49 protein-coding genes (1 of these 49 only partly in view) are annotated in these 57,671 nt (G+C 35.1%); 28 read left to right on the top strand and 21 right to left on the bottom strand.

Features of this window, described 5'->3' with window-relative positions; all coding sequences use genetic code 11:
* The 4 genes from V5290_RS02845 to V5290_RS02830 form a co-directional block, all read right to left on the bottom strand.
* Positions 1-1,550 carry the 5' portion of a bifunctional UDP-sugar hydrolase/5'-nucleotidase gene (locus V5290_RS02845; RefSeq protein WP_333381656.1) on the bottom strand. It extends 166 nt beyond the left edge of the window, so the window shows 1,550 of its 1,716 coding nt (coding positions 1-1,550); its start codon is at positions 1,548-1,550; its stop codon lies off the left edge, out of view.
* A 156-nt stretch (positions 1,551-1,706) separates the two neighbouring features.
* Positions 1,707-2,255, bottom strand: coding sequence for a carboxymuconolactone decarboxylase family protein (locus tag V5290_RS02840; protein ID WP_333381653.1), 549 nt, complete (start codon positions 2,253-2,255; stop codon positions 1,707-1,709).
* A gap of 315 nt (positions 2,256-2,570) precedes the next feature.
* On the bottom strand, positions 2,571-3,161 hold the full coding sequence (locus tag V5290_RS02835) for a TetR/AcrR family transcriptional regulator (RefSeq protein ID WP_333381651.1): 591 nt from the start codon (positions 3,159-3,161) through the stop codon (positions 2,571-2,573).
* A 110-nt stretch (positions 3,162-3,271) separates the two neighbouring features.
* On the bottom strand, positions 3,272-3,628 hold the full coding sequence (locus tag V5290_RS02830; protein WP_333381648.1) for a hypothetical protein: 357 nt from the start codon (positions 3,626-3,628) through the stop codon (positions 3,272-3,274).
* Between the two features lie 314 nt (positions 3,629-3,942).
* Between V5290_RS02830 and V5290_RS02825 the strand changes: the two genes are divergently transcribed.
* The 3 genes from V5290_RS02825 to V5290_RS02815 are packed head-to-tail and all read left to right on the top strand — an operon-like array spanning position 3,943 to position 6,307.
* Positions 3,943-4,737: a metalloregulator ArsR/SmtB family transcription factor gene (locus V5290_RS02825; protein WP_333381645.1), complete on the top strand. Its 795-nt coding sequence runs from the start codon at positions 3,943-3,945 to the stop codon at positions 4,735-4,737.
* Between the two features lie 17 nt (positions 4,738-4,754).
* Positions 4,755-5,768: an ACR3 family arsenite efflux transporter gene (gene arsB / locus V5290_RS02820; protein ID WP_333381643.1), complete on the top strand. Its 1,014-nt coding sequence runs from the start codon at positions 4,755-4,757 to the stop codon at positions 5,766-5,768.
* A gap of 44 nt (positions 5,769-5,812) precedes the next feature.
* On the top strand, positions 5,813-6,307 hold the full coding sequence (locus V5290_RS02815) for a tyrosine-protein phosphatase (protein WP_333381640.1): 495 nt from the start codon (positions 5,813-5,815) through the stop codon (positions 6,305-6,307).
* 172 nt (positions 6,308-6,479) lie between these two features.
* On the opposite strand, the gene V5290_RS02810 is transcribed toward V5290_RS02815, so the two are convergent.
* Complete coding sequence (locus tag V5290_RS02810; RefSeq protein ID WP_333381637.1) at positions 6,480-7,313, bottom strand: AraC family transcriptional regulator; 834 nt, start codon at positions 7,311-7,313, stop codon at positions 6,480-6,482.
* 226 nt (positions 7,314-7,539) lie between these two features.
* Here V5290_RS02810 and V5290_RS02805 point away from each other — a divergent pair, with 226 nt between their 5' ends.
* The 9 genes from V5290_RS02805 (at position 7,540) to V5290_RS17515 (ending at position 16,985) form a co-directional block, all read left to right on the top strand.
* Positions 7,540-8,679 (top strand): tyramine oxidase subunit B, encoded by a 1,140-nt coding sequence (locus tag V5290_RS02805; protein ID WP_333381634.1) that lies wholly within the window; start codon positions 7,540-7,542, stop codon positions 8,677-8,679.
* A 113-nt stretch (positions 8,680-8,792) separates the two neighbouring features.
* Positions 8,793-9,209: a Rid family hydrolase gene (locus V5290_RS02800; RefSeq protein ID WP_333381631.1), complete on the top strand. Its 417-nt coding sequence runs from the start codon at positions 8,793-8,795 to the stop codon at positions 9,207-9,209.
* Between the two features lie 40 nt (positions 9,210-9,249).
* Positions 9,250-10,545, top strand: coding sequence for an FAD-binding oxidoreductase (locus tag V5290_RS02795; protein WP_333381628.1), 1,296 nt, complete (start codon positions 9,250-9,252; stop codon positions 10,543-10,545).
* A gap of 37 nt (positions 10,546-10,582) precedes the next feature.
* Positions 10,583-11,977 carry an APC family permease gene (locus V5290_RS02790; protein WP_333381625.1) on the top strand — a complete coding sequence of 465 codons (1,395 nt, stop codon included), beginning with the start codon at positions 10,583-10,585 and terminating at the stop codon, positions 11,975-11,977.
* Between the two features lie 227 nt (positions 11,978-12,204).
* Positions 12,205-13,074: an AraC family transcriptional regulator gene (locus tag V5290_RS02785; protein ID WP_333381623.1), complete on the top strand. Its 870-nt coding sequence runs from the start codon at positions 12,205-12,207 to the stop codon at positions 13,072-13,074.
* Positions 13,075-13,203: 129 nt separating this feature from the next.
* On the top strand, positions 13,204-15,357 hold the full coding sequence (locus tag V5290_RS02780; RefSeq protein ID WP_333381621.1) for a TonB-dependent siderophore receptor: 2,154 nt from the start codon (positions 13,204-13,206) through the stop codon (positions 15,355-15,357).
* Between the two features lie 211 nt (positions 15,358-15,568).
* Positions 15,569-16,147 carry a HupE/UreJ family protein gene (locus V5290_RS02775; protein ID WP_333381618.1) on the top strand — a complete coding sequence of 193 codons (579 nt, stop codon included), beginning with the start codon at positions 15,569-15,571 and terminating at the stop codon, positions 16,145-16,147.
* A 143-nt stretch (positions 16,148-16,290) separates the two neighbouring features.
* Positions 16,291-16,659 (top strand): YidH family protein, encoded by a 369-nt coding sequence (locus tag V5290_RS02770; protein ID WP_333381616.1) that lies wholly within the window; start codon positions 16,291-16,293, stop codon positions 16,657-16,659.
* Positions 16,656-16,985, top strand: a complete 330-nt coding sequence (locus V5290_RS17515; RefSeq protein WP_416351594.1) for a DUF202 domain-containing protein — start codon at positions 16,656-16,658, stop codon at positions 16,983-16,985. Before V5290_RS02770 ends, V5290_RS17515 begins: the two co-directional genes overlap by 4 nt.
* A 103-nt stretch (positions 16,986-17,088) precedes the next feature.
* Here V5290_RS17515 and V5290_RS02765 read toward each other — a convergent pair whose 3' ends face one another.
* Together V5290_RS02765 and V5290_RS02760 are read right to left on the bottom strand one after the other, a co-directional pair.
* Complete coding sequence (locus V5290_RS02765; protein WP_333381613.1) at positions 17,089-17,394, bottom strand: hypothetical protein; 306 nt, start codon at positions 17,392-17,394, stop codon at positions 17,089-17,091.
* Between the two features lie 580 nt (positions 17,395-17,974).
* Complete coding sequence (locus tag V5290_RS02760; protein ID WP_333381611.1) at positions 17,975-18,304, bottom strand: hypothetical protein; 330 nt, start codon at positions 18,302-18,304, stop codon at positions 17,975-17,977.
* Positions 18,305-18,742: 438 nt separating this feature from the next.
* Here V5290_RS02760 and V5290_RS02755 point away from each other — a divergent pair, with 438 nt between their 5' ends.
* From V5290_RS02755 to V5290_RS02735, 5 genes are all read left to right on the top strand, one after another.
* Complete coding sequence (locus V5290_RS02755) at positions 18,743-20,761, top strand: TonB-dependent receptor plug domain-containing protein (protein ID WP_333381609.1); 2,019 nt, start codon at positions 18,743-18,745, stop codon at positions 20,759-20,761.
* Between the two features lie 64 nt (positions 20,762-20,825).
* Positions 20,826-21,326 carry a YfiR family protein gene (locus V5290_RS02750; RefSeq protein WP_333381606.1) on the top strand — a complete coding sequence of 167 codons (501 nt, stop codon included), beginning with the start codon at positions 20,826-20,828 and terminating at the stop codon, positions 21,324-21,326.
* A gap of 10 nt (positions 21,327-21,336) precedes the next feature.
* Entirely contained in the window at positions 21,337-24,135 is a 2,799-nt protein-coding gene (locus V5290_RS02745; RefSeq protein ID WP_333381604.1) for a response regulator, read from the top strand.
* Positions 24,136-24,149: 14 nt separating this feature from the next.
* Positions 24,150-26,231, top strand: a complete 2,082-nt coding sequence (locus tag V5290_RS02740; RefSeq protein WP_333381602.1) for an EAL domain-containing protein — start codon at positions 24,150-24,152, stop codon at positions 26,229-26,231.
* Positions 26,232-27,464: 1,233 nt separating this feature from the next.
* Complete coding sequence (locus tag V5290_RS02735) at positions 27,465-27,872, top strand: nitrous oxide-stimulated promoter family protein (RefSeq protein WP_333381600.1); 408 nt, start codon at positions 27,465-27,467, stop codon at positions 27,870-27,872.
* 460 nt (positions 27,873-28,332) lie between these two features.
* Here the strand turns inward: V5290_RS02735 and V5290_RS02730 are convergent, their stop codons facing one another.
* From V5290_RS02730 to htpX, 7 genes are all read right to left on the bottom strand, one after another.
* Positions 28,333-29,592 carry a Y-family DNA polymerase gene (locus V5290_RS02730; RefSeq protein ID WP_333381597.1) on the bottom strand — a complete coding sequence of 420 codons (1,260 nt, stop codon included), beginning with the start codon at positions 29,590-29,592 and terminating at the stop codon, positions 28,333-28,335.
* The gene (locus V5290_RS02725) at positions 29,592-30,002 is read right to left on the bottom strand and encodes a translesion error-prone DNA polymerase V autoproteolytic subunit (protein WP_333381594.1); all 411 of its coding nucleotides are present in this window, start codon (positions 30,000-30,002) and stop codon (positions 29,592-29,594) included. Before V5290_RS02725 ends, V5290_RS02730 begins: the two co-directional genes overlap by 1 nt.
* Before the next feature lie 382 nt (positions 30,003-30,384).
* Positions 30,385-34,314 (bottom strand): translocation/assembly module TamB domain-containing protein, encoded by a 3,930-nt coding sequence (locus tag V5290_RS02720; protein ID WP_333381591.1) that lies wholly within the window; start codon positions 34,312-34,314, stop codon positions 30,385-30,387.
* Positions 34,311-36,029, bottom strand: coding sequence for an autotransporter assembly complex family protein (locus tag V5290_RS02715; RefSeq protein WP_333381588.1), 1,719 nt, complete (start codon positions 36,027-36,029; stop codon positions 34,311-34,313). Before V5290_RS02715 ends, V5290_RS02720 begins: the two co-directional genes overlap by 4 nt.
* A gap of 297 nt (positions 36,030-36,326) precedes the next feature.
* Positions 36,327-38,033: a PAS domain-containing protein gene (locus V5290_RS02710; RefSeq protein WP_333381586.1), complete on the bottom strand. Its 1,707-nt coding sequence runs from the start codon at positions 38,031-38,033 to the stop codon at positions 36,327-36,329.
* A complete protein-coding gene (locus tag V5290_RS02705) occupies positions 38,026-38,994 on the bottom strand; it encodes an ABC transporter substrate-binding protein (RefSeq protein WP_333381585.1) in 969 nt (322 codons plus the stop codon). The genes V5290_RS02710 and V5290_RS02705 overlap by 8 nt, the downstream gene beginning before the upstream one ends.
* Before the next feature lie 135 nt (positions 38,995-39,129).
* Positions 39,130-40,005 (bottom strand): protease HtpX, encoded by an 876-nt coding sequence (htpX, locus tag V5290_RS02700; RefSeq protein ID WP_333381582.1) that lies wholly within the window; start codon positions 40,003-40,005, stop codon positions 39,130-39,132.
* Positions 40,006-40,170: 165 nt separating this feature from the next.
* Between htpX and V5290_RS02695 the strand changes: the two genes are divergently transcribed.
* Positions 40,171-40,452, top strand: coding sequence for a peptidylprolyl isomerase (locus tag V5290_RS02695; protein ID WP_333381579.1), 282 nt, complete (start codon positions 40,171-40,173; stop codon positions 40,450-40,452).
* 74 nt (positions 40,453-40,526) lie between these two features.
* Here the strand turns inward: V5290_RS02695 and V5290_RS02690 are convergent, their stop codons facing one another.
* The 7 genes from V5290_RS02690 to V5290_RS02660 form a co-directional block, all read right to left on the bottom strand.
* A complete protein-coding gene (locus tag V5290_RS02690; RefSeq protein WP_333381576.1) occupies positions 40,527-41,912 on the bottom strand; it encodes a sodium-dependent transporter in 1,386 nt (461 codons plus the stop codon).
* Positions 41,913-42,199: 287 nt separating this feature from the next.
* Positions 42,200-42,754, bottom strand: a complete 555-nt coding sequence (locus tag V5290_RS02685; RefSeq protein ID WP_333381573.1) for a cell division protein ZapC domain-containing protein — start codon at positions 42,752-42,754, stop codon at positions 42,200-42,202.
* Positions 42,755-42,782: 28 nt separating this feature from the next.
* The gene (pyrD, locus tag V5290_RS02680) at positions 42,783-43,793 is read right to left on the bottom strand and encodes a quinone-dependent dihydroorotate dehydrogenase (protein ID WP_333381570.1); all 1,011 of its coding nucleotides are present in this window, start codon (positions 43,791-43,793) and stop codon (positions 42,783-42,785) included.
* A 417-nt stretch (positions 43,794-44,210) separates the two neighbouring features.
* Positions 44,211-45,098, bottom strand: coding sequence for a hypothetical protein (locus tag V5290_RS02675; protein ID WP_333381567.1), 888 nt, complete (start codon positions 45,096-45,098; stop codon positions 44,211-44,213).
* Between the two features lie 42 nt (positions 45,099-45,140).
* Positions 45,141-45,452, bottom strand: a complete 312-nt coding sequence (locus V5290_RS02670) for a hypothetical protein (protein WP_333381565.1) — start codon at positions 45,450-45,452, stop codon at positions 45,141-45,143.
* Positions 45,453-45,504: 52 nt separating this feature from the next.
* Positions 45,505-46,221 (bottom strand): tRNA (adenosine(37)-N6)-threonylcarbamoyltransferase complex dimerization subunit type 1 TsaB, encoded by a 717-nt coding sequence (gene tsaB / locus V5290_RS02665; RefSeq protein WP_333381562.1) that lies wholly within the window; start codon positions 46,219-46,221, stop codon positions 45,505-45,507.
* 117 nt (positions 46,222-46,338) lie between these two features.
* Positions 46,339-48,261, bottom strand: a complete 1,923-nt coding sequence (locus V5290_RS02660) for an ATP-dependent DNA helicase (RefSeq protein ID WP_333381560.1) — start codon at positions 48,259-48,261, stop codon at positions 46,339-46,341.
* Positions 48,262-48,436: 175 nt separating this feature from the next.
* On the opposite strand from V5290_RS02660, the gene V5290_RS02655 reads away from it, so the two are divergent.
* From V5290_RS02655 to hisA, 10 genes are all read left to right on the top strand, one after another.
* Complete coding sequence (locus V5290_RS02655; protein ID WP_333381558.1) at positions 48,437-48,607, top strand: DUF2986 domain-containing protein; 171 nt, start codon at positions 48,437-48,439, stop codon at positions 48,605-48,607.
* A gap of 424 nt (positions 48,608-49,031) precedes the next feature.
* Positions 49,032-49,799: a flagellar basal body L-ring protein FlgH gene (locus tag V5290_RS02650; RefSeq protein ID WP_333381555.1), complete on the top strand. Its 768-nt coding sequence runs from the start codon at positions 49,032-49,034 to the stop codon at positions 49,797-49,799.
* A gap of 10 nt (positions 49,800-49,809) precedes the next feature.
* Complete coding sequence (locus tag V5290_RS02645; RefSeq protein WP_333381553.1) at positions 49,810-51,042, top strand: flagellar assembly protein T N-terminal domain-containing protein; 1,233 nt, start codon at positions 49,810-49,812, stop codon at positions 51,040-51,042.
* A complete protein-coding gene (locus tag V5290_RS02640; protein ID WP_333381552.1) occupies positions 51,042-51,575 on the top strand; it encodes a hypothetical protein in 534 nt (177 codons plus the stop codon). The genes V5290_RS02645 and V5290_RS02640 overlap by 1 nt, the downstream gene beginning before the upstream one ends.
* Before the next feature lie 303 nt (positions 51,576-51,878).
* Positions 51,879-52,775, top strand: coding sequence for an ATP phosphoribosyltransferase (gene hisG, locus V5290_RS02635; protein ID WP_333381549.1), 897 nt, complete (start codon positions 51,879-51,881; stop codon positions 52,773-52,775).
* 14 nt (positions 52,776-52,789) lie between these two features.
* Positions 52,790-54,079 carry a histidinol dehydrogenase gene (gene hisD, locus V5290_RS02630; RefSeq protein ID WP_333382147.1) on the top strand — a complete coding sequence of 430 codons (1,290 nt, stop codon included), beginning with the start codon at positions 52,790-52,792 and terminating at the stop codon, positions 54,077-54,079.
* 55 nt (positions 54,080-54,134) lie between these two features.
* Positions 54,135-55,205, top strand: a complete 1,071-nt coding sequence (gene hisC, locus V5290_RS02625) for a histidinol-phosphate transaminase (protein WP_333381548.1) — start codon at positions 54,135-54,137, stop codon at positions 55,203-55,205.
* A gap of 10 nt (positions 55,206-55,215) precedes the next feature.
* Entirely contained in the window at positions 55,216-56,286 is a 1,071-nt protein-coding gene (gene hisB, locus V5290_RS02620; protein ID WP_333381546.1) for a bifunctional histidinol-phosphatase/imidazoleglycerol-phosphate dehydratase HisB, read from the top strand.
* Positions 56,283-56,882 (top strand): imidazole glycerol phosphate synthase subunit HisH, encoded by a 600-nt coding sequence (hisH, locus tag V5290_RS02615; protein WP_333381543.1) that lies wholly within the window; start codon positions 56,283-56,285, stop codon positions 56,880-56,882. The genes hisB and hisH overlap by 4 nt, the downstream gene beginning before the upstream one ends.
* A 2-nt stretch (positions 56,883-56,884) precedes the next feature.
* Complete coding sequence (hisA, locus tag V5290_RS02610) at positions 56,885-57,622, top strand: 1-(5-phosphoribosyl)-5-[(5-phosphoribosylamino)methylideneamino]imidazole-4-carboxamide isomerase (RefSeq protein WP_333381541.1); 738 nt, start codon at positions 56,885-56,887, stop codon at positions 57,620-57,622.
* Positions 57,623-57,671: the final 49 nt, after the last annotated feature.

The following is a 57,671-nucleotide window of genomic DNA, read 5'->3' as shown; positions in this document are numbered from 1 at the left end:
GTTTCTGCTTGTACTTTGATCCACCCCTTATCTGGGTTAAAAATTGTTAATTCTGTAATACGCTCGCCAATAGGACGTTCTGAACAATAAGTAAATGCAAGATTATGCGTGTATGGGTAGCTTCCACTGCCGCTACCGACTACGCCATTATTAGTTGCATTATTGATTGCACCCTCAAGTGCAAGTGATATAAATTTACCTTGAATTCGATATACACCAATTGGTACCATAAAAGGAAGTAACTTACCGGCAATGTCAGCAATTGATATCTGTCCCTGATTTAATGATGAACGAATACCACCCGCATTATGAATGGCAAAATCGACTTGATGTCCAAGTTTATTCATCATGTATGAAAACGATTCAGCAACTAGAGGTACCAGTTCGCTACCTCCTTTTTCATCTGGGATACGAATATGTCGCATATCCTGAGGCAAAGTAGCAATAATAGTATTCTGCAATTTTCTTACTTTAGGGACATATTTGTCTAATAAAAGACTTTGTAACAAAGGATCTTTTTTACAGATGACAATATTGTCATGATCAGCAAGGTATGCACTGGCTTGTATTGCAAGTTCTCCATCCAGTGTATTTAGTAAACTTTTTTCATTGCATAGTCGACGACCAAATAGTAATTCATTTTTACCAGTAAAAGTTATGACAGTTCCATCTTTTGCAAAGTCAATGTGACAATGACCTATCGCTTGAGCATGACAGCCTGCTTGAACAATATAAGTGTTGTTAATGTATTCGCCATATTCTGGTTCATGCTTAAGTCCAATATCACTGAAATCACCTTGCAGCACATGCGTATGACCGCCAACAATTAAACTAATACCAGTTACCAATTTTGCTAACTCTTTATCTCCTTCATAACCAAGGTGGCTTAATAAGATGATTTTATTTATGCCTAATGATTGAATTGCCTTTACAGTATTAATTGCTGTTTCAATGGCATTAACAAACGGAGTATCAGGATCTACATTAGCGATATCCATCATTTTATCAATAGACAGACCAAACAAAGCAATTGGTTCACCATTGACTTCTCGGGTTATCCACTTAGCCGTTTTTTGTGCTACTTGATAGGAAAGTAGATTATCGCGATTACTTAATTGATGTGACTTTGTGGTTAATTCATTTGAAAGGTTCCAATTACCAGCCAATAAAGGGAACTTTATACGGTCAAGAAAATCTGCAATTGGTTGATTACCCATATCTAACTCATGATTACCTATGGTCATCATATCAATACCTAATGCATTGAGCATTTCAGCATTTGCTTTACCTTTGAACAATGAAAAATATAAGGTACCTTGAAAACAATCTCCTGCGTGTAAAAACAAAAAACCTCTTTGTTGTTCTTCAGCAGCACTTTTTAATTGTTTTACTCTGGTGGCAATGCGAGAAAAACCGCCATTACTGACATACGGCGAAAGACTTTTACCTGCTATGTTTAATTGTAGTTGCAACGCATGAGGTTCAAAGTAGGAGTGTGTATCGTTAATATGAGCAAGTGTTAACTGCACTGCTTTATTGTTTTTAATCATAAGCCTTCTTGATGAGTATTCATATCAATAGTAATGCGAATTAGATAGGCTAACACTATGGTTAAAAGTTATAAATGATTATCAACAAAATCGTCAATAAAAAAGGGGACTTGTCATTACAACAAATCCCCTTAACGGTTTTAACCTAACAATTACTTACTTTTCCCAAGCAAATGATTCAAACATTGGATCAACCGGTGTTTTAGCTACGTGGTTAACGTAGTTACTAATTGTTTTTTGTGATAACCCAAGAATAACTTCTAATACTTGTTGCTGGCCATAACCTGCTGCAAAGAAAGCATCCATATCAGCGGCTGGCACATTACCACGGTTTCGTACCATGCTTAGGGTAAAGTCATGTAGAGCTTGTAACTTAGCTGTAGGCATTTTATCGCTATTACGTAAAGCTTCAGTTAATGCAGCATCTACATTCATAGAATGTGCAATACCTGTGTGTGCTGGTACACAGTAATGACATTCGTGTTCAACATTAATTGTTTGCCATACAACTGTTAGTTCTTCAGCATCAAAAGAAGTATTAGTGAACTGTTCATGTAGTTGTGTGTAAGCTTTAAGAATAGTTGGTGCTTCAGCCATTGTACCGAATAGGTTTGGTACAACACCCATTTGTTTAACGGCACCTTCAAGAATAGGCTTACTTTGTTCAGGAGCTGTGTCTACTGTATGAATTTGAAATTTGCTCATTACTTTACTCTCTCTAGTGAAAAATGAATTTTAAAGATTGTGTTCAATCAGTGAGTTCATCATAGCTCATTGTGAACGAGTGTTCAAGTTATTTATAACGATCGTTCAAATTAGGTTTGAGTTTAATTGAATGAATAAAATACGAGCGAGAAATTAGTAAAGTAGAAAGTATTAAACTTTATTTAAATAAACATTAAGTATAATGATTAGCAGCAGAGGGAATGTGTAGAGGTTTAGCTATTATATCGGTTGCTCTAAGGATATGGATATACTAATTAAATATAATAGCTGTTGGTCGTTTTACGAATGTAGTAATTAGTGAAAGGGAGAACCGATGAAAATCTCATTTACAAACTTATTAATGGTCTCAATATTACTATTAACTCGGGCATAGGTTCTTAACCCTATGATTTGTATTTGCACATAACTAGCTAACTCTTTTGCATCTTTATCTGAGTTAATTTCACCAAGTTCAATTGCTTCGGTAATGATTTCTGCGAACTTATTCTCTACATTTGCCAACAATAGTTTCGCTTCATCTAATAGTTCTTTGTTATCAGCGTCAGTTAACTCAGAAATAGACTTAACAATCATGCACATGCAACTTGGTTTACCTTCTAAATTCTCAATAACCAGTTTTCTGATAAAAAGCTTTAGTCCTTCTAAAGGAGAACTTGTTTCATCTAAACAGGTTTCTAAGACTTCACCAGTTTTATTTGCATAATATTGGATAGACTCTTTGAATAAATTGTCTTTACTGCCAAATGTTGCATAAATGCTACCAGGGCGTAAATCGATAGCTGTTTGTAAATTGCGCATAGAAGTACCGTGGTAGCCTTTACCCCAGTATAAATTAGTGGCTTTTTGTATTACTTCTTCTCTATCAAACTTGGCAACTTTACTCATCTGCAATCTTATTATTTTTAATGGAACACTCGTTCATTATATAACTAAATAATACGCTTACCAAGTTTTGCGGGTTAATTTATTCCTAACAGGGATAACTGAAACAAAGGTTATTTATCTTTTTTACTATGAAAAGCACTTGGCATCACTTCAACACCAACCATTTTACCTAACTTTACAATAATAGGGATAGTGATAGGCGCAAAAGGTAGCAATGCAAATACGCCTAAACCTAATCCTTTTAAGATATCTAAAAATTGTTCGTTAGCTATTTTCATTTCGGACTTTGAAGCTTGACCTTTGGTATAACGCTTATAAATAACTAGCATTAGTTTCGTTTCTTGTTTTTCTTGGGCAAGTGCTATCTTCAATTTAAGCATCGCTCTTTTAGTTCTGAGCCTTGCTGCTAGTTTTTGAATTCGAATAACTCGAATAGGGGCTTTGTGAATTTTATGTAATGTTTTCATTATTTACTCATTATAAAGCGTTAATAACAGTAAATTTGAATGACGTTACTGATAAAAATAGTGGTTAGGTATAACGATTAACAGTCTACCGTTTAAATATAGAAACAAATACAAGGATGTAGTCAATTTATCATAAAAATAAATGCGCTAATTCTCAACAAAATAAGTGTCTAAGAGAGATACGTCATACCTTGTAAACAACTCAATAGACATATTCCCATTACTTTTGGTTCAAATTTTTATGAATAACCCTTTACATGTAACTTTTCATATATACCATTGTTCGTATATTTCTAATTTAATGGTCATTTATAATGAATAATTCAACAAAAAGAAAAGTACTGTTTCTTTGCACAGGTAACTCTGCTCGTTCACAAATGGCTGAGGCGCTATTGCGACATAAAGCGAGTGATTCATTTGAAGTTTACAGTGCAGGTACGGAACCTGAACAGGTTGATGACAGGGCAATAGATGCGTTAAGGAAATATGGTATTGACGTAAAAGAAGTAAGTTCTAAAAGTGTAGCTTCTTTTGATGGCGTCATGTTTGATTATGTTATTTCTCTTTGTGATAAAGCCAGTGTTGAATGTAGGAGTTATCCAAATGCAGGCAAACAACTTGCTTGGGATTTCCCTGATCCTAAAAACCGTTCAGGTGATCAACCTTTCTTTAAAACCTTGAATGAATTAAATACACGGTTAGGGATGTTCTTGTTAGTAGAACAAAAGCACAAGAAACAAGTTAAAGACAATTCCATTGATGCACCTTTAACTGAATTCTTTAAGTGTTTAACGGATCCAATAAGGTTAAAAACATTGATGCTTTCACATTATCACGGAGAGTTATGTGTCTGTGAGTTAATGGTGGCATTGCAAGAGGAGAGTCAACCAAAGGTCTCCCGTAACTTAGCTGTATTAAAAAAATCCAACATCATTAAAGATAGAAAACATGGGCAATGGGTATTTTATAAAATTAACCCAGAACTTCCTCTGTGGCTTAAAACGGTGATTGCTCAGACGACAGAAAGTAATGTACAGACGATTAGCGTCGAATTACAACGATTATCGGCGATGAAAAATAGACCTGATCGTGCAAGTTTTTGTAAATAAACATTAAGGAAAAACTCATGGGATTATTTGAACGCTACTTGTCACTTTGGGTTGCAATTGCTATCACTATTGGAGTTTTATTCGGCTTATGGCAACCAAATATATTTGAAACCTTAGCAAGCTTTGAATTCGCACATATTAATATTTTAGTCGCCGTGTGTATTTGGTTAATGATTTACCCAATGATGGTACAAATAGATTTTTCGTCTATTAAAGATGTTGGGAAGAATCCAAAAGGGTTAATATTAACGGTCATCATTAATTGGTGTATTAAACCTTTCACCATGGCTGCGCTAGGTTGGTTTTTTTTCAATTTATTGTTTGCTGATTTAGTTGATCCTGATTCTGCTCAGGAATATATAGCGGGTATGATTTTATTGGGTGTTGCACCCTGTACTGCAATGGTTTTTGTTTGGTCGCAACTGACTAAAGGTGACCCAAATTATACTCTGGTACAAGTGTCTGTTAACGATGTCATTATGATATTTGCGTTTGCACCTATTTCAGCATTTTTACTTGGTGTAAGCGATATTCAGGTGCCTTGGGCAACATTAATGATTTCGGTTGTTTTATATGTTTTATTGCCTTTAATCGCAGGGGGACTGACACGCAAAGCTTTCGATAAAAGGGCAAAGTCAATTGATGTATTTTTAACAAGGGTTAAGCCTTGGTCTGTTATTGGTTTATTAGCAACAGTGATTCTATTATTTGGTTTTCAAGCGAATACAATTATTGCAGAGCCACTAACTATTGTATTGATTGCTATCCCATTAATCTTGCAAACCTACGGTATTTTCATCATTACCTATTTTATTGCGAAAAGAATTAAACTACCGCACAACATAACCGCACCAGCGTGTTTAATTGGTACCTCTAACTTTTTTGAATTAGCCGTAGCGGTTGCTATTTCACTATTTGGTTTACATTCTGGTGCTGCTCTTGCCACTGTTGTTGGTGTATTAGTAGAAGTGCCAATAATGTTGTCGTTAGTGGCTATTTTAAATAGAGCGAAACGCAACCCTATTTCATAACACTTTTATCTATCTACAACACACAATAATTAATGGAACATATTATGCCCGTACACCCTTATGATATTTTACCTTTAGACAATGGTGCTCAACTCATTTTTACACCTTGCCCAGGTACAAAAGGCACAAACGTTGATGATGCATTAACAACCTTGAAAGATGAAAAAACGGCTATGTTGATTACCCTGATGTTTGATCAAGAAATGCAAAAAAATGCAGTCGATGAATTACCAGCTGCATGTGATAGATTAGGCATTCAATGGGTTCAATTACCTATTTTAGACGATGCAGCACCTGGAACAGACTTTGAAAGCCAGTGGGCGAAACATAAATCGGACATTATCAAGCTGATTAATAATAAAGGGACTATTGCTGTGCACTGCAAGGGTGGCTCAGGCAGAACGGGGTTGGTCATAGGATTAATTTTATTAGCGTTGGATTGGCCTGCTAAAGAAATAATAAAAACAGTTCAATCAATTAGACCTAAAGCACTTTTACACCCGGTACAACTTGAGTATTTTACTCAACACGCTAATTGATAGAGCAGACAGTTTAAGAAAATAAAATAATTTAAAAGTACCTTAATATTTGGTGCTTTTAAATTTTAAGATTATTCATAATAAATCAAACATGTAGTTAGCAATTCTAGTTAGTGTTGTTAAATATGTTGCTAAATGCGTTATTTAGATGCACTCAATGCACCTTTATTGCTCATAAATATTGTATTTTACTGAGATAAGATGCGTGTTTAACTCGGTGTTGATAGTTTAATGGAGTGGCTTTTACTAGTCGTTTAAATTCTCGTAAGAAGTGCGGTTGGTCAGTAAACCCTAAGTCATAAGCAAGATCAGAGAAAGTTACTTTTTCGCCATGATTAATTTGGTAAACAGCAGACTGACAACGAATAATACGGCTGTAAGTTTTAGGCGACATACCCATATCACTTTGAAATTTCCGTTGTAAAGTTCTAATGCTATAACCTGTTAAATCCTCTAAATCCTTTATTTTTATATTGCCTTGGTTTTGGCAAATATTTTGAATAATTTGTGTCGTTGTACAAGTATGTTGTCGTTGCAATTTTTCAATCATAAATTGATTAAAAAGATCAACTTGATGATGAAAACTATTACTGTTTGAAACCTCCTCAACTAATTGATTTGCATTTGGAATTAGATCTAATAAATTGTAGTGGTTATCAATTAATTCACTCGCCGAGACATTAAGAAAGTCTGGCATTACCCCTGACTTAAAGCGTATACCAAAGTAACGATTATGTGCTGTTAATTCGATATTGATAGCTTCTAATGGCGTGCCAAAGACTTCTGCATTAGGGCGACTACTGTTGCAATCAAATAGCACATCAATGCAACCATCCGGAATAGCAAAGGGTGCTTCTCTACTATCGCTTGCTTCAAAGGTATAAAAGTGAGAAATAGTTTCATTATTCGCACCTGCTAACGAGAATTTTTGCTCTGCGTTCATCACTAACCAAGGTTGCTTATGATGGATATGTGCCAGTTGATTCACAATGGGTAAATTAGCCATAACATGCTCAGAATTGTTAATAAGATAATTACTACTCAGCAAGCTTGATGCCAAAATTATGCTTCGTTAAATAGCACGATATATGCTTTAAAAAATATTCAATTGTGTCGTAAATATACAATACTCGCCCCAAACAGTTCTCTACTATCGTTTGCAACTGCTGAAATGAAAGCTTCAGAACTGAAGCATGTTCAGCAATCTATCACTTTCAATAATAGGTACTGAAATGGACAACAATACGAGAATTGATTTTATTTACTTATCTGAGCAAGACATGATTAAAGCTGGCGTTACGGATATGCCGAGTTGTGTCGATACAATGGAAGATATGTTTAAGTTGCTTTACAAGGGCGACTACCGAATGGCTGGTGAAAATAATGATTCTCATGGTGCCATGATCACTTTCCCTGAAAAACCTGAATTCGATACTATGCCTCGACATACAGCTGATCGTCGTTTAATGGCAATGCCTGCTTATTTAGGTGGAGACTACCAAACCTGTGGAGTGAAATGGTACGGCTCTAACATTGAGAACAGAGAAAAAGGCCTTCCTCGCTCAATCTTAATGTTTATTCTCAATGATGTTCATACTGGTGCTCCATTGGCTTATATGTCAGCAAACCTATTATCGGCTTATCGTACTGGTGCTGTACCTGGTGTTGGCGCTCGTCATTTAGCGCGTAAAGACTCTAAAGTTATTGGTTTATTAGGCCCAGGCGTGATGGGTAAGACATCTGTTGCTGCATTTATGGCTGTTTGTCCTGATATTGATACCCTCAAGATAAAAGGACGTGGTCAGAAAAGCTTAAACGATTTCATTGAATGGGTTGGTAAAACATTCCCACAAATCACTAACGTATCAGTTGTAGATACATTGGAAGATGTTGTCCGTGATTCAGATATTGTGACTTACTGTAACTCAGGTGAAACGGGTGACGTATCAACTTACCCTGAAGTAAAACGTGAATGGGTGAAACCTGGAGCATTCCTATCAATGCCCGCTTATTGTCGGTTAGATGAAGCACTAGAGAAAACAGATGTTAGAAAGGTATTAGATAACCCTGGCCTTTATGAAGCGTGGTTTAGTGAAGTGCCAAAACCTGCACACCAATATATCCCTATTATAGGTGTTCGCTTCTTAGACATGGTTGAGCAAGGAATCATAGACGCTGCTTCACTAGAAGATCTCGGGAAAATAACTGCTGAAGAAGCTCCTGGCCGTCAAAATGATGAAGAAATTATCATCTTATCAGTAGGCGGTTTACCAGTAGAAGACGTGGCGTGGGCAACTAAAATTTATCGTAATGCATTAGCGAATAAAATTGGTGTGCCGTTAAACCTTTGGGAAACACCAGAACTTCGCTAGCACTAGCTTAATCATCACATTCAGCACTATTTTCAGTGTCTATATCAAATTTAATGATTATTTACTCAGTATAAAACTGAGTAAATAAACTATTCAAATTAATAGGTAACATCATGACTAACATTATCAAAGTAAATACAGCATCACCATTAGAAAAAGTAGCCAGTTATTCACGACTTGTTGTTGTTGATAATTGGATATATGTATCAAATACAGCCGGAAGAAACCCTGATACTAAACTTATTCCAGATGACCTTATCGAGCAAACAGAACAAGTATTTAGCAATATCGAAAAGGCCTTAAAGGCCGTAGATGCAAGTTTACAAGATGTTGTTATGTCGCGTGTGTTTATTCAAAACCCTGCAGATACACATCAAGTGATGGAATATATTGGCAGTAAATTTAAAGGAGTAAACCCTGCAACAACAGTGACTAATCCCCCTTTAGGTTCACAGGCTTACAAAGTTGAACTTGAAGTCACAGCCTATCGTGGTGCTGGTAATGCAACAGTACAGCAAATTTCAATCTAATTTTAGATCTTAATTTCGCTTCGTCACTGCTAGGAGAGTCATGATGACAAAAACACTTGAAAGATTAACCACACAACAAGCGATGCCGGAGGCTACTAAAGTAGTGATTATTGGTGGCGGAATTGTTGGTGTATCAGCTGCTTTAACTTTAGCAGAACGAAATGTTCCGGTTGTACTGATTGAAAAAGGGCATATTGCTGGAGAGCAGTCTTCACGTAATTTAGGTTGGATACGGAAAACTAGCCGTCATTTTGATGATGTGCCTTTGGCATTAGCTGCAGATAAATTATGGGCAGATATGCCTAACCGAATCGGACATGATCTTGGTTATAACCAGTGCGGTATTATGTTTCTTGCGAAAACTGAGGAACAAATGGGTACGCATGAAGCCTGGCTTAAATCTGTTAAAGAACTAAATCTTGATTCTCGTCTTCTTTCTGCCAATGAGGTCAATAATCAAGTACCAGGTGGAGAACAACAGTGGGCAGGTGGCATTTATACCCCTTCAGATGGTCGTGCTGAACCTGCAATAGCAACTACGAAAATGGCGAAAGCTGCTATTGCCAAGGGCGCGACTATTATTGAACATTGTGCTGTCCGGGAAATTACCACGTCTGGCGGGCAAGTTTCAGGTGTAATGACTGAACATGGAGAGATCAAATGTGAACAAATGCTACTGGCTGGTGGTGCTTGGTCAAGGAGACTGTTAGGTCATCATGACGTGTCTTTACCTACTTTACCATTGGTCTGTTCAGTAATGCGTACTAAAGAGATGCAAGGTCCCACTGATATTTCTGTAGGGGGGCCAGATTTCTCCTTTAGGAAGCATCAAGACGGTGGTTTTATTATTACGCAACGTGGTGCGTTAGATGCCCACATCACATTAGACCATTTAACGATCGGTTGGAAGTACTTAGAACAACTCCGAACTCAACGCAGATTTTTGCGTGTTTCGATGGGTAAACACTTCTTTGATGACCTAAGGATAAAACGACGTTGGAAGGGAAATCAGCTATCTCCTTTCGAACAAATTAGAATCGCTAACCCAGCGCCCAACTCTGCATTAAATTTGGAAGCATTAACTAACTTACGTAATGCGTGGCCAGCCTTTGAAAAAGCTGAACTTGATGAAGAATGGGCAGGGATTATAGATGTTACACCTGACTCAAACCCTGTTATTGATCATATCAGTCGTATTCCTGGTTTAACTCTTGCCACAGGATTTTCTGGTCATGGTTTTGGGACAGGGCCTGCTGCAGGACATTTAGCGGCAGATCTCGTTGCTAATACTTCACCAATTATTGATCCAACCCCATACCGTTTTAGTCGTCTCTAAGCCGGTCAACATTTAACACTATAAAAGGAATTTAGATATGAATGATATAGCACATTCTGCATCGGCTTTTACAGCCAAGCAGTATAAACCTAAATCTAACAAATTAGGTTTGCCAACCATGATGGGTATTTGTATTGGTTTAGTGATAGTGCAAGGAGCAATGATCTCTGCAACTCAAGGGATCGGTATTGGAGGTACATCCTTTATAGCTGCGATGTTTGTTGCTCTAATTATCTCTCAATTTAATGCAATGAGTTTTGCCGAATTATCACTTATGTTTCCACAGGAAGGGACACTTGCTACCTATACTCAAAAAGCAATTGGTCACTTTCCTGCCATTGTGTCAGTTTTTGCAGGTTATGTTGTTGTTGCTATTTTAGCGATTCCAGTTGAAATGTTTTTGATTGATGCCATGTTGGGTGAATTATTTCCTGGGGCAATGCCTGAAAAAATAGTACCTTTGATTATTTTAGTTGTGTTAAGCGTTACTAATTTAATCGGAACTGATATCTTTGCAAAAATTCAAAATTTATTAGCCTTTGTGCTTGTAACTGCACTAGTACTGATTGGATTACTCTCTATTACTGGTATTGCTGAACCTCATCCACAATTAACAGGTACTTTGGTAGATTGGAGTTTTGATGGTGTATTAGATGGTAGCTTTATCGGACTTGTTGCCTTAGCTATGTGGTTAATGGTCGGTGTAGAGTACATTTGTCCTATGATCAATGATGTTAAAGATCCGGAAAAAAATATCCCAAAAGCAATGCACGCTTCATTATTTCTAATATTTACTATTTTCTTAGCCTTTGTCTATGGTGCAAGTTTGTATTTAGATGTTGAAACATTAACAGGCTCACCAATTCCATATCTAGATTACTCAAATGCAGTTTTTGGTCAGAGTGGATTGTTAATTGCGACTATCATGGGTATTGCGGCAACCTGCAGTACAATTAACACTGTTTTAGCATCGGTACCAAGAATGCTTAGTGGTATGGCTGACAATAAACAAGCATTTCCACAGTTGAACATTAAAAATCGTTTCAAAGCTCCGTGGGTTGCCATTACGATGATTGCAGTATTAACATCTATTCCATTTTTATCATTAGGTATTGATTCACTGATCATGCTGGTTATTGCTGCGACTACAAGTTGGTTGTTAGCGTATATTGTTGCACACATCAATGTGATGGTTTTACGTAAACGTATGCCTAATCATAATCGTCCGTATCGTAGTCCTTTTTTTCCTATTCCACAGATACTAGGTATTGTTGCTATGGTTTATGTGGCTATTAATAACTCGCCATCACCTGAAATGACCCAAACTGTATTTACAATCAGTGGTACTATTTTATGTATTATTAGTATCATAGGCGCATTATGGGTTAAGTTTTATATGAAACGTGATTTATTTGCGCCTGATATGGATTAATTAAAGCCCTTTAGCCCTTATTGATTATAAAGATGATGGCTAAAGCTATTACTTCATTCATAAAACCCTTTGGTTATTACCATAGGTAACCCTTCTAGATTAAAATTTTATTTAACCCCGCTGACCTTAGTCTGTATAGTGAACAATCACTAAATGATAGTTATTTGTATTTATATTTTAAATTCATTGCTAATACTATTGATGTTTATAAGGAAGCTAGGTTTCTCGTGAAAGGATCAACTAACAATTCATTGAATCGTATTGAGTCGGTACTTGAATATATCGAAAACTCATTGCATTTGCCTTTATCATTAGAAGATCTCGCCAGTAAAAGCTGTTGGTCACGTTGGCAATTACAACGTATCTTTCAAGAATATACTCAACAAAATGTCGCTCACTATGTACGTCAGCAGAAGCTATCTAAAGCTGCTGAACTTGTTCTATTAAACAATAATAGAATGATCGATATTGCTTACATGCTTGGCTTTGGTTCGGAAATTTCGTTTAGTCGTGCTTTTAAATCTTATTTTAATATGAGCCCTAAGCAATATCAGAAACGTGGTTTGCGGATGGGTATAAAGAAACCATTAATTAAAAGTCCTTTTACCGAGTCTGAATTAAATTCTCTGTTTGTTCAAATCAGAATCGATCACCTTCCAGAAACGACCATTTATGGTGCGCAAAATAAAATTAAAGGAATTGCATCTGAATCACCTGATTATATGCAAACAGTTCCTGATACGTGGCGTAAATTTGAAGAATTATCTCATACAAAAAACATTATGACTGATCGATACTTTGGTGTGATCAGTGTTGATGAGTCAGATCAAGAAGGGCAGTTAAGTTATCTTGCTGGAACTCCAGTACCAATAGATAGCGCTACTAGTATTGATTTATCTAATCAACATTATGCAGTTGTTTCTTTTGAAGGCCCAACCCATAAGTTTGCAAAAATTGTCGAGTGGTTTGTATTTTTTTGGCTACCGAATTCTGAATATGAATTATGGGAGAGTCACGAACTAGAGGTTTATAAAAAGCAAATTGATAAATCTAGGTTAGAAGTTGAATACTGGCTTCCTATCTTACAAAAGAAGTAAGTTTAAATAACAGTAATAAAAAGTTCATTATAAAATACACTTTGCACCAAATTGTTAAGTTTTTCATTTATAAATTGATATTATCTAAATAATAATCATTATCAATTTAAATGGAAGAATCAGATTATCATGACAACTACAAATGGAACCAAGTATTTCAAACCAACTACCTTAGCTTCAGTGATTGCAATCGCATTATTCAGCCCGCACCTAGCTGCTGATCAGGAGTATGATAATGCAACAGAATTAGAAACTATGTCGGTGATGGGTAAAGCTTATCGTAATACTGCAACCAAAACTTCCTTAGCACCTGAAGAAACACCTCAAGCGATTAACGTGATTGATGGAGAGCTATTACAAGAGCGTGGTGCTCAGTCATTGAATGAAGCGTTACGTTATACGCCAGGGGTCGTGACAGAAACTAAAGGCGGCGCAGTAACCATGTACGATACTTTTACTATTCGTGGTTTCTCTACTAGTCAAAGTTATTATGATGGTTTAATACTTCAACAGTTAAATGGCTGGAATTTACAGCCACAAATAGATCCTATTGCGTTGCAACAGATTGAGGTATTTAAAGGGCCTACTTCAGTTTTGTACGGATCTATGCCACCCGGCGGTATGGTTAATATGATCGCTAAGGCACCGCAAATTGAATCTAAAACCAATCTTGGTTTAAAAATTGGAACAAGTGACCTAAAACAAATATCTATTGATTCTACTGGCCAGATAGGCGATAGCGACGTTTCTTATCGGTTTATTGCTCTAGCCCGTCAAAAAGATGGACAGGTTGATACAACGGATGAAGAGCGCTATTTGTTAGCACCTTCTATTACATGGGATATCTCGGATAAAACTTCACTTAACTTGAACGTGTATTATCAAAATGATCCGGATATGGGAATGAATTCAGCTATTCCATCATCTGGCTCTGTATTCAATAACGTTAATGGAACCACTAGTGCAAGTACCTTTGTAGGTGATGATAATTGGAGCACTTTTGAACGTGAAGTACTAATGCTTGGTTATAAATTTAGTCATGACTTTAATGAAAATTGGACTTTCTTACAAAATGCACGCTACACCAAAGCTGATTTATACCAAGAAAATACTTATCACTATGCCAGCTATGATGAAACAACAGGGGATCTCGACCGATACATTTATAGTACTGACGAAAGTTCCGAAGCTTATGCCATCGATAACCAATTAACTGGTGTTATTAATATTGCCGGGATTAAACATAATGTATTGCTAGGCATCGATTACCGCCAGTTAAAAGGTGATTCAGCTTATGATTATTACGGTACAACCAGTCAGTTTGGTACTTTTAATATCTTTAACCCTGATAACGATTTAATTGACAGAAGTGCATTAACGTCTTTAGCGACTTACAATGATGAAATATCAGTTAAGCAACTAGGTGGATATTTCCAAGATCAGGTACGTTTGAATAATGTAGTGTTAATTGCTGGTGGACGTTTAGATACTTATAAAAGTAAAAGTGATTACTCAGGTTCAGTGACAGAAGCTGATGAAACTGAGTTTTCATATCGTTTAGGCGCGCTATATGAATTTGATAACGGATTATCACCATTCATTAACTATGCAACTAGCTTTGAGCCTGTTGCTGGACAAAGTGATTTTGGTGAAGCTTTTGTTGCTGAAACAGGTAAACAGATTGAAGTAGGGGTCAAATATAATTCAGATGACTTGAGTAAAACTGCAACTGTATCTGCTTTCCAAATAATCAAAAGTAATGTAGTTGTTTCTGACCCTGCTTCTGCTGATTATCAAGGGCAGTTACAAGTCGGTGAAGTTCGTTCACAAGGTGTGGAATTTGAAGGTAATTGGTTCATTACTGATAATTTAGATGTCTCTGCGTCATATACCTATATTGATATGGAAATCACTAAAGACAGTGAAAATGGTCTAGAGGGCACAACACCTATCTATGTTCCAACACATACAGCAAATATTTGGTCAAATTATTACTTTGATGACCAATACTTACGTGGTACTCGTTTAAGTGCAGGTATTCGTTATGTAGGTGAAATGCAAATGGATGCAACCAATACTCAAGGTAAAGTACCGGATTACACTATTGCAGATTTATCTATTGGTTATGATATGGGTAACCTTAGTAAATCTTTAACAGGTATGAATGTTAACTTGTCTGCTAATAACGTTTTTGATGCGGAATATTTCTCTTGTTATGACGATCAAAACTGTTGGTATGGCGATGAAAGAACCATTGAACTGGGCGTAAACTTTACTCTTTAATTTTAAAATTTAACACTCTAAACCTCATAGTAGCTTGCTATTATGAGGTTTTTTTATGTTTATTAATGAGTAACTTGTTTAGTAATTGTAATTGCAATTAAGATTAATTATCATTTAAAAACTATTTTAACCTTGTGATAACCTCAATAAAGTAAAATATTCCATCATAAATATTTTCAACACCTTAACTATAATAATAATAGGAATTTTAATGAAAAAATCAGTATTGGCTACTTTGGCCGTATTATTAACTCTCCCTAACTTAGCTTTTGCACACGTTATGCCCGGTGGTGGTGGATTTATGTCAGGGTTTTCACATCCTGTTTTAGGTCTAGATCATTTACTCGCTATGTTAAGTGTTGGTATTTTGAGTGCTCAAATGGGTGGGAAATCAATTTGGAGAGTACCCGTAACGTTTGTTATTGTGATGTTAATTGGTGGCATTTTAGGCATTAAAGGTGTCGAAATGTTCTCTGTTGAGCTTGGTATTGCAATTTCAGTTTTGGCTTTAGGTCTCTCAATTACAACTGAGAAAAAATTACCACATTTTATCGCAATGCTATTTGTTGGCTTTTTTGCTATTTTCCACGGCTTTGCCCATGGCGTTGAGATGCCGTACTTAGCTAAGCCTGAAATGTATGCCGCTGGTTTTGTGGTTGGTACTGCCACCATTCATCTTGCAGGTGTATTTATTGCGCTTATTTTACAAAGAATTAAACAAGGTGATCAGTTACTGAGGTATTTAGGGGCTGGTATCGCGGGGATTGGTTTTCATTTAGTGGTAATGTAAAGCAAACAGAACAGTACTTTAATTTATTTAAAGTACTGTTTCATCTTCTCGTTATTTTTTCATTTCTTTTCATATTTCCCTTTCTAAATTAATTGGATACGTTATATTTAATTCATTATTTAATCGCTTTAAAATGTTAATTAATGAATAAAATACCCAAAAAGATAAAACGTAACTGGCGTAAACAGGGCGAAGCACCTGATTATCGTTTCTCACTTGCTAATGAACGTACTTATTTAGCTTGGATTAGAACTGCTTTAGCATTATTAGCCGGTGCTATAGGGTTAGATCAATTGACTCCTGAACTTGCAAATCCACAAATTCGTTATGCTTTGTCTGTCTTTCTGTGTGTTTGTTCAGGACTCTTAGCCATATTTGCTTACCGAAGATGGGCAGCGAATGAATCATCTATGCGACACAACAAAACACTAAGTTACACCAGTTTTATTAAAGTCATCAGTAGTATCGTATTTATCTTTAGTGGTGTAGTAATATTGGCTGTATTTCTATGAATACCGACATGTCTGATCATGGTTTACAGCCAGAAAGAACCTTGATGTCTTGGTTTAGAACTTATCTATTGTTGATTATTATCTGTTTTATACTTTTATTTGTAAGTGTAAAAATAGATTTAATACTCTTTAAGTTACTGGGGTTAACTTTAATATTATTTACTATGTTCAGTTTAGTTTTTCAACTTAGACGATTTAAAAATTTCTCTTCAAAAAACGTTGTCACCACCAACGAATCCATCTTAAAAATGGCTTTTTCATTTTTCATCGGTTTAACCGCATTCAGTTATGCAGGATTTTTAATTATTAAAATATTTACACCTTAGTGCGATTAAATAATGAGGAAACTACAAAAAAGTTCGAATAATTCAGACGTTTTTTGCAGTTTAGATAATGTTAATTGCAATATTAACAATGGTTAAGATATTTTTAATGTCCGTGACGTCTATGATGCCTTCTTTTATGCTTTCCATGATTTGGTGAAAAGAATAAAGAAATAGCAGGACCATGATGAAGCCCTAATTTAATAATTGGGCTTGTTGTGTGATATTTAACTCTATTTCTAATTGCTCTTCTTTTTTTGATTTTCTGTATTTGACGCACATTCTTTTGATGGCTAACTTTATGTTTATGGTGAGCAGAAGCTCCATGATGATTATTTGCATAGGCAGGTGCAGTGAATGCCAAACTAAATGTAAATAGACCTGCAGTTAATAATGATAATGTATTTTTCATGTTAATCTCCTCATCAAGTCAACAATGACTTTATTTCAGTGATTAAACTATAAAAGGCAATTATGTAGTAAATTTGCAGAAATAATGGAGATTGAATAACGATTTTAAATGTATTTAAATTCAACAGTTTAGTTGTAAGTCATTAGGGGTTATAAATTTATTAAAAGCTAAATTTCACCATATATCTAATATTATCGCTGAAAAATACTTATTTAGTTAAATGTTGTCGTTATTAATTCTCTTACTCGCCACTTTACAATGCATAAGCTATTTATAGTTTAAATCACTGTGTTCTCAGTAAGACTATAAATACGGTATTTAGTTTAAAACACGTAATGTCGCTCTAGATGATTTGATAATAAAATTTTAGAAACGGTTAAATATTCAAATTTACGGTAACTTATTTTTCACTGTTCAATTTCTTTTTATTTAGAGGGCCTTAAGGGGGGAGATTATATTTAGTGTTGTTGAATCAATTCATATTAGCATATAAAAAAAAGCATGTTAGCGATACACTAACATGCTTTAAGCACAGACAATCTTATCTAATTAGTAAGCATCATTATTTATGGTGTTTAACTTAACGAAGAACATTTTTTGCTATGTTAATAGATGTATTTACTCCATTACCAAAAGAAATACTAAAGCCGGTTGAAGGTTGTTGTTTAATCACTTTTTGATGTGATTTTTTAACATGATTACTTTGTTTAACTATTACAACTTTTTGTTTTTTTATCTCTTTTTTATTTTGTTGTTTGTTATTGTGTTTAACTACATTTTTTACAATCGTTACTTTCTGTCCGTTATTCTGATGACTGTTCTGTTCATGTCCTCTTGAATTTGCTGAAGCACTAAATGATAAACTTGCTGCTAATAGGGCTGTTGTTAATACTAATAGTGTTTTTTTCATTGTATTCTCCAAATATTTTATTTCGTTTTAAACTTGCTGTTTGTTTCAATAACTAAACTATACTGATCAAATATGGAGCAAGTTTGTAGAAAATATGGAGTTTGTAAAAATAGCTAATTTCTTTGTTTTCCTGTTAAACCATCTTCTTTAGCTCTTCTGTTTCCTCCTGTTACACCCATACAAAGTGTCAATCTTTAAGGTATTAGCTAAGCTTAGACAAGCAGTTTATTGAGAAGCTTATTTATTATTATTGATTAATAACGCATATATTAAGGTTATTAGTACTAATTAAAGAATAAAATATATACAATTAATACCTCAGTATGGCTATCAAATTGCTTTTTTGTTTTTAATAATTGCTGTTAGGTTATTTTATTACCTATCTATATATAATTTGTTAGCTGCTAATTTTATTTAGGGTTTAATACAAGGAAGTATATGAATAACCTAAATCGATTTGTATTATCTTTATCTTTACTCTCATTACATACCCAAGCAGAACAAGATCTCATTGATATTGATTTTGAAGAGCTTATGAAAATAGAAGTAACTTCAGTCAGCAAGAAAAACGAGAAATTATCTAAAGCCGCTGCTGCTATTTATGTTGTAACAGAAGATGAAATTCGTCGCTCCGGAGCAACGAACATTCCGGAAGCATTATTTCTAGTTCCTGGAGTCGATGTCACTAAGATTGATGCAAACAAGTGGGCAATAGCAATTAGGGGATTTAATGGACGTTTTTCCAATAAATTACTAGTTTTGATTGATGGGCGAAGTATATATACGCCTACTTCTTCAGGCGTTTATTGGGAAAACTTAAATTATCTAATGTCAGATATTAGTAGAATTGAAGTTATAAGAGGCCCAGGTGCAACTCTTTGGGGGACAAATGCTGTTAATGGTGTCATTAACATAATAACTAAAGCGTCTAGTGGAAAAGAAGGTGAAATAAATGCTTCACTAGGTAACCAATACAAAGGAATAGGTGTTAAACAAGGTGGAGAAATTGGCGATTCAACAAAATTTAGAGTTTATGTAAATAGTAAAAAACAAGAGGAAACTCAAGATCTTCAAGGCTTTGATCAAGACAACGCAGGTCAATATCTACAAACAGGCGTACGTTTTGATATTGAACCAGGTAATGGACAGTGGTTAACTTTACAGGGGGATTTATATAAGCATCAACTTCGTCAGCAGTTTTCAGTATCGAACTATTCTTCACCTTATACTTCAACCATTGAAAGTGATGATGTTGATCTTATGGGAGCTAACCTTTCTCTCCTTTGGGGAATCAAAACAAGTATCGATTCAGAGTTAAACATTCGAACTAGTGTTGATTTTTATGAACATAATGATCTTCAATTTAATGAAATGAGAGATACTTTTAACATCGATATAGAATATCAATTCATGCCATTTATTGATCATTCTTTAATTTGGGGAGCTGGGTATCGAGTTAGTCGAAATGAAATAGATGGTTCAGACTCTTTTACCATTTCCTCTTCTACTGAAACGACGCAAATTTGGAATCTTTTCTTACAAGATACATGGAAAATTCCACAAAAAGACTTATCTTTAACATTCGGAGCAAAAATAGAAGGCAATAGCTATAGTCGTACAGAAATACAACCTAATATTAGATTAAGTTGGTTAGTTTCAGAAAATGTTACTTTATGGTCTGCAATTTCCCGTGCGATAAGAATTCCCTCTCAAGTTGAAAATGATTCGATGATTAATATTCAAGTGATAGCTCCTAGTGCTTTTGATCCGACAGGAACACCTTTTTTATTACAACTAATTGGTAATAATCAATTTGAATCAGAAGAGTTGACTGCTTATGAGATTGGTTATCGCTGGTTTCCTTCTCCTCAATTATCATTCGATATCACTGCTTTTTATAACCAATACGAGAACTTGTTAAGTTATGATATTGGTGACGCTGAAATTAAGAGCATTAATGGCAACACCTTTTATGTTATTCCTATTAACTTAGATAATAATACAGAAGGCTACAGTTACGGAGCTGAATGGCTCACTTCATGGCAAGTAACACCAAGAACTCGTTTACGTTTTTCTTATAGCTATTTAGATATTAATTTAGAAGATACTCAACCTAATATATACAGTAATGATGTTATATCTCTTTCTGTTGACCGTTCACTTCAACACCAAGCATCTATTTGGGCAAGTACCGACTTAAGTGAATCAATAGAATTAGATTTAAGATTCTATTATACATCTTCACGTAGTTGGGAACGCAGCAGTGGTGATCAATATATTTCAGACTCAGTGGATGGTGACTTACGTATTGCATGGCAAATATCTCCTTCATTAAATCTATCCATCGTTGGCCAACATCTTTTGCACGACGATAATCAGCAATTTATTACCGAGTCATCAAGCACTGATTCGCTGATCGAGCGCAGTATATTTTTCAATGCTTTATATCGTTGGTAATAAGATTTAAATGTATATCTACTTGATAAATAATACATTAATAAAATATATATTGATTTTTATTATGTCATTTTTATTTAACATAAATGCTGCTATTTCAGATGAAAATAAAATAAGCAGTCTAAAAGTTGCCTATATATACAATATAGCAAAGTTTACCCGCTGGCCTCCTTCAACTTGGGATAAAACTGACGCTCCATTTTTCTTATGTGCTTACGGTAATGATGATGTAAGTAATGAATTAAATGTACTGATGAATAAAAAAATTGATACACATCCTATTTCAGTTGTAAAAGTAAAGAGCGACGAAGATTATCAGCATTGTAATGCAATTTATATTAGTACTGATGAACGAAATATTTATCGTTATTTACTCTCAAAAATAGATCTTCAACTAGTATTAACGATTACAGACCAAAATCAATATTTCAAGTATGGCGGTTTTATTAACTTGATTGAAGAGAACAAGCGTTTGCGCTTTCAAGTTTCTAATCAACAACTATCAACGACTAAGTTAGTTTTAAGCTCTAAATTATTAAAGCTTTCTATTCTTGTAGATAATTAAAGGTGTCTTTGTGATAAAAATAAAAAAGTTTTCCTTAAGAAGTCAGTTAATAGCTATTGGTTTATTACCAGGTGTAATAGCAACTATTGTAATTATAATATTCCTTAGTTTTGCTCAAAACTATTATCGTCATCTTGATTCAGAAAGTGAGCTTAAAACATTAGCAACATTAATGGCGACTCAAAATTCAGCTACAGCACAATTTAAAGATAAGGAAGCGGCCAAAGAAAGTCTAGATAGTCTTTATGCTAAAAAAGAGATTGTGCTAGCTAGAATTTATGACCAAGAAAAACAAGTATTAGCTGAATACATTAAGACTGACTTTGATCAAGTCGTGTATAGCTCACTGTTAAAAATGAACTTAATAGAGTTACAAAATAACCATTCAGAAGATATATTGACTCAAGTCGTACCAATAACTTATGAAGGAGATACCCTAGGTTACGTGCTTTTAGTGGATGATTTTAGTGTACTTAATCAGCGCTTATTACAACAATTGAGCATAATTCCAATCATTTTTATTCTTGGAAGCTTATTTGCTCTATTATTTGCAGTTAGGATGCAAAGATTTATATCCCATCCAATATTAGCTATGACTAATGTTGTAGATAAGGTTTCTACACAAAAAGATTACAGCCTACGAATGCAAGGGCGTCGCTTTGATGAAATAGGATTATTAATTAATGGTTTTAATCTTATGCTTGAGCAGATAGAAGAAAGGGATCTAGCACTTCAAGAACATAGAGATAATTTGGAAGAAAAAATATTAAAACGTACAGAGGAGTTAACGGTTGCTAAAGAAAAGGCAGAGGCAGCGAGCAAAGCAAAAAGTGAATTCTTAGCGACAATGAGCCATGAGATTCGAACTCCAATGAATGGCATCTTGGGTATGACAGAGTTGTTAATGACTACACCTCTCGAAGCAAGACAAAAACGCTTTACTGAAACAGCTCATCAATCTGGTGTGAACTTACTTAATATTATTAATGATATTTTAGATTTTTCTAAAATCGAATCAGGTAAGATGGAATTAGAGCTTATTGAATTTAATTTACGTGCTCTTATAGAAGAGTTTGGTATTCTTTATGGCGAAGCTGCCTATAATAAAAATATTGAATTAATTCTATCCATTCCCCCAGGCTTTCCTAATACCTACATCGGAGACCCAATAAAGCTACGTCAAGTATTAACTAATTTACTAAATAATGCCTTGAAGTTTACGGAGCATGGACAAGTTTCATTAAAAGTTGAAGATGATAACCAAGGGAAAATTTCCTTTACTGTGACTGATACTGGCATTGGAATTGAAGGTGAAAAAATAGCATATATTTTCGAATCTTTTGTACAGGAAGATAGCTCTACCACCAGAAAATACGGAGGTTCAGGTTTAGGCCTTCCAATCGCTAAACAATTAGTGAGTTTAATGGGGGGAGTATTAACGGTTACATCAGAAAAATCGGTTGGTAGTATTTTTTCATTTGAACTTGAGTTAACGTCAGTAGAAACTAGCTTAACTCCTTTAATAGATGATTCTATTAAATTACTGCCTGAGACTAATACGTTGCAGAAAAAACGTATTTTAGTCGTCGATGATAATCCAACTAATCGTTTCATTATTAAAGAACAACTTAATGAAATTAATACGCCTTGTGATTTAGCTGAAGGCGGGAAACACGCTATATTATTGTTAGAAATAGCTAATAATGAAAATAATCCTTATGATCTTTTAATTCTAGATATGCATATGCCTGGCTTCGATGGATTAGAGTTAGCCAATACAATTCGTCAAAACCCATATTTACAGCAACCCATAATTATCATGTTAAGTTCTGTAAACGCAGACTCTAAATTACTTGAAGAAAATAAAATAACTTATTTTCTTAACAAACCCGTCTTACAAAAAGAGTTATACAAATGTTTAACTAATGCCATTAAAGACCAAATTACTGGTCAAAAGAGTAGTTCGTCCAAAGATCTAACTACGATTGATTCATTTCATTTTAATTATCCATATCGAGTGTTAATTGTTGAAGATAACCCTGTAAATCAGAAGGTTGCAGTAATTATGCTAGAGTCGTTTGGTTTGCATGTTGACCTTGCAGAAAATGGTTTGAAAGCTGTCGAATCAGTTAAAACCCAACAATATGATATTATTTTAATGGATATGCAAATGCCAGAAATGGACGGTTTAGAAGCCACACAGGCTATCCGAAATATGGAATCAAATGGGTTAATTCCAAAAGGAAATGTCATCATAGCATTAACTGCAAATGCAATTGATGGTGATATGCAACGCTGTCTTCAATCTGGTATGGATGGTTACCTGAGTAAACCATATTCGATTAGTGAGTTGTATGAACAATTGGTTCCTTGGTTACATATACCGAGAGATAACGCAATTCAACTCAAAGTAATTAATGAAAATCATGTACCTTCAGCTAAACAAACGACAGATTTACCTAACTATAACCCAGTAGATGATACTGCTCTTAATAATATAGCTGCTCTACAGCCAGGAGATTCTTCTTCACTAATTAATAAAGTAATAACGCTTTATATTAATACACTGCAAGAAGCCTTGGTAGTATTTAGAGATCCTAACTCAGATAATGAATCTATCAGAAAATGTGCTCATACTTTAAAGTCTAGCAGTGCAAACGTAGGTGCCAATCAATTGGCTAAGTTAACCGCTAAATTAGAAAAAGAAATTAATTCTAGCTCTACAAAATCAATTTCATTACTAATTGAAGAAATAGAGTTTGAGTCTGACAATGTCACTGTCTATTTCAATAAAAAATTAATAAGTTAAATTTTGAGGAACTTATGAACAAGAAATCAATATTGGTGATAGATGATGACGAAATGACTCGATTGTTAATCAATCAAGTACTTGCATCCGATATCTATCATATTATTGAAGCAAAAGATGGTTCTGAAGGCGTATTTTTATTTAATAAATATAACCCAGACCTAGTTTTACTTGATGTTGAGCTTCCAAAGTTAAATGGTTTTGAAGTTTGTCAATTAATCCGATCATCAGAGCAAGGTGAAAGGGTGCCTATTATTATGATTACTGGTATGGATGACACCAAGTCAATTGAAAATGCTTATAGTTTAGGTGCAACAGATTTTATGATCAAACCGATAAATTGGTCATTATTCGGACATCATCTACGTTATATTTTACGTAATAGTAATTATTATAAATCACTTAAAAAAAGTGAATCTAGGTTAGAGTATGCTCAAAAAATTGCACGTTTAGGTTATTGGGAATTAGAAGCTGATAATGGCTATTTATTATTATCTAAACAGCTCGCTGATATGTTTTCTTTATCATCATTTAAGTTTGAAAATGGCCAAGATTTTTTTCTCCATCTTATTCACCAATCCGAACGTTTATATATACAAAATATTCTGTTGCAAGCATTCGAAGATGGAAAGCCATTTAATTTAGATATTAGAATTAAACTCCCTTCAAATGACTTATTACATTTAAAACTTCAAGGTAAAAGATTAAAAAATACCAACGGTTCTACTTCTGTTATTTCAGGCATTATGCAGGATATAAGCGAACTTAAAGAATCACAGAAAAGATTAGTCCATGTTGCTCATCATGATGCATTAACTAATTTACCCAATAGGGTTTTATTTACTCAAAGACTTGAACGTTCGATACAAAGAGCAGATCGTTTTGAAAGCAAAGTTGCTCTTTTATTTATTGATTTGAATCGATTTAAACAAGTTAATGATTCTCTTGGACACGAAGTGGGTGATCTATTATTGCAAGAAGTCGCTACTCGTTTTAGTTCTGTTACACGAAAGTCGGACATTGTGGCTAGGTTTGGCGGAGATGAGTTTGCAATTTTATTAGATTCTATTAAAAACTTAGATCAAATTCCTTCGTTTATAGAAAATTTTCAAACCCTTTTTAATCAGCCTTTTTTTATTAATGATGAAATTATTTATATTGGTTCAAGTGTTGGGATTAGTATCTACCCGGATAACGGCAGAGATTGCAGTGAATTACTAAGAAACGCAGATACAGCAATGTATCAAGCTAAAAAATCTGAGCAAGATAATGTTTACTTTTATTCTAGTGAGCTAACAGAAAATACTATTAAACGTTGGTCGGTAGAAAATCAACTTAGAGAGTCTCTAGAAAATAATGATTTCATTCTTTTGTATCAACCAAAAGTGTGTAGCAAAACTCATTCTATAGTTGGAGTTGAGGCATTAATTCGTTGGCCACGTGGAAACGAAACTCCTATATATCCGTCAGAGTTTATACCTATAGCCGAAGAAACAGGATTAATTATTGCACTAGGTAAATGGGTTATTGAGCAAGCTATTGAACAATTGAGTTTGTGGAAGGATAGTGTATGCCAAGAATTATCGATTGCAGTTAATGTTTCTAGCCGTCAATTATATAGTGAAGGATTTACGGAGTTTGTAATAGGGGCCTTAGAAAAATTTAATATCCCAGCTTGTAAGTTGGAGATGGAAATAACCGAAGAGCATTTGGCTCCGACAAATCAAGAGAAAACGATAAAGGAAACTTTACAAACACTTACTGATATTGGCATTAAAATCTCTATCGATGATTTCGGCACAGGGTATTCATCTTTATCCCAATTAAAAATACTACCAATTTCTGTTTTAAAAATAGATAAATCATTTATAGACAACATTCCTGACAATAAACAAAATGTTGCGATTATTAAATCAATTATTAGCTTGGCTAAAAATTTAAATTTAAAAGTCGTCGCTGAAGGTGTTGAAACGATTGAACAGTTAATATGTTTACGAGAATATGATTGTGAAATTATCCAAGGTTATTATTTTTCTAAACCCGTTTCTGATTGTGAAATAAAAGAGTTATTAATCAGTAACTCATTAAGTAATTAATTTAAAAGTAGCCTATAAATAATATATTTAACTATTTATTTGACCTCTATATTTTATTTATTGATATATCCCTTGTTATTTATTTAAAATTTAACACACAGCGTTCAATTAAAGAACAATAAAGTGTTTTAGTAATTAATAATCAGTAGGTTATAGCTTTTAAAATAATTTTGAATGGCGTTATTTATCCTTTATTTGTTCCCAATTGCTTCTAGTTTGGTTATTTAATCAAATTGAACATGAATTTCTTAGTTATTATTTAATAATAAAAGGCTTTAACTTAGTAATCATATGTAAACCGTATAATAACTTTCTATATAAGTACGTTAACTGATAAAAAATCAGATAATTTATTATCAGTTAACGTATGAAAACTCAAAACCACATATAGGATAACAGTATGTTATACATTTTATGTTAAATAGAATTATGGTAAATCTATCCTTAGTTATTTGTATAAAACCGTAGTATATTTCTTGCAACACACTATATTTAACATAATATACATTATGCGCAGTTGTATGTATTCTATTTATCATCCATATTTACGACACTATTAACCAGTATACTGTTCAAATTGAATATTATACGTATATGGCATATTTCTATTTTATTACTCAACTTTTCTACAAGTTAATCTCCATTAAATAAATAGCTTATACTTCTTCTTTACCTTCTGCAGTTCAGTGCTCTATAAGTCTTTATTATTTATTCAACTTTTTAAGTCGATTTTGGCGATGTTGATACTATTATCTATATCTTATTTTAGTATTCTGTTTGATGACTATAAATATTATATTAACTAATTGTTTTTATTGGCTATTTTTACTTTTCCAACATCATGATATTTGTATTGTTAGCTTCTAATAAGCAATATTGATTCTATTAATCTTTGGTTTTAGTGTTAATAAACCAGGTATTGGTCTTTATTTAGGCGCTCTGTGCTAAAATCTGAGAGTTTTTTAAGGTATTTCCTTTAACTATAAAATCTGAAGCGTCATGATTTGGCGATTAAATATTAATGATGTCACGTATTTAATTTTTTATTAGTTAAAATTTTTTAACTGATTTATTAAGCTGCTTATCTGCTTGTTCTAAATTTTGTACTCATACGGTTAGTTCAATTTTTATTTTTAGTATTAAGTTAATCTATATCAATAAATATATTATGACTTCCATATAACGATTCGTATGGTGCTAATCTTCAACAAAACAATTGTTATAGGATTATATATGTCAGAGTTATATTCTTTATCCGGAAAACTTAACATCGAATTTAAAACCATTCAAAAGATGATCAGTATTTATTGCCGTCATCATCACCACATGAAAAATAAAACCAATCAACTTTGTTATGAATGTTCTGATTTCGTTAGTTATGTAAATGAAAAATTAGATCGTTGTCCTTATGGTGAAATAAAACCAACATGTAACAAATGTCCTATTCATTGCTATAAAATTGAAAAACGATTACAAGCTAAAAAAGTAATGTTATTTTCAGGACCGAGGATTATTTTTTCACATCCTTTTCTAGCATTAAGACATTTATTATCAGAAAGAAACGAGATTCCAATGTCAATTCCTAAAGAAAAATCTAATCGACATATAAGAATAATTCGCCTTAAAAATATTAATAAGTAGATGTTTGATTTAAAGTGACGGCGTTACTCATAATAATTTAAATATAATTACAGGCTTACTTATTGGTATTGATATTAGTATTGAGACTAAGCATTAATTTAAGTCTTATTTTATATTTTAAAAATATTAAAAAAGGAATTAACAAGCACCCTCTTTATATCCCCCATCTAACTAATTGATTTTATTTATTTATTAAAAAATATTAGGTTTGTTGGTATTGTTTTGTTAGTTTTTATTGAATTACCGATATAATATCTATGTTAAAAATGGTTTTAGTACTAACATTTACATAGATAATCCTATTTATTTTCTTATAGAATCAGCATTATTTACTACTTTATTTTCCTTAAAACCTTTTAAATTAGACGTTATTTTTATGTGTTTTTATAAAAAACACCAACATTCAGTCATCATAAAAGTCTTATTTTGAGCATTGTTATGCTAGATTTAGTCGTTATTATTAGCACCCTATTTTCGGAATATCGCACCATTGAGTAGTATATTGTGGTGTTAATAATTCCCTGCGCATTGCCCAGTTTTCTTGAATTCCCTGGGTTGCAAAGAATGCGCTGTTATTACCATAACGTTGGTTAATGCTGTCTAATACGTTCATTAATGGCGAATTTAGTTGATGAGTATTGAACAAATCAAACTGTTGATGTTTTGTATTGCTTAAATTTAATAAACCAACACCTACTTTATAATAGTGAACACTAGCGTCAAATAGCTGGTTTATACTCTCACTCAGAGCATTAAGCAGTTGTGAAGTATCATTAGTTGCTTGGCTAAAATGAATAGTTACTCTATAACTGATTGGATTTTGGTCAAAGGGGCTACTTGATGCAAATAATAATAAAGTGCCGCAAAGGGAGTGCTGTTGTCTCGCTTTAGCTGCTGCAATTGCAATATGTTTAGCTAAGGCTTGCTGTAAATTCTCGATATCGGTAATGCGTTTTCCCATACTACGAGTTGAAAAAATTTGTAACTTATCGGCTCTTATCCCATCCCACAGCTTGCAAGGTATCCCATTCAATTCATTTATCGTTCTTTGTAACTCTACGTTAAATAAAGATTTAGGTAGTCGTTTTAAATTAGTTTCTCTAAGTTTTTGTATCGTATTAATACCCTGTTCGACTAGCTTTTTGCTGGTTTTATTACCTATGCCCCATACATCAATAGGCGATAAACGATCGAATACCTGTTGCATAAAGTTAGGATCGTCGAGTGCACATACACCTCGAAAACCAGGCCATTTTTTCGCGACGTGATTGGCCACTTTTGCTAGGGTAAGGGTTTTCCCTATACCAACGCAAACCGGTAGTCGCGTTTCTTTCCAAACGGCTCGACGGATTTTTTGTGCATGGATCGCTAAGCTTGGTATTGTTTGAAGGCAATCATTAAAATCTAAAAAAGTCTCATCAATGGAATAAATATGTTGTTCAGGAGCAAAACGCCCTATCACTTGCATCATTTTATGCGAGAGATCTGCATATAGTTCATAGTTTGATGAGCAAACAATAATGCCATATCGTTCGCACAGAGAACGGGCTTTAAAATAAGGTTGAAACTTTTTAATGCCTAAAGCAATGGCTGCTTTATTAGCTGCAACGATACAACCATCATTGTTAGATAAAACAATAATCGCTTTGTCTCTCCATGCAGGACGAAATACTTGTTCTGCGCTGCAATAAAATGAATTGGCATCGACTAAGGCAAACATTAAAAGGTTTTCGCTAATAATTGGCTATCACGATGGCAGCGAATAGAGCGAATGACCACTCCCTCTATGGTGAATTGGTCTCCTTCATTTATCGGGATCGTTTTATAACGTGGGTTTGCTGATAATAGTTCGCGGTCTGTAATATTGATGATTTTACAAATAAACTCTCCATTATAGTTAGCTACGATCACGTCATTATTTTTGGCCGTCAAGTGCCTATCTACGATGAGGATATCACCACTGTATATACCAACACCTTGCATAGAATGACCATCGGCTTTACCAATAAAAGTCGCACTAGGATGCTCTATTAATAATGCATCTAAGCTTAATGGAAGCTGCAAGTAATCACTGGCAGGACTTTCAAAACCAGTAATACCTGCACTTGCTGTAATTGGGATAAATTTCATAATTATCTTAATATAAGTACAAGTAGAAGATGAAATGGCTTGTTTAAGTGGTAGAATTTTTATTACTTTAATTAAAGTATCGCCATTGATATGATTTAGCTTTTCGATGATTAATTTTGTTAATAGTTATCTATTTGCGAAAATGACAACGAAGAAGTAAGTTATTTTAACAAGTAAAATAGATCAGTTAATTAGTGTGATTGCTATAAACATGGAAAATAAAATATTTAATGTAATTGGTATAGCTAAGAAAAGAAATTACTAGATAAGTACTTTACGCAGTAACTAGATTGATTCATGTTGAGGTTGTAAATTGAATTATTTATCACTAGCAAGACTACGATATCTTGCTAGTGATATTTAATTAAAAAAGACGACTACGTTAGTCCCAATCCCATTCATAATAGGCATCGACTGCTTGTGACAGTCCACTCGATGCTTCAATATAGAATTTTTTGAACAACTCATAACGTATAGCAAAAACAGTAAAGGAATCAAATACGCCCACGCCATAACTCACTTCTACACCGCGTGCTATTGTGCCTTTTAAACCAACCGATTGTTCACTACCTTGTCCACTTGAAGCAAGTGACAGATCTTTTATGCCAACACTTTCGCCAATATTATTTACAAGACCATCGGTTTGCCCTGCTCCTAAATCAATTAAAATGGCGGCTAATTGACTAGTACTATCGTCACCAGAAGCACTTTCAATAGAGTAACCACGAGTTATATAAGATAAGGCATTTTGCTGTGACATTGATGGGTCAGAAAAAATAGTTAATTGGATTTCATCTGGTGTCCCCGTTACACGTACACCGGCAGTCACATTATCTTCAATGTCAGAAGGATCACGAATAGCTTCGATATTTAGGTAAGGAGCATCTGCTAAACCTTGAAAAATAACGCGACTATTTTGTAATACTAGTTTCTGTGAAAATGCGCGGTAACTACCTTCATCAAAAGTTAATTCGCCATTAACTGTTAGCTCTTTTGTTAAATCTTTACGAACTAACAAATCTCCTTTAATTAGAGAGTCTAAGCCTAATGCTTGAATACGTAATCTATCCCCCATTGAGACTTTAACGTTTAATTTCATAGGAAGATCGGCACTATCTGTTGTTTCTTCTGCATCAACAACAACCACATCACTGGATACACTTACAGCACCTTCAGGTAATTCTTTTACAGCGATTTTACCTCTGTCTATATTAATAACCCCATCAACACTCAAGTTTTGATCGTAAACAACATCAATATTAGGACTAACATATAATTTAATCTGAGCGTAATCTTGGATCAACATTTGGTCTGCTTCCAAGTGAACATCAGCTTTAAAATCTTCAGCCCAACTTAGAAGACCAGAGATATCAACACGCCCATCGGATTGCTCTTTTTTATCGTTATTCTTAATATTGGCAATACGCTGTGGAATACTAATAGTATTCTTAATGGCGGTATCTTTAATAGCGACTAAAGTATCAAGAAAACCATTAGATTTTTTCTTAGGTGTTTTTTGATTATTGGTAAAGAAAAACCCTGCGATATCGGCTTTATTTTGTTCAATTTTAATTTGAGCATTTAAATCAGAAACTTGTACTGGTGAAGATGGCGCTTTCATAGCAGTATCTGCAATCAGTACTTGTCCTTCTAATATTGGCTTATCTAATGTACCTGTAACATCAATATCCGATTCTAAATGTCCTGATAATTGCTCAACTTGTGGAATCAAAATTGAAAATGCATCAAAGTTTGGTACTTGAAGATTCAATTTAGCATTGATTGAAGGCGAGTTATCATAAGGGCTAACTTGCCCTGACAAATTTGCATTGATCAAACCATTTGAAATTGCTTGAACAGAGAAGTCAGCATTTTTTTGATCAGCCTTCACTTCAACATGTAACTGCTCTACCGGATATCTTATCGCTTCTTGTTGCACATCAGTATCTTGGATATTTAATGCAACTTGATTGCCATCGATGTTGAGATCAATGTTAGGTTTATTATTATTAATCCAAGACATGTTGACGTCTGCATCTAAAGAACCTTCAAGTTTTAGTGTATCTGGCATAAATGGATTAATACTACTCATTAGAAATTGATTAATACTTATATCAACATCACCATCTTCTCCGGCACTAAGCTTATGAACACAAAGCTGCCCATTTTTAGCATCTGTTTTGTCACTTGCTAACCAACAATGTTCAGTGACTTTTACTGTTTGTTGCTCCATTGTTACGATAAATGGAGATTCCAGTACTAGTTTTCCTTGCTTGCTATCAATCAAAGCTTCTCTTAATTGTGCTTGCCAGTCGTTAACACCTTGTGTAAATGCTAAAGTTAAATCACTGTTGGCCATATTACTTTTGAGATCAACATTTATATTGTGTGTGACTTCCGACTTAGAAACGCTTTCCGGACTAACAGAAACATCAACCGATTGAATTTTTTGATCACTTGCAACAATGCTATTAGCACTTATTTCTAAATTTGCAAAAGGCAAGTCAGCAATGGTCGCGTTACCTTGAAGACTAAGTTCTTTAACACTATCTTTTAAATAACTTAGGTTATCAGCAGTAAGATTGGTATTCACTTTGATGTTGTCTAAACTACCTGATAAATTTACTTGTCCTTGAATTTTACCAGCCCCCTCAAGGACTATCTTGCTTAGATCTTGAATGTCTATAACCAATGCTAAATCATTAACTTCAGCAACTTTACCATTTGCTGAGACTCGATTATCCCCATTAATAATGTTCAAGTTATTAATATTGACACCATCAGTAGCTGATCCATTAGCCGTTCCATCAACAGTTAATGGTCGCTCTAAAAACTCCCCTGCCAAGTCAATAACCGGAAGATCAAATGCCCATTGCGTAGGATCTTCAAGGGAAACCTTAACAGATTGCTTAATGTGACCGCTCAATGTAGCGGGGTAATCTTCACTTAACTCTTTAAAATCGAGACCTTTGAGGTTAAGATCTCCTAACCAAGTTATTTGCTCTTTCCAATTTAGTTTACCTGCTAGCAATACTTCACCCTGCAGAGTTTCAACTAATAACTGAGATAAAGTTAGACCACTAAGATCCCCTTGCCCCTTTAGCGATAAATCGCCTTTAGGTAAATCAGGTAATGCATAATCAGCAGCAATATCGATAGTGTAATTACTTAAATTACCTCGACTGGAAATATGACCACTGTTAGTGGTAATTTGCTTGTCACCAGTGAGCGGCCAACTTAATTGAGACCATTGCACCTGTAACTCATGCGGTAAATCAGGGCTATATAAGTCGATTTTATTATCAATAGTGGCATTAATTAAATTAGATAAACTAATATGCGATGATAAGTCGCCTAAATCCCCTTTTGCAGTTAAGGCAATTTTTTGCCCTTTTAGTAAGCTACTCGGATCTAATTGTTGTACCTCTTTAACGTTTACAGTGGCTTGCAAATCCATTGGATAACGTTGACTGACGTCAATATCACCCATAAGATTTACTGTTGCTTCTGGCACATCTAGAGCAAATTTCTTAATCGAAATAGCTGAACCAATATAATTAAATTGACTTTTCAGGCTATTAATTTTTGCTACATTTTGTTGATTTTGAATAAGAGTAAACTCATTTACATCTAATTTATTAACGAACAAATTAACAGGTAATATAACTTCAGGTAGATCCCCTTCTTTTAAAATAGCAGGGATTGTTTTGGGAATAACCAATGGCTCTGAAGATGTATTATTAACAGTATTAGTATCCTCAACCGCATCAGCTAGAGTAACCGTCAAGCCATTGATACTAGTATTAATGGTTACATCACTATCTTGTCCATCAACAGCTAATAGCAATTGAGATAATTCAATGTTAACGCCAGCGACATTAACAACTGTATTGTTAATATCTAACTCTCTGATATGTACAGGAATAGGAAATTCAACAACGACAGGCTCTGATGTTTCTTCTTCAGCTACAGGCTCAGTAGATTCGGGTATGTTAATCGTTGCACTACCAACTTTTAACGAATCTACACAAAACTCCTCAATGATACATTGCCAATCAAATTCGTAACTTACGTTATTCAACTCAATCAATGTATCTTCATCTTGCCAGCGAATTAACTCATAGGTTGGTGAATATAATAGACTGCCTTCACTGAGTATAACTTGTAGACGTGGCTCAACCTTTTGTGCAATGTTAATAATCAGACTATTACCTGAATGCGTATTGAGTAACCAAATAATTAACACAATCAATACAAAGGTAATAAATAAAAGGTATTTACATATTTTAAACGAGGAAGAAAGAATACTCATAACTCAGGCCCAATCATGAAATGAATTTTATAGGAATCACCGGTATCGGTTAGTGGAGCGGCAACATACAAACGAATTGGGCCAACAGGTGATGCCCACACAACCCCTGCACCTACACTTTTAGAAAGCTCTTCAGAGAAATCATCAGTTGCAGTACCTATATCGGAAAAGACAGCAAACTTCCAACTATCAGTTAACGGAAAACGGTACTCTAAACTTGCTACCGCCAAATAAGAACCACCAATTAAGTAGCCTCCGGAATCTTCAGGTGCAATTTCTTGATAATCATAACCACGAATACTTTGGTCACCACCAGTAAAGAAACGCATTGATGATGGGACATCGAATATTGAATCAGAAAAAATTGCGCCAGCTTCAGCCGATGCTACAAATTGATGACCAGAATAAGTTCTAATGAATTTAGCTTGCCCATAAACTTTAATAACATCGTCTGTTGATAACAGGCTATCTTCAGCAAATTCAAAGTACACTAACTTTTTATCACCCCAATCAATATTGATACCACCACGGCTTCGAGTTTTGCTAAAGCTAATACCTGGCAATATTAAGGCAGTAGAAAAGTCTTGCAGGCCCTGTGTACCTGATTCATTATCATAACGAAGATAAATAGTACGTAACCAGTCATTTTCTAATCGCCAATGTCGATTAAAACTCACTACATACTGTTTGGTATCAGTATCATTTTGATCAAGCATTTTGTAACCACTTTGAATTGAATAATAATTATAAAGTGGATCATCAATGGGCATTTTATAAACAATAGATGCTTCTTGCTTAGGATCTGAGGCAGACAAACTAGCTTCAATGGAATGACCATATTGGTTAACCCAAGGGCGTTTCCAACCAAATGTTCCTCTAACGCCCTCATCGGTACTAAAACCTAAACCTGTAGTAAATGAGTCTTCAGGATTCATATAAGTAAGAACGTGCAATGGAATACTTCTATCTTGCTTTTTTTCTAAATCAGGTAATATTGAGATGCTTTTAAAATAGCCAGTTTGGTTGAGTTCTTGATTGTAACTATTAAGAATATTGGTATCGAATGGGTCGTTAACGTTAAAATTAACAAGAGAGCGAATATACTTTTCGGCTGGTGTATCAAGGTCAAAAATTAAATCGCCAAATTGATAACGAATGCCACTATCAAACCATAAATGTACGACTGCAGTATTGTTCTTTTGAGAAACCTCTACTGATGATTTACTGAACTCTGCATCAAAGTAACCATAACGTTGAGCTAGACTATTGAAACGACTTTTAGCTGAGGTATATTCGCTGTGGTTTAAATACTCGCCCTCTTTGAGCGGAAAAGTTAACAAAAATTGTTGAAAGTTTTTATCTTGAAGTGCTTCGCCTGTGATACGTAAATCAACGTCTGTTATTTTGATACGTTGACCTAAATCTACATCAAGTGTCACCGTTTGATTGTCGTCGTCTTCTTCAATACTTGTTGTAATTTGTGGTTGGTAATAACCTAGTGCAGTAACACTTTCTTTTGCAGACTCTACCACTTCACTTAAATAAGTAACATTATCAATACTTTCAGGTACTGATATACCGCTTAAATATACTTTTATATTAGCTGTCGCTTGTTCGTCAGAACTTCCTTTGATGTCATATTTAACTGCTGCATGAACAGGTAAAGAGGAAGAGACTAATAAGTAATAAAAGCATAATTTGTGTAATTTTTTCATTAACTCTCTAATTTTTATGTCGAAAGAATGGTTAGGATATACCATTAACATAAAAGAAATTATCTAGATATTGCGTGAAATGTCTTAGTTAACAAGATTAAAAGGCGTACAGTTTTACTGCTTTATGCTCTTAATCGAAATATTAATAAGTCATTTCAACAAATAAGTTAAGACATTTTATTAGTGTTATTGGTTTTCTTATGACTAATAGCTGCACATAAAGTTTTTACTATTTAATAAATCTAGTGTGCAGTTTGACAGAAACTATATGTTAATGACAATTCCTTTATGGAAGTATCAATTAATTAACTTTGATAACGAGTTATCAAAAAATTGAATATTAAATTCCTGCTCCTGCTCAGCTACTTTTAGTGCTTTAAGTGATTGATGTAAAATTGTGCTAGCTTCAAGATCTTTACTTGGAACTAATGTTAACCCGAAGGCACAATTGACAATAAATTGTTCGCCTAATACTTTAAATGGTACCTGCAGATCAGACTCTAATTTTTGGGTTAACTCTAAAGCGATTGTTGCAGATTGCTCGTAATCAGTATCAATATCTTCAATAAATATAGCAAACTGAAAATCTTGAATGTGCGCAACAAAGTGAGTGCTTCTGTTTTGTTTTTCTAATCGGCGGGCAATAAGATATAAAAGCTCATTAACTTTATTCGAATCTGGTAATTGGGCAATATGTTTAAAACGATCACAATTAAATGAAATTAATGCTCCTTGCTGTCTTTGTTCATATAGACGTGTATTTTCTACTTCAAGGTGTAATAACAACTGCTCGCGATCAGGTAAATCAGATTTTTGCTCAATAAGTTCATTATCGACTTTAATATTCGCTAACATCTCCTTATATAAAGATAAATCTGTATGTGTACCAATGACACGTTTGGGATTACCTTGAGTGTCCCAAGAAACAGTTTGTCCACGACTGAGAATCCAACGATATTCTCCGTTGTAACATTTCATTCTATGAATATTTTCAAAAAAAGAATGAGAGCCAGAAAAGTGTGCATTTAAATCTTCAAAAACTGAATATAAGTCATCCGGATGCACTCGGTTTTCCCATTCCGTAATATCATTAGAAATATTTTCCTTATGGAAACCTAACATCTCTTTCCAACGTTTAGAAAAATAAACATCGCCACTATCGACATTCCAGTCCCACACCCCATCCCTTGCTCCATTAAGCGCATTAGCCCAACGTTGTTCGCGTACTTCTAAATAGTGAGTGTTATTTGAAACATCGGCAATTAAATTGACAAAAGCGCGCTGTAATAGTCCTACTTCCCCCAAAGCTGAAGTTTCAATCAGACCAGGATTATTGATATCAATCGACTTTACCGAAGCAATAAAACGCTTTAATGGAATAACAACTAAGATGTTAATAAGATAAACGAATAAACATAGGGTCGCTATTAATACTAAGGTAAATTTAATTAGCCTTAGGATGCTCTCGTAAGCCAATGCACTGAATGCACTTTTTAGAGAATAGCGAATAAATATCACACCATTAAACTTACGGTTTAGGCTATTACCTTTAGAAATCATTTGCAGAGGTGCATATACTACCAACTCTTCTTTATCTTTAAATAATTTAACAATAATTTCATTTTTATTGATAACTCTATCTAATAACTCTCCTTGATATTCCTGCAGCTGTAACTTGGCAAACATGTATTTTTCACGAAAACGATTACTTAAAACCACTTGTTGATTGTTATCAACTACGGCAACAGTTTTAACGTTTTCATTTAGTGCAGCAGTAGAAACAAAATCCTGAGCTTGAGATTTTTCTAATCGCATTAAAGAATTAGATAGCGAGGTTTGTAATTGGCCCGCTAATCCTTTTAAATCTTGCTCTGATTTTATATATAAATTAGCTTGTTGTTGGCGATACTCCATGAACAAGACACTGCCCTGCAAAACAATGAATATAACGGTTAGCAAAGCTGGTAATAGGATAATTAGTGAAAGAGAACGTAATTTATTCATAGATTGCCCTCTCTAAAATGCGTGTAGAAATGAGGCTAGAAATATCTGTTTTGAAACTACCAAGCATACGCTTTTCAATCATTAATCCGCTGAGTTGTTGTGCTTGTAATTCAATGCTAGAAGGAGAGCCAGATAAACGAAATAAGGCTTGTTTGGCATCAATAAACTGTGTGTTAGATAAGGCATTTTCAAGAATATAAGGATATAACTGTAATCGAACTGACATTGAAGTCAAAGCTTCAGCTGTACGTTTTTGATAGAAAAGGTGGGCTCGATAAAATTGCCTTAAAAAATCTGCTATTTGTAGTTCTTTATCTTGGAAAAGCTCACCCCGAGCGACTAATACATTTATTATAGGCAAAGATAATTGATTTGAATTAATCAATTCGTGAGCACCTAAATTAATTAGCTGTTGTTTAACAGGCTCTCGAACGATAAGTGCATCAATATTACTTCGTAGATAGGCATCTTTTGCTTCATTTTGTTTTACTTCAAACAATTGCACCGTTTGATTATTTAGATCTGTAAGCGTAAAAATCTCATCGAGTAATAAGGCCCCAGCTGCCTTATTCTCATAGCCGATAGAACGCCATTTCAGATCATTTAAAGATTTTACATGAGGTTTAGCCATCATCGCATCTCCGCCTTTAGAGCGATCTATGACCGAGATTATTTTTAAGTCTATGCCGAGAGCAACCAATGTTAAGACTTCATCTAATGAGAGAAAGGCTAAGTCTAATTTTCCAGTTTGAAACGCTTGAATCACACTGGTAGAAGAAGTTAATTCTAATAAAGAGTATTTTCGAGCATCTAAATAACCTAACTCATCAGCCAAAAATGCAAACTCAAAATTCGGCCAAGGTGCAGCACCTATCGTTAAAGGTTTTTGATAGGGAGTACAACTTACCAAAGTGAAAAACAAAATACAGATTGAAATTATCTTACAAGTAATAAAATTCATAAAACCATTAATAATAAAGATATTGAATAGAGGAAAGTTGATTTTACAGAGTAATTTAGAGAAAAAAATAGCGTGTAAACATATACACGCTATTTTTATGAATTATTGAGAGTTAAACAGTCTTATGAAAGATAATTACATGATTTGACTGTTTTGCAACGCTTTTATACGATCTTCTAATGGTGGGTGCGACATAAATAAACTACTTTTCTTTTCACCTGAAATACCAAAGGCCATTAAACTACCTTCAAGTTTAGGTTCAGAGTTAAGTTGTAAACGTTTTAAAGCAGCAATCATTTTCTCCTTGCCTACTAAAGAAGCAGAGCCTGAGTCAGCGCTAAATTCACGTTTACGAGAGTAATACATAACAATCGTACTCGCTAAAATACCAAATACCATCTCTAAAATGAATACGATGATAAAGTAAGAAAAACCATGGCCAGAACTTTCATCATCATTACTACGCATTGCATTATCGATGAATCCACCGATTACACGTGCTAAGAAGATAACGAAGGTATTTACTACACCTTGGATTAACGCCAAGGTTACCATATCACCGTTAGCAACATGGCTAATTTCATGGGCAAGGACAGCCTCAGCTTCATCTTGCGTCATTTGTTCAAGCAAACCGGTACTTACTGCAACTAATGCGCTGTTTTTCTTCATTCCCGTTGCGAAGGCATTCATATCAGGTGCAGGGTAAATAGCTACTTCTGGCATTGCAATACCAGCTTTTGATGCTTGTTGTTTAACTGTTTCTAACAACCAACGTTCTGTTGCATTGCTTGGGTTAGTTATAACCACTGCACCAGTACTTTTCTTTGCCATCCATTTTGACATCGCTAATGAAATAAAAGAGCCACCAAATCCAAATACAGTCGCGAGTATTAATAACCCACCCATGCTTCTAGAATTTAACCCAGTAACAGAGAAAACTATGCTCAATACAATACCTAGCACTAATACCACAGCTAAGTTAGTTAATAGAAATAATGCAATACGTTTCATGTTGACCTCAACTTATAAATAACGATTTATCGACATAATATGACTTTATTAAAAAGATGCAAGTAAATATTTATCAAAAATGCGCAGATTTGTCAGTGTAATTTGCACCTAGGAAATTCTGCCGTTACAATCCATCCCCACTTTTTTAATACTTAAGGAATTACCATGGCTTTAGCTCAAGCGCGTCATATTTTAGTTAGCTCAGAAGAACAATGCATTGCATTAAAAAATGAGATTGAAGCAGGCACTGATTTTGGTTCAGTAGCAAAACAACACTCTTCATGCCCATCAGGTGCGCAAGGTGGTGATCTAGGTGAATTCGGTCCAGGTATGATGGTACCAGAGTTTGATAAAGTTGTTTTTAGTGCACCTGTTGGAGAAGTACAAGGCCCAGTAAAAACACAATTTGGTTACCACTTATTAGAAGTAACTAAACGTAACGATTAATCTTAATCTTAATCTTACAAGCAATATAAAAAAACCGCCGATGGCGGTTTTTTTATCACTAGAATAAATGTTGATCAGTTAAAGAGTCCAATAGAATTCGCAAACACACATAATATTGCAACAGGCGCTACCCAACGTAATAAATTGATAACGATAGTAAACTGTAATCCACTTAAGTTAAGTTCTTCTTTGACAATCTCATCATTTATTTTCCAACCAACAAAGACTGAGATAAATAAGCCGCCTAAAGGAAGTAAAATATTTGCAGTAAGGTAATCTAAAAACTCAAAAAGGTTACTGCCCATACCAAACGATATTTTAGTCCACTCTTCTCCAGAAAAAGAAAATATTGTAAGTAACGAAACAAGCCAAATGCAGAAACCAGCGATACACCCAGCTGTAAAACGAGAGAACCCTTGTCTTTCTGCTAGATACGCTGCGGTAGGTTCAAGCATTGCAATTGCAGAAGTAAAAGCCGCGAATACAATCATGATAAAAAACAATGTACCAAATAGATCACCAAATGGCATATTGCCAAAAGCCACGGATAACGATTGAAATAACAGTCCAGGTCCAGCGGTAGGCTCTAATCCGCTAGCAAATACAATTGGGTATATAGCTAAGCCAGCAATTAAGGCAACAATGGTATCCAAAACTGCAATCATGATAGAAGATTTAGCAATTGAAACACCCTGAGGTAAATAAGCACCAAATACCATCATAATGCCAGACGCCAAACTTAAGGTAAAAAATGCATGTCCAAGTGCAACTAACACCCCTTCAATGGTTAATTTTGAAAAATCGACATCAAACATAAAGGAAAATGCAGCTGCAAAATCCCCCACTATCGATGAATAGACCATTATACCAACCAATAACAATAACAAAGCTGGCATTAAATAACTCACCGCTTTCTCCAATCCTGCTTTTACGCCTTTAGTTATGACAAACACGACACCAAGTACTATTAAGGTGGTCCAGAATAATAATTGATGACTATCTGTAATTAATCCGACAAACAACTGTTGGATTGCATCAGTATGTGTATTTGGATTCGCAGCTGCTGCACTGAAAGCACCGGACGCAGCAAAATAGACATAAGCTGCTGCCCAACCTGCAATGACAACATAAAAACTTAACACTAAGAATCCTGCGATGACGCCCATACTACCAACTAATGACCAATGTGATGACTTATGGGACTCAAGGGCACAATGCGCAGCAGCATTGGCAGGTGTAGACCGACCGCGTTTACCGATCATCACTTCAGCCATCATCACAGGAATACCAATAAATAAAATACATAGTAGATAGACTAGAACAAATGCACCACCACCATTTTCTCCCATGATGTAAGGGAATTTCCATATATTACCAAGTCCTACGGCAGCACCTGTTGCAGCAAGAATATAAGCATATCGACTTGACCATCGATTGGATACGTTTGTATCTGTCGTCATCTAAAAACCATCTATAATTAAAAAGATGGTCTTTATAATCATAACGAATAACAATTACAAGCAGAGTATGAAGAAGTTAAGAGAATAGAACATAAACCTTAGAAATTAATGTAAGCGATAGTGCTATTCAAGATTGCATAGAAATAATAAAGGCGGAATGTCTGACGGTAGTGATTAAATTTGTATATATTAAGTGAATCTCGGGCATTGGATTCACATAATAAAATAAAAAAAATATTGTAGAAAATTTACGGTTATTTAGGAATAAAGTTCAAGACTCAGATGCTTTAACCTGCATTCTGAAATGAAATCCACTCTTGAGGTTGTGAAGAAAGACAAGGTGTTAGCTTATCCACTGTGACCTTAATTATTTGAAATTGTTTAAACTCTTTACCATTAGAAAAGTGATGACAGTGATCAAATAGCATACATAAGCAAAAATTATCTTGTTGCTCTAGAACCATATATTTAGCGGATTCTAACTCGCCTGTCGTGGTTAACATCGCTAATTCACCATTATTGTAATGACTTATTGCTTGCTCAGAAGTTTGGAATAACCAGCTCTTAGGCATGATAGGTTTGTGAAATACATCTATTGCAATTAAATGTAGAATAATTTTACAGCGAAGTGATTCTTCAAAATGACTTAAAGAATCACTTTCAAAAAACTCTATATATCGCGTTACATCTTCAACAGTAAAAGAAATCACTTGGCTTTCTTGTAAACGCAACATATTAGATTGGTAAACAATAGGGAAAGTGCGGTCGCGATCAACAACAGACAATTTACCCTGTTCTTGATCAAATACCCATTGCCACTCTGCCTTTGGAATAAAATCCATTTTGTTTACCTCGTTTGTTTTTTACTTATTAAATATGATTAACGATATTTTTTATCAAGCCTGGTCCTTGATAAATAAAGCCAGAATAAACCTGAACTAGGCTTGCTCCAGCATCTATTTTTTCTTTTGCAGCCATAACACTGTCGATACCACCTACCCCAATAATCGGAATTTCACCTTTAAGGTGTGCGGCAAATTTAGCTATCACGACAGTGCTTTTGTGTTGTACCGGACGACCACTCAAACCACCTGCTTCTGCAGCATGTGACATCCCCTTGATCATTTCTCGGTCAAGGGTTGTGTTAGTTGCGATTAAACCATCAATTTTATATTTTAATAAAGATTGTGCAATAGATTCAATCTCTTCATCATTTAGATCAGGTGCTACTTTTAATGCGATAGGAACATATTTCTCATGCTTTTTTGCTAAAGCTTGTTGGCGTTCTTTTAATGACATAAGCAAATCGTCTAATGCTTCACCATATTGTAAACTTCTTAAACCAGGGGTATTTGGAGATGAAATATTGACAGCAATATAACCTGCGTGCGGGTACACTTTTTCCATACAAATTAAGTAATCTTCTTTACCTTGCTCGACAGGTGTATGGATATTTTTACCAATATTAATACCAATAACACCTTTAAATTCACTGTTTTTAACATTCTCAATTAAATTATCAACACCATCGTTATTAAAACCCATGCGGTTGATAATACCTTCTCCCTCTAATACACGAAACAAACGAGGCGATGGATTACCTGGCTGACCAACTGGTGTCACAGTACCGACTTCAACATGGCCAAAGCCCATTGCACCAAAAGCATCAATACATTCTGCATTCTTATCTAAACCAGCCGCTAAACCAACTGAATTTGGAAAGTTAAGCCCCATTACTGTTACAGGTCGTTGTTGAACTCGTTGACGGTAAAAAAGATCTAATATTGTACCGTGAGTTAATTTAAGCTGCTTGATTGAAAGATCGTGCGCCTTTTCTGGATTCATTTTGAATAAAAAACTGCGCATAATTCGATATAACATAGTAAGGCCTTATAAGTAGTAGGTAACTGATGAATAACACTTAATACCAATCACACTAAGTAACTGATCTATTTTACTTGTTAAAATAACTTATTTCTTCGTTGTAACTTTCGTAAATAGAACAACTATTTAACTTAAGTTACGCCTTAAACTAAGTCATTTTTCCTGCGCAAAATTTAGATCACTTATTTAATGCAATTGGTATAATTTATTGTTTAGCATAAACTGTTATTTGTGGAAGGATAATAACAAATAGCCGTGTGTTAAGGATACAACTTTGTGATATTCCTGCTTTAATACCGGTCACAGTAATTGATAATGCGATTTAACTATAGCTAAGGAGGTAGGTTGATAAGGTATCAGAAAAGAAAACCATAAGCTTGTTGGTAAGCTTATGGAAAATATTAAGGCTATTGTTTAATTTATACTCAGTGCAGGATATTGATAAATACGTGCGCGCCACCCTTTTAACCAAGCACTCTCGTCACGTGGAGCATTATCTACTCTTCTTGTAAGCATTTTATCTGCAGATATTGCAAAGTTTAATAATAAGTCAGTATTTTGTGCAGGCATATTTAGTAAAACTTGTTTCAACCCCCACCCCTGACCTTGATAACGTTCATTTTCAGCGACTCCCTCGCCTTTAAAATTAATGTAATCTAATAAAGCAAAAGTACCTTCGGGTGTTGCACTAAGTACTGATACTTTCTGGTTAATCTTTTGCTTTTCAGTTTCTGAACTTGCATCTAGGATAACTGGAATGCCTTTTTCAAGGCGCTTTATAATAAAGGTTGCTTGAAGAGAAACGGTAGATTCCATTAAATCTCTTAATTGGATTAATTTTTGACTATTAAATTGCTTGTAAAACTCAGCTCTATTTTTCCATGGTGCAGTTTTAGCTGTTAAAAGCCAATCAGGAACAGCCACATTATTCTCAACTAAATAGTTTAATAAAGCCGGAAACTGCTCAATATATGGGCCTTTTTCTTCGCTTGGATACCAAATAAAATGACCTATGCCAATAGAAGGGAAATCTTCATTCTTGTTCCAAACAGTGAGGTACTCTTTTTTACCAGCACCTTCATTTTTCCAAATTAAGGTCGCTAATTTATCGATTTGGGAATCAGAAAGGATAATTGAATATTGCTGCGCTAATAATTTCATCGGAACGAAAATAAAAAGTGGCGCGGTTAGGGATAAGATTAATAATAAGATACGCACGGATAAAAAGCCTGATTTAACTAATAAGTTGAAATTAGAGGCTGTTTTGTAAGGAAAGTTCAATAAGTCTAAATATTTAATCATTTAATTAATCAATTAGTTAGTAATAGTTAACAGCTAAACATTCTAAACCACGAAGTGAAAACTCATACTCTCAATTAATTGATCACGTTTTTCTTGTGTCGAAACCTGTCGGTAGGCATCAAGGGCATCTCGGTCTTTTGCTGAAGGTTGATCGTAACCGAGGGTATCGTTGATAGATTGTTCTTGTTGCTCTGATAGCACTAAAGAAAATTGAGTATCTTCTTTTGCGGTCACTTTCACATTAACAGGAGCAATATCTTGTGCAGATGATGGCTTATCACTTTTTTTTATTTGCGAAACATTCCCCGTATTAATCGGGATATTGTTGGTCGCTAAATTATTGTATATAGCCATCTACTACTCACATTAACTGTAAACTAAAATAATCAGTCTATATTATAGACAATTATTCTCTTCCTGGTAGCTTTTTCCATGTGACTGTGTCACGTAAATAAACAGGCGTTGCCGATTCAGGTTCTACTGCTTGCTTATCATTAATCAATAACGAGGCTGCTTTAAGCATGTATTGCGCATCTGGGTAAAGTATTTCAGTTTGTTGGCAAGCTTCAAAGTAATCTAATAGCGTTGGATAAGCAGCCCATCCTGTACCCACTAAACTACTAGTCGTTTCTACTTTTATATTTTGAGTCTGATACATCTCTATTAATGTTTCTGGCTTTATTACAATCTCTTTATCTTGTAATGTCATCACCCCATCTCGATTAATATATTGTGCGAAATATACTTCGCCCATGCGAGCATCTATCGCAGCATAAACAACGTCACAAGATGGATCATTGACTAATGCTTGTTGCGCCATTGCTTGTAATGTAGAGACTCCAACCATTTTTTTCTCAAGTCCATAAGCAAGGCCTTGAGCAATACTAATTCCAATTCTGACGCCGGTAAAGCTACCAGGTCCTTGCCCGTAAGCAACAACATCAATATCAGCTAGCGTTAAATCAGCTTGCTTTACTACATCATTAACCGTCGGTAGTATTTTTTGCGTATGTTCTCTAGGCGCTAACATAAATTGATGAATCGTTGCATCGCTTGTTGATAATGCAACAGAGCAAGCTTCTGTTGAAGAGTCGATACAAAGAATGTTTAATGAAGATGACATAAATCGCCTATTTTATAAATATGAATACAATATTGTTATTAATGATAGATGTTGTGTAACTAATTCATTAGCAACACAGATCCTTAATATTAAGAACCGTTAAAATGGGTGAATATACTATTCGATTAATCTTAGAAAATCGATCGCTTTATCGATATCTCTAGTACGCGGCATGCAAGGTAAACTATTCAGAAACAGATTGCCATATTTCCGACTGACTAATCGTGTATCGCAAACTATTAATACTCCTTTATCTTGTTCTGCACGGATCAAACGACCAACGCCTTGTTTTAGAGTAATAACAGCTTGCGGTAGTTGAACGTCAAAAAATGGATCTTTACCTTTTAACTCCGCATCTTCCATACGTGCTTTTAGTAATGGCTCTTCCGGTGACGCAAAAGGAATTTTGTCGATAATCACACAAGATAAAGTTTGCCCTCTTACATCAACTCCTTCCCAGAAGCTGCCTGTCGCCACTAACAACGCATTACCATGACTTACAAATTCATCTAACAATGCTTGTTTACTCTTTTCACCCTGTAATAGCACGGGCAGGGTTAATGATTCCCTAAAAGCGGTTGCTAACTGGTTCATCATTGAGTGACTAGTACACAAGAAAAAACACCGCCCTTTACTTGCTCTGATAACCGGAGATAATGTTTCAGCTAACTTATTCGCTAAACCAGGGGTTCCAGGTTCAGGTAATAACCTAGGAACAACAAATAAGCTTTGTTGTTGATAGTTAAAAGGACTGCCCAGTTGTAAGCATTGTGCGTCGGTTAATCCTAATAATTGAGTAAAATGAGAAAATTCGCCTTTTACTGATAAAGTAGCGGATGTAAAAATCCAACTGGCTTGTTTTTTCTGACATTCAGACTGAAATCGTTGCGCAACACTCAATGGAGTAATATTTAACGAGAAATGTTGTTTCGTACATTCGTACCAATAACTAAAGCCACTTTCGTTAGTATTATTCAATTTTTCAAAGAGTAAGATATATTGATTAATTTTTTCAAAGCAATGGTCTAAAACTTCACTTTTACCCAAACGTTCAGTGACGACTTGTTTGAGGAAAGTTAATACTTGGCGTAGGCGAGTGACATGCATTTGCATTGCACGATCTTTACTTTTATCTCGCCAGCTGCCAGATCCCTTTTCCATAGCAAAAGCGAGCCTGAAGTCTAATGATGCAGCTCTTAACTGCTCAGCAGCTTTAGCCATTTGTTTAGCTTCTTTTAATTCAGTTCGATATACAAAATCTATCTCTTTTGCTAATTCTGTTAATTGTTTGCTTGAAAGCATTTCGCCAAAATATTGACTCGCAATATCAGGTAATTGATGTGCTTCGTCGAAAATATAGGTATCCGCATCAGGAATTAACTTACCAAAACCTGTTTCCTTAACAGCAAGATCTGCAAAAAACAGATGGTGATTAATAACAATCACGTCTGCATCCATCGCTTTAGTTCTTGCTTTTACCACAAAGCAATCTTCAAAACTTGGACATTCTCGTCCCAAGCAATTGTCATTACTACTGGTAATCGAAGGAATAATCATTGCATCTTCGGGTAAATTATCTACTTCAGCAATATCCCCTGTCACCGTACTTATTGACCATTCTTTAATAGCTACTAGTTCACTGTGCAAATTAGGTTGTTTAAATCGTGTTTCAAGCATGTAACGATTTAAGCGCTCAATACATAAATAGTTACCACGGCCTTTTAGTAGAGTGCAGTGGCCAGTAAACTTGGTCGCTTTTAGTAAGGTAGGTAGATCTTTTAGATACAACTGTTCTTGTAACGCTTTACTACCAGTAGAGATAATTAATTTCTGTGACAAACTTTTATCTAGATTCAATAGAGCAGGCGCAAGGTAAGCAAAGGTTTTACCGGTGCCAGTCTCTGCTTCCACCACTACAGATTGCTTTTGCTTAATAGCAGTATCAATTGATTCAGCCATTTTTACCTGAGCGTCACGCCCTCTAAAATGTGGCAAAATAGTCGCAAGCGCGCCAGTAGGGGAAAAAAATGATGCAATCAAATCAATAAGCTCTTAAGTAATAACGATTAAAGTGCTGAACAATATAGGTCAACATGAGGCAATAAACGTAATTCTACGTTATTTCATCTTAACTGAATATCTCTTGCAGTTGATTAACACTTTTTATTTATTCTCACACTCTTTACAATGACCGATATTGATAAGAGGAATAACAATGAACCGTAAAAAGAAGATAAACAGTATTCTAAAAAAGCGCATGAAGAAAATTAATGCGAAGAATGCGCCAGCGAGCAAAGAAAAATATATATCAAAAGCAGAAAGAGCAAAGTTAGAAGAACAAGAACAACAGATACTAACAAGCAATGAAACAACTGTTAACTCCTAGCTAAGCGTAATTTATTAGCGATACTAATAAGAGAAGAACTTTTTAACGATAGTCTTTAACAGATCTTCTCTACACTCCCTGCTTTTAGATATTTATATTTATACTTAATGATATTTACAGCTTCCAGCTTAATAAAAACTCATCCAAATCCATATGTCCTTTTTTAAACTCGATAGAATCAACCTTAACAAATAATTTCTGCTCTTGAATTAAATCGTTTTTCAGCTAAAAAAGTCCATAACATCTTTAATGTATTCGACACTGCCAACTTTTGGCCCACAAATTGCTTTTATTATAATTAAATATAAAACGACGAATTTAAGTCACTCTCATGATCGATGACTTTTATAGTACGAAAATTTAATGCATATAAAGTGATAATGCTTTGCATTGTCCAAACCGATGTTAAACGCATGGATGATTAATGATGAAAAAAATCACAGCTATATTATCTGTCGCCATTTTGTCAGGTTGTGCCAATTTTGGTCAGCAAGAAGTGGTTGTAGACGAAAGCTCAGAAACAACAGAGATAATTCCAGAAGAAACTGGCCGTCAAATAACTCAAAGAGACAAAGACCAAACCCCAGTACCTGGCGACCCCTACTACTCTCCTGTAGAGCCAAGCAAAGCAGCGATGCCCGTACAAGTTACTGGTTCATTATTCAATGACAGTACTTCTACTGATTTATATAGTTATTCACCAAAATTCAATGTTGGTGACATTATTAATGTTGTATTAGAAGAGGAAACAGTTGCCACTAAATCGGCTAGTACTAACCTCTCTAATGATAATACTTATAATCTTGACCCAATCAAAATTCCAGGCGGAAATCTCACCGTAAACGATAAAGAAGTTGAACTAGGCGTAAGCCAAGACCAAAGTTTTGGCGGAGAGTCAGGTAGCAGTCAAAGCCATAGTTTAAGTGCACAAATTACAGTATCGGTTATTGAAGTATTAAATAATGGTAATTTATTAGTACGCGGAGAAAAATGGTTGTTAATCAATAATGGTAAAGAATATATCCGCCTTACTGGCATTATAAGACCAAGAGACGTGACTGAAGATAATTCTGTTGATTCCTATCAAGTGGCAGACAGTCGTATTGAGTTTAGTGCAACAGGTGAGCATGCTGAAATGCAAACACGTGGTTGGTTATCATCTTTATTTAGCGGCAGCTTATGGCCAATCTAGAGGTAATTAAATGAAATTAACTAAAAATCTATTACCGCTACTCATACTCAGTTCTTTTACTGTTAATGCCCAATGGTATTCCAGTGAAGGCCGATCTGTATTAAATGAACAAGATATTGACCAATCACGTACTAACGCGATCTCTGATGCAATGGTAACTGTGTTACGTTCAGCAGGTACTAGTGCTGAAAGCGTGCAAGTAATACAGGAAGGCGTTTTAGAAGTTGATAAACTAATGCTTAAAACCAATGGTGAAATCCATGATATGCGTATCGTGCACGAAGAAATTATTGGTGGTTATTATACTGTTGAAGTACAAGCTGACATCTACCCTTTTTCTACTTGTCCGCAAGAGAAATACGCTAAAAGCATCTTTGTGGGCCCTTTCAATTTAGAAGATCGTCAAGATGCTCAACTTGGGGCTATTTATAACAGTGATGAAGTCATCACAAAACGTTTATTTAAAGAGCTAAAAGGTGAATCTAACAAACTAGATCCTAGACATGTCATGACACAACAAATAGCTTTTACTAACAACAGTGAAGGAGATATTGAGCTACAAACATTAAAAGTAGCTAAAGATGTTGCTGCTAAATATGATGTTCAGTATCTAGTGTTTGGTGTTTTAAAAGATATGTCAGATTACTATGAAACGACCACTTATACTTTTAGTGAAGAGACTACCCATAAACGCAACTTTAAAATGCAAATCTATTTAGTTGATGCAATTAATCAGCTGACCTTATTTCAAAAAGAGTATGCAGCTATTAGCCAATGGCCTTATGATTTAACACAGCGCTTTGATCCTAATAGTCTCTCTTTTTGGCAAACAGATTATGGTTACGCTATCGATCTAAAAATAAATGAAGCCGTAAGAGATGTAAGGCAAGCACTATATTGCCAACCAACAATGGCAACCATTATCGCTAAATATAATGATCAACTAGTGATGAACTTAGGTCATCGAAACGGTGTTAAAAAAGGAGATAAGTTTCAACTGATTCGAAGCCAATATCTTTCTCATCAAACATCACAACTCCCTAATTCAATTTTTATGCCTGATGATATTTTATTATCCGTTGTATCAGTGCAAGCAGACCGAGCTATATTAAAAGCCAACGACCCTATCGATATGAGTAATATTCAAATTAGGGATATGTTAACCCCTGCAGACCAAATGACGCTGCAGCGCTTACAACCAAAAGTCACAGCAAGTAATACTGACAATAGGAGTGTATATTAATGTCTACTATTAATAGTGCAGCAAGTAGTTTGCAAAGTTTATCAAGTAGTTTAGATTCAAAAGGCACCGCCGATGCAGGAAAGTTACTTGGTGGCAATTTCGAAGATATTTTATCATCAGAAATGCTAGGTAAAGACACATTAGTGACAGCAAGTACCGGCAATATAAAAGATAGTCTTGAGGGTGTGTTTGATGAATTAAAATTAGGTATTGCTACTTCTTTTGTTGCGGGGCTTTCCGGGGATGATAGCGCTACATCAACTGGAGCAAGCGCAGAAAAAGCAGCAACAGACAGCGATATTGAACAAGCAGCTGACACAGAGCAGTCTGAAACATTAGCTTCGGATTCAGAAGAACAGATCACCACCGTTGAAGACACTGACTTAAGTGCATTAGATATTCAACAAACGGCAGATGATGCTATCAATACGCTGCAGTCTCCAGCTATTGACAATATATCTATCGAATCAGAGACTAAGAATGCCATCTCAATGTTGCAAGAAAAACTACGTGAAAGTATGCAAGGTAAATAGTTGATGAATCAACTAACAATAATTTAATCATAAACTGCTCTTTTATATTAAAAATATCTTAGATATACACAAAAAACAGTTCACATTTAAAGTTTAGATTGGTACTCTAATCGCAATTAAATTATAAAGAGTTTTAAATCACAATGAAAAATGACATTCTGAAAGCACACCATCATCATATTACTTAATCTTTCAGGATTTTTCTTGGAAGAGATGTTACGTGCTTCCAGTGGTTACCCAAATACAAACCCTCGGAAGTAAAATCCCGGGGGTTTTTTAGTTTTAAAAGGAAGGAAAATAGTTATGCCAGAGCAACGTTTAAGAATTGCAATACAAAAGAAAGGCCGTTTAAGTGATGATACGGTTAAATTATTAAAAGCATGTGGAATCAAAGTTAATCTAAACACGCAACGCTTAATTGCACACAGTGAAAACATGCCAATTGATATTCTTCGTGTTCGTGATGACGATATTCCAGGTTTAGTTATGGATGGTGTCGTAGATTTAGGTTTCATTGGCCAAAATGTACTTGAAGAAGAGAGCATGATGCGCCAAGTAGCTAATGAACCAACTGCTCATAAAGTAGTGAAAGAGCTAGCATTTGGTGAATGTCGTTTCTCACTAGCTGTAGATAATGATTTTGATTACCAAGGCGTTCAATCATTAGCAAACATGCGTATTGCAACAACTTACGTTCACATTCTAAAACGTTTTATGGAAGAAGCTAACGTACCTTACACATCTTGTATGTTAACAGGTTCTGTAGAAGTAGCTCCTCGTGCTGGTTTAGCTGATGCAATTTGTGACCTAGTTTCTACCGGCGCAACATTAGAAGCAAACGGTCTTAAAGAAGTTGAAGTTATCTACCGTTCAACAGCAGTATTAATGCAACGTGACGAACCATTAAGTGCAGACAAGCAAGAGCTAGTTAACCGCATTCTAACGCGTATTGATGGTGTTCAAACGGCTAAAGAATCAAAATACATCATGCTTAACGCGCCAAAAGCTAACTTAACTGAAATCACTAACCTACTACCTGGTTCTGATTTACCAACAGTAATGGATTTAGCAGGCAGCACAGACCACGTTGCACTGCATGTAGTAAGCAAAGAAAATCTTTTCTGGGAAACAATGGAACAATTGAAAGCACTAGGTGCAAGTTCAATTCTCGTATTACCTATTGAAAAAATGATGGAGTAGTCCAAACCATGGGAATGCAAACAGTCAACTGGGAACAATTAACATCTGATCAGCAAGCAGAATTGCTTGCTCGACCAGCAATGGCAGATTCATCAGGCTTAACAAACACTGTTGCTGAGATTATTTCTAATATCCGTCAACAAGGTGACCAAGCTTTATTGGATTACACTAAACGTTTTGACAAATTAGAGGGTGATAACTTCACGCTCAACAATACTGATATTGAAGCAGCAACAGCGCGTTTAGACGATGACATTAAAGATGCAATTAAAGTCGCGTACCAACAGGTTGTAAAGTTTCATGAAGCACAACAACAAGATGTGATTCGTGTAGAAACCATGCCTGGTGTTGTCTGTGAGATGCATACACAAGCAATTGAATCAGTCGGTTTGTATATCCCTGGTGGAAGTGCCCCACTACCTTCAACGGTTATTATGACAGGTGCGCCAGCACAAATTGCTGGTTGTTCTCGTCTAGTATTATGTTCACCACCACCTTTAGCGGATGAAATACTCTATGCAGCATCACTATGTGGCGTTACAGAGATTTACTCTGTCGGTGGCGCACAAGCAATTGCAGCATTAGCTTATGGAACAGAAACAATAAAAGCCGTAGACAAAATCTTTGGCCCAGGTAATTCTTTTGTAACTGAAGCAAAACGCCAAGTAAGTAATGATTTTGCTGGTGCAGCTATCGATATGCCTGCAGGCCCGTCTGAAGTACTAGTGATTGGTGACGAAAATGCAGATCCTGCTTTCATCGCTTCTGATTTGCTATCACAGGCTGAACATGGCCATGATTCTCAAACCATTCTAGTGACACCAAGTGCATCGGTAGCAGCACAAACGGCTAGTGAAATAGATAGTCAGTTAGCGGTATTAGAGCGCCGTGAAATTGCAGAAAAAGCAATTGCAAATAGCGTTAGCATTGTGTGTAAAGATATCCAGCAAGCAATTGAAATTTCAAATCGCTATGCCCCTGAACATTTAATTGTGCAAACAGAAAATCCAAGAGAGATTCAACCGCACCTTAAAAATGCAGGCTCTATATTTTTAGGTGCATGGACACCTGAGTCAGTAGGTGATTATGCAAGTGGTACTAATCATGTATTACCTACTTACGGATATACTAAAACCTATTCAAGTCTGGGTTTAGCTGACTTCGTAAAACGTTATACTGTTCAAGAATTAACACAGCAAGGTTTACGTAATCTAGCGCCTGCAGTAACTCGTTTAGCGGCAGCTGAAGGGTTAACCGCACATAAACGTGCAGTAACCATTCGCATGGAAAAATTAGATAAGTAATTGACTATCCCTGAGTAATTAATTACTCAGGCATTCGTAGGGAAGAAGGATCACGATGAGTAATATAATAAAGCTTGCTAGAAAAACCGTACAAGCATTAACCCCTTACCTTTCAGCTCGCCGTATTGGTGGCCGAGGAGATGTTTGGTTAAATGCAAATGAAGCCCCTGACTGCAGTGACTACCAATTAGATTCATCACACCTCAATCGTTACCCAGAATTTCAACCTCCACAAATCATTAATGCCTACGCAGCTTACTCTAAACTAAATACAGATCAGTTATTAACGACTCGCGGCGCCGATGAAAGTATTGAAGTCCTCATTAGAACCTTTTGTGAAGCCGAATTAGACAGCATATTAATTTGCCCACCTACTTACGGTATGTATGCAATAAGTGCTGAAACTTGTGGTGTAGGAGTTGAACAAGTTGCATTACAAGATAATTTTGATGTTGATTATGATGCAGTGAAAAAAGCAGTGTTAGATTCTCAAGGTCGTATTAAAATTGTGTTCCTATGTGCTCCAAATAACCCAACTGGCAATATGTTAGATCAGCAGAAGTTAGCCGAGTTATTAACTGCAACTGAGGGTAAAGCATTAATTGTTGCGGATGAAGCTTATATCGAGTTCTGCCCTGAATTTACTCAAACTAATTTAATAGCAAGTCATGAAAATTTAGTTATTACACGTACCCTTTCTAAAGCATTTGCACTTGCGTCAATTCGTTGCGGTTTCACACTCGCGCAAGCAAGTGTCATTGAAATGATGGCAAAAGTGATCGCTCCTTACCCTGTCCCGGGTCCTGTTGCACAAATTGCTGCGCAAGCTTTATCGGAAGATGGTTTAGAAATTATGCGAGATCGCGTTGTGGTATTAAACAATAATCGTCAAGTACTTGCTAATGCAGTGAGTGAACTAGATTGTGTCACTGAAGTATTTCCTACAACGGGTAATTTTTTATTGGTACGTTTTAAAGATTCTGCACAGGTATTTAAAGCTTTTGCTGATGACGGTATTATTATGCGTGATTTTGCCAACAAACCACGTTTAGAAAATTGTATTCGCATTACGATAGGTACTAGCGAAGAAATGAATAAAACTTTAAATACATTAAAAGCACTGTAGGAAGCCCATTATGAGTACACAAAAATTTCTATTCATCGACCGAGATGGGACATTAATTGATGAACCTATCAGTGATAAACAAGTAGATAGCTTGGAAAAACTAGTTTTTGAACCTTACGTAATCCCAAGTCTATTAGCATTGCAAGACGCAGGTTTTATCTTAGTTATTGTTTCTAACCAAGATGGTTTAGGTACTGATAGCTATCCACAAAGCGATTTCGATATTCCACAAAATAAAATGATGGATATCTTCGCTTCTCAAGGAGTCAAATTCGAATCAACTTTATTATGCCCGCACTTTCCTGAAGACAATTGCAATTGTCGTAAGCCACATCTTGGTATGGTTAAAGAGTACCTACAATCTGGTCGTATTGACCATAAGAACTCTTATGTCATCGGTGACCGTGAAACTGATATTGGTTTAGCTGACAATATGGCAATTACCGGTATTCTTTATAATAAAAAAAGCAACGGTTGGAAAGATATCGTTCACCAATTAACTTCTCGAGGCCGTACAGCTTCTGTTACTCGAACAACTAAAGAAACAGATATCAATGTGTTCGTCGATTTAGATAAGACTGGTGAAAATAAAATTGATACTGGTATGGGATTCTTTGACCACATGCTAGATCAAATTGCCACTCACGGTGGTTTCCAAATGAACGTGAGTGTTAAAGGTGATCTACATATTGATGATCACCACAGTGTTGAAGACACAGCATTAGCCCTAGGTGATGCATTGGACAAAGCATTAGGTGACAAACGTGGTATTGGCCGTTTCGGTTTTGTACTGCCAATGGATGAAACGAAAGCTAGCTGTACTTTAGATTTATCTGGCCGCCCTTTCCTTAAATTTAAAGCTGACTTCCCACGTGAATTAGTAGGTACTATGTCTACTGAAATGGTTGAGCATTTCTTCTATTCATTATCACAGGCAATGCGTGCAACATTACACCTAGAAGTTGAAAATGGTAATGCACACCACATGGTTGAAGGTTTATTTAAAACATTTGGCCGTACATTACGTCAAAGTATACAAATTATTGGAACAGATCTTCCTTCAAGTAAAGGTGTTTTATGATAGTTATCATTGATACAGGTTGCGCTAACTTATCTTCGGTATTATTTGCCATCGAACGTTTAGGTTATGAAGTAACCATCAGTAAAGACCCTGTCGTTTTACAACAAGCAGACAAGCTATTTTTGCCTGGTGTCGGTACGGCTAAAGAAGCAATGAATAACTTGATTGACCGTGACTTAGTGGCAGAGATCAAGAAGTTAACTCAGCCTGTGTTAGGTATTTGCTTAGGAATGCAGATGTTAGCAGAAGGTAGTGAAGAAGGTTTTGCTGAAGAAACCGTTATCAATACGCTCGGCTTAGTTGATGGCTTCGTTCAGAAAATGGATGTTGCACCTTTACGTTCACCACATATGGGATGGAATCAAATAACACCTAAATTAGATGAACCTTTATTCAAAGATATTCCTGCTGGTAGTTACTTTTATTTCGTTCATAGTTACGCTTTACCTGTGAATGAGAATACAATTGCAAGTTGTGAATACGGTACTCCTTTCACAGCTGCAGTGAATAAAGACAACTTCTATGGCGTGCAATTCCACCCAGAGCGTTCAGGTAAAGCTGGTGCACAACTTATTAAAAACTTTTTGGAGCTTTAAACATGATAATTCCAGCACTCGATCTAATTGACGGTAAAGTAGTTCGTTTATACCAAGGTGATTACGATCAAAAAACCGTTTACAGCGACGATCCACAAAGTTTATACACTATTTACAATGAACAAGGTGCTAACTGGTTACACCTAGTTGATTTAGATGGCGCAAAAGATATTACTAAACGTCAATTGTCTGTGATTGAAGGCCTCATCAAGAACACACCAGCTAAAGTTCAAGTTGGTGGCGGCGTACGTACTGAAGAAGATGTTAAAGGTCTTTTAGATACAGGTGCTCACCGTGTAGTGATTGGTTCAACAGCGGTAAAAGAGCCAGAGATGGTTGCTGGATGGATGGAAAAATATGGTCCAGAGCATATTGTACTTGCTTTAGATATCAACATTGATACTGAAGGTAATAAAATTGTTGCTGTATCTGGTTGGCAGGAAGATAGCGGTCAAACCATCGAGTCGTTATTAGAGATTTACCTGAAAGTAGGTTTGAAACATGTATTGTGTACTGATATTTCTAAAGACGGCACACTAACAGGTTCAAACGTTGATTTATATAAAGAGATGGTTGTCGCTTTCCCAAGTGTTTCTTGGCAAGCTTCTGGCGGTATCGGTTCATTAGATGATATCGCAGATGTAGCTCGCTCAGGCGCTCAAGGAATGATTGTAGGGCGTGCTTTATTAGAAGGTAAGTTTACTGTAGAAGAAGCGATTAATTGCTGGCAGAATGCTTAATCTTATTGTTTAAACAATTATATTAAAATCCAAGCTAATAACAAACTGT

It is taken from the genome of Psychromonas arctica (assembly GCF_036697365.1).
Taxonomy (GTDB): Bacteria; Pseudomonadota; Gammaproteobacteria; order Enterobacterales; family Psychromonadaceae; genus Psychromonas; species Psychromonas arctica_A.
Note: the sequence above shows the minus strand (reverse complement) of the source record. Positions and strands in the feature narration are given on the sequence as shown.

Bases quoted from the DNA above. Each gene is read 5' to 3' on its own strand.
- V5290_RS02840 (WP_333381653.1), bottom strand. From the start codon at position 2,255: ATGAGCAAATTTCAAATTCATACAGTAGACACAGCTCCTGAACAAAGT.
- V5290_RS02835 (WP_333381651.1), bottom strand. From the start codon at position 3,161: ATGAGTAAAGTTGCCAAGTTTGATAGAGAAGAAGTAATACAAAAAGCC.
- V5290_RS02830 (WP_333381648.1), bottom strand. From the start codon at position 3,628: ATGAAAACATTACATAAAATTCACAAAGCCCCTATTCGAGTTATTCGA.
- V5290_RS02825 (WP_333381645.1), top strand. From the start codon at position 3,943: ATGAATAATTCAACAAAAAGAAAAGTACTGTTTCTTTGCACAGGTAAC.
- arsB (WP_333381643.1), top strand. From the start codon at position 4,755: ATGGGATTATTTGAACGCTACTTGTCACTTTGGGTTGCAATTGCTATC.
- V5290_RS02815 (WP_333381640.1), top strand. From the start codon at position 5,813: ATGCCCGTACACCCTTATGATATTTTACCTTTAGACAATGGTGCTCAA.
- V5290_RS02810 (WP_333381637.1), bottom strand. From the start codon at position 7,313: ATGGCTAATTTACCCATTGTGAATCAACTGGCACATATCCATCATAAG.
- V5290_RS02805 (WP_333381634.1), top strand. From the start codon at position 7,540: ATGGACAACAATACGAGAATTGATTTTATTTACTTATCTGAGCAAGAC.
- V5290_RS02800 (WP_333381631.1), top strand. From the start codon at position 8,793: ATGACTAACATTATCAAAGTAAATACAGCATCACCATTAGAAAAAGTA.
- V5290_RS02795 (WP_333381628.1), top strand. From the start codon at position 9,250: ATGATGACAAAAACACTTGAAAGATTAACCACACAACAAGCGATGCCG.
- V5290_RS02790 (WP_333381625.1), top strand. From the start codon at position 10,583: ATGAATGATATAGCACATTCTGCATCGGCTTTTACAGCCAAGCAGTAT.
- V5290_RS02780 (WP_333381621.1), top strand. From the start codon at position 13,204: ATGACAACTACAAATGGAACCAAGTATTTCAAACCAACTACCTTAGCT.
- V5290_RS02775 (WP_333381618.1), top strand. From the start codon at position 15,569: ATGAAAAAATCAGTATTGGCTACTTTGGCCGTATTATTAACTCTCCCT.
- V5290_RS02770 (WP_333381616.1), top strand. From the start codon at position 16,291: ATGAATAAAATACCCAAAAAGATAAAACGTAACTGGCGTAAACAGGGC.
- V5290_RS17515 (WP_416351594.1), top strand. From the start codon at position 16,656: ATGAATACCGACATGTCTGATCATGGTTTACAGCCAGAAAGAACCTTG.
- V5290_RS02765 (WP_333381613.1), bottom strand. From the start codon at position 17,394: ATGAAAAATACATTATCATTATTAACTGCAGGTCTATTTACATTTAGT.
- V5290_RS02760 (WP_333381611.1), bottom strand. From the start codon at position 18,304: ATGAAAAAAACACTATTAGTATTAACAACAGCCCTATTAGCAGCAAGT.
- V5290_RS02755 (WP_333381609.1), top strand. From the start codon at position 18,743: ATGAATAACCTAAATCGATTTGTATTATCTTTATCTTTACTCTCATTA.
- V5290_RS02750 (WP_333381606.1), top strand. From the start codon at position 20,826: ATGTCATTTTTATTTAACATAAATGCTGCTATTTCAGATGAAAATAAA.
- V5290_RS02740 (WP_333381602.1), top strand. From the start codon at position 24,150: ATGAACAAGAAATCAATATTGGTGATAGATGATGACGAAATGACTCGA.
- V5290_RS02735 (WP_333381600.1), top strand. From the start codon at position 27,465: ATGTCAGAGTTATATTCTTTATCCGGAAAACTTAACATCGAATTTAAA.
- V5290_RS02730 (WP_333381597.1), bottom strand. From the start codon at position 29,592: ATGTTTGCCTTAGTCGATGCCAATTCATTTTATTGCAGCGCAGAACAA.
- V5290_RS02725 (WP_333381594.1), bottom strand. From the start codon at position 30,002: ATGAAATTTATCCCAATTACAGCAAGTGCAGGTATTACTGGTTTTGAA.
- V5290_RS02720 (WP_333381591.1), bottom strand. From the start codon at position 34,314: ATGAGTATTCTTTCTTCCTCGTTTAAAATATGTAAATACCTTTTATTT.
- V5290_RS02715 (WP_333381588.1), bottom strand. From the start codon at position 36,029: ATGAAAAAATTACACAAATTATGCTTTTATTACTTATTAGTCTCTTCC.
- V5290_RS02710 (WP_333381586.1), bottom strand. From the start codon at position 38,033: ATGAATAAATTACGTTCTCTTTCACTAATTATCCTATTACCAGCTTTG.
- V5290_RS02705 (WP_333381585.1), bottom strand. From the start codon at position 38,994: ATGAATTTTATTACTTGTAAGATAATTTCAATCTGTATTTTGTTTTTC.
- htpX (WP_333381582.1), bottom strand. From the start codon at position 40,005: ATGAAACGTATTGCATTATTTCTATTAACTAACTTAGCTGTGGTATTA.
- V5290_RS02695 (WP_333381579.1), top strand. From the start codon at position 40,171: ATGGCTTTAGCTCAAGCGCGTCATATTTTAGTTAGCTCAGAAGAACAA.
- V5290_RS02690 (WP_333381576.1), bottom strand. From the start codon at position 41,912: ATGACGACAGATACAAACGTATCCAATCGATGGTCAAGTCGATATGCT.
- V5290_RS02685 (WP_333381573.1), bottom strand. From the start codon at position 42,754: ATGGATTTTATTCCAAAGGCAGAGTGGCAATGGGTATTTGATCAAGAA.
- pyrD (WP_333381570.1), bottom strand. From the start codon at position 43,793: ATGTTATATCGAATTATGCGCAGTTTTTTATTCAAAATGAATCCAGAA.
- V5290_RS02675 (WP_333381567.1), bottom strand. From the start codon at position 45,098: ATGATTAAATATTTAGACTTATTGAACTTTCCTTACAAAACAGCCTCT.
- V5290_RS02670 (WP_333381565.1), bottom strand. From the start codon at position 45,452: ATGGCTATATACAATAATTTAGCGACCAACAATATCCCGATTAATACG.
- tsaB (WP_333381562.1), bottom strand. From the start codon at position 46,221: ATGTCATCTTCATTAAACATTCTTTGTATCGACTCTTCAACAGAAGCT.
- V5290_RS02655 (WP_333381558.1), top strand. From the start codon at position 48,437: ATGAACCGTAAAAAGAAGATAAACAGTATTCTAAAAAAGCGCATGAAG.
- V5290_RS02650 (WP_333381555.1), top strand. From the start codon at position 49,032: ATGATGAAAAAAATCACAGCTATATTATCTGTCGCCATTTTGTCAGGT.
- V5290_RS02645 (WP_333381553.1), top strand. From the start codon at position 49,810: ATGAAATTAACTAAAAATCTATTACCGCTACTCATACTCAGTTCTTTT.
- V5290_RS02640 (WP_333381552.1), top strand. From the start codon at position 51,042: ATGTCTACTATTAATAGTGCAGCAAGTAGTTTGCAAAGTTTATCAAGT.
- hisG (WP_333381549.1), top strand. From the start codon at position 51,879: ATGCCAGAGCAACGTTTAAGAATTGCAATACAAAAGAAAGGCCGTTTA.
- hisD (WP_333382147.1), top strand. From the start codon at position 52,790: ATGCAAACAGTCAACTGGGAACAATTAACATCTGATCAGCAAGCAGAA.
- hisC (WP_333381548.1), top strand. From the start codon at position 54,135: ATGAGTAATATAATAAAGCTTGCTAGAAAAACCGTACAAGCATTAACC.
- hisB (WP_333381546.1), top strand. From the start codon at position 55,216: ATGAGTACACAAAAATTTCTATTCATCGACCGAGATGGGACATTAATT.
- hisH (WP_333381543.1), top strand. From the start codon at position 56,283: ATGATAGTTATCATTGATACAGGTTGCGCTAACTTATCTTCGGTATTA.
- hisA (WP_333381541.1), top strand. From the start codon at position 56,885: ATGATAATTCCAGCACTCGATCTAATTGACGGTAAAGTAGTTCGTTTA.